Below are 57,152 nucleotides of genomic sequence, written 5' to 3'. Positions count from 1 at the left end.
ATACTACAAATTCCTAATTCAAGTTACAGGCTTCTAAACCCGCAAGGCGCATGCGGCGCTCAATTTCAGGCAATGGGCGTGGTTCAATCTGTGCGAGTAATTTTGCAAATGCACGAATGTGTTCTGGTGTAGTACCACAACAGCCACCAACGATATTGATAAAACCTTCTTTACCCCAATCGACAATTTCTTTCGCCATTTCATCCGCTTCTAAATCGTATTCACCGAATTCATTTGGCAAACCCGCGTTCGGGTGTACAGAGGTAAATGTCTCACAAACACGAGACAGTTCTTCAACATAAGGACGCAACAAATCTGGACCGAGCGCGCAATTTAAACCAATTGAGATAGGTTTTATATGGCGAATCGAATTGTAAAAGGCTTCTGTGGTTTGGCCCGATAATGTCCGCCCTGACGCATCGGTGATAGTACCCGAGATCATTACTGGCAAAGCACGTCCGGCTTGTTCAAAGGCTTCTTCTACCGCGAATGCAGCAGCTTTCGCATTCAATGTATCGAAAATAGTTTCAATCAGAATCAAATCCGCACCACCTTCCATCAAAGCCAGAGTGGACTCGACATACGCATCCACTAATTTATCAAACGTGATGTTGCGATACCCAGGATCATTCACATCTGGAGAAATTGAGCAGGTTTTTGATGTTGGACCCAGTACACCAGCTACGTAGCGCGGCTTGCTCGGATTTTTTGCAGTAAATTCATCACACACTTGGCGCGCAAGTTTCGCAGACTCAACGTTGATTTCACGGCTGAGCGCGGCCATTTCGTAGTCTTCCATTGAAATGGTGGTCGAATTAAACGTGTTCGTTTCGATTATGTCTGCACCTGCTTCAAGATATTGGCGGTGAATATCGGCAATGACGTTAGGCTGGGTAAGACTCAGCAAATCATTGTTCCCTTTCACCAACACATGCCAGTCTTTGAAGCGCTCACCACGGTAATCTTCTTCTTCGAATTTGTGTTTCTGGATCATCGTGCCCATCGCACCATCCAAAATAAGAATGCGTTGCTTGAGTGACTCGATAAGGGTGGTGAGTTTATTCTGCATAGTTGTTAGTCCTTACATCTTGGCTAACCAAATTAATGTCATACGGCGTGGTTTGATATACGTAATAGTTTAACCAGTTCGAGAATAATAAAAAGGCGTGACTTTGCCATGCCTTAGAAGGCGTGATTGTGACGTCGTCGTTCGGGAAATAATGCAGTGGTTTTGGTGCATCCGGCCCTTTCGCTAAATCACGCTCGTATTCTTTTTTTAGCGTATCAGCATCGTACTCAGGGTGACCTGTAATATACACTTGGCTGCCCGACTGATTTTTAATTAAATAAGCCCCTGCTTCCTCTGACCCCGCGAGCACGACGAGCTCTTTGCTTGCATTAAATCGAGCGTTCTCAATATGACCATAACGAGAATGCGGGACATAGAAATGATCGTCAAAACCTCGAGTGAGCGCACCATGATTGAAATAACAATGGTGTTGAAATACACCACTTATTTTATCTGTACGCAAAGTACGTTTAATTCCATGGTGATGATAGATTGCCGCGTAGGCTGCCCAACACGAAAATAACGTCGAGGTCACGTGATGCTCTGCCCAATCAAAAAACTCGCATAGCTCTTGCCAATAGATGACATCTTCGTACTCTAAATGTGCAAGTGGCGCGCCCGTCACAATTAATGCGTCGTAGTTTTGGTCTTTCACATCTGAAAAATAACGGTAGAACATGTCTAAGTGCTGTTCTGAATTTTCGGAGCTTCGATGAGTATCGAGTCGCAATAAATCCACATGCACTTGCAATGGTGTATTGGCAAGTAAACGAATAAATTGCACTTCGGTTTCAACCTTATTGGGCATCAAATTCAAAATAGCCAATCGCATCGGACGGATCTCCTGCGTCAGCGCTCGACTTTGAGGCATAACAAAGACATTTTCATGGCGAAGTTTTGCAATGGCAGGTAAATCGTCTTTTACGGTAATTGGCATAGATCACTCCCAAGGTTGATATACCCGACATTATGACGGGAAATGGAAAATTTTCAACCTCTAGATGTATGGACGTCCAAATGATTTTAACCTAATTCAAACCCTTCATTGTGTTTAGCTTAGGTATATAATCGCACTGTGAAATATTGAACGACTAAAAAGAAGAATGATCATGCCACTGTTCGGTGAACTTGTTGCTCTTATTGCAGCATTCAGTTGGGCCTTTTCAACCTATTTATACAAACAGTTTTCTCACCAGCTAAGTGCCTTTGAATTAAATGTAAGCAAAGGCGTGCTCGCGTCGCTACTCATGTTGGGTGTTATTCTCGTAACCCAAGACATGGCATTACCCTCGCAACCACAAACATGGCTTTGGTTGATACTCAGTGGTGTGATAGGCATAGCTGTTGGTGACAGTGCTTATTTTGCAGCGCTCAAACTGCTTGGCCCTGCGCGTACTTTGGTCGTGGAATCGCTTGCACCTGTTTTCGTTATACTCATAAACTACGTGTTTTTTTCCGTGAGTCTTTCCGCACAAAGCTATCTAGCCATTGCATTGACAACGCTTGGGGTCGTTATTGCGCTTTATCCAAACGATAGGTTAAAAACCATGCCAACGCACTATATGGTCGGTATTACCTTTGCGTTAACCGCCGCATTTTGCCAAGCCTTAGGTATGGTTCTCACAAAACAAGCGGTCAATTACGGTGAATACAGTACATGGTGGGCAGCGCTTATTCGTTTGTTTAGCGGGACGTTTGTGATTGGGATGCTGATCGCCTTTTTGCGTCATCACTCGCTTTCAAACGCACTTTCTTTGCGAGGTGTAAGCAACAAAACTTGGCTCATGGTTGCTATCTTCTTTGGCACATTTTTGGGTGTTTGGTTACAGTTTATTGCGGTGAAGTTCACGGATCCCGCTATCGCGCAAACGTTGTTTGCGACCTCTCCTCTGATAGTGATGAGCATCACCTTTTGTAGAGGTAATCGATTAACGCGAAGTATGATATTGGGTGGATTACTGGCGTTCTCAGGGGTTGCACTTATTTTTATGCCGAGCTGAATTTAGTCTGCCAAACAAATTAAGGCGTTGTTTGAGTAGGTAGGAAGTTCTAGTTGGAAAGGAGGCCAGAGTCCTGAACAAGCAGGGGTGGCCCATATGGAGAAAGGAGGCTTTCCCGTACCACTTTGGTGTCGTAATTAAACCGAACGGGAATGACTTTTGTAGGGAGGCTCATGCCTTAGAAGCACAAGAGAAGGAAGGTCGTGTGGTTCACATCAGCGTTTAACGTCTTGTTGATGCAAACCAAAAAATAGTTATAAAGCGTTTGGAGAATTGGTCATTTGTCGTGATGTTTGTTAACTTAACGATTCACAAACGAGATGGCTGCGAAAACCTTGTTGGTCGATACAATGAGTCACCGCACTCACGTACCAATCGCCATCGGCCTCAGTATCTGTGTTTGCAACACTAATCGCTTGCCCAGCCGATATGCCAGAATGGCCAATCACGGTTAATTTCAACGTATTGAAACTGCGAGTCAGCGACACTGATTTACTTTTTGTTGCCGCAAGCGCGCTCGCTTCATCCGCAAAAAGATAAGGTAGAACCAACGCCGGTGCACCACTACCACTTTTTACTTCGACTCGCTCTGCGGTGTTTAAGTCATGGTAATAGGCAGACACTTCTCCGACTTGTTTGTAGAAGCTGCGATTTAGGCACCAATTCAGCAGTTCAGAATTATCGAGTTCAATTTTGTCGAGATCTTTGCCACTTAACGATTTACCCGTGCCTTTTGGCATAAAGACCAACTTATCGTTGGTGATTTTCATGACGGCATCAAATTGATCGGCGAGTTTTGACAATAACTGCATATCACTTTCAGACTGCTCTATTTGCGCAAGCGTGGTACTTTCAAACTCAGGCGCTATCTTTGCCTCTAGACCATACTCGCCTGCAATTTTTCCAATTAAATCTTTAAGTTTTTGTGGTGGTTCAGGCGTCTCTGGCCAAGAACGTTGTTTCGGCGTTTTGAACCCTTTATGCCAAAGGACTTTATTACCAAATAACTCAAGTGATCGAAGTGGTCCATTTAAGTTAAACTCACCAATTTCAAAAAAGCCGAGCGGTTTAAGCGGCGCATTGCCATCTTCGGAGCCTTGCTTATAGCCAACCGCGATTTCAACTTTATCGCCTTGTTTTGGTAACTGAATAGGGGCTTTGCCGAGGTTGTCAAACTTGATATAGCAAGTATCACTCAAAAGCCCTGTCCGTTCGGTCACCACTACTTCGACAATACGTTCCCTTAGCGACTCTGCAATTTCATTACCATTTGCGGTAATGGAAAAATGTGGTTGTAAATCCATGTATTAATCCCAAATATTGATAACCTGTTTGGTTTTTGGTTTGGGTAATTCAGGCAAAAAAATCGTCACTTGCTCAGGGTAAATTGGCCCGAGTGCCGCTAAACCATAATTAGCCTCTAATACTTTTTCGACAATCCCCGCCGTACGTCCGTAGTGTCGCCAGCAGATCAAATCCAGTACGTCGCCGTCACGTGTCACGTAATGTACTCCGTTCATACTTACTCCTACTTAGACTGCTTTCGTTCGTCGTAGCGCTTTAGCGTCATGGTGAAATTAATTTCACGTGGAATACCATCGTTAAAAAACAACGTACGTTCCTCACCGATTGAGCAAATCACCCACTTACCCATCACGCGCCCCACGCTCGGACTGGTATTACCGCTTTCTTCCACGTACCCGAGCAACAACGGCTCACCTTTTGCCGCCTCTTCACGCATTAAGTCCATTTGCTTTAGGCCGTTACTTACCAGCTGTGGGTAAATCGTGCCCTCTAAATTTAGTGACTGCTCACCGACACCATTGAATTGCATCACGGGACTGTTTTTGTCCGTCGGCGCAGAGAGCGTTTCCCAACGATATTCACTGTCATACTTCAACTTATGAAATGCGGCACTGCTCACTGAGAATTTGTAGCTCCCCAATTGCATCATGTAATTGGCGTGGCTCACTTTTGCCATCGTGTTACCTCAAAAAATTTGTGATGGATTGCATCGGGCGCAGAAACCCTACGCCACGGAATTGTAATAACGCGCCTGAACGTCTTTCATTGCGCGCTGCTGTTGCTGTTCTAAGATTTGCTTGATTTGGATAGCGATGTCCTGTGCTTGCGCATTAGGTCCAGCATTGACGGTAATATTGGCATTCACTGTCACTTGGTTCGTTTGAGCTGATGTCGATGATCCACGAGCATTGGAGAGAGCCTCTTTACTTGTACTGGTCTCTGTCAGCGCTTCAGGTGAAAGTGAGGAAGGTGATTCCGTAGAATTCGAGCTTACTTCAGGCTCTTCTTTTTTACCTAAGCCGAAAAGTGCCTTTATACCACCGCCAACCACACCATTTGCTAGAAATCCCGCAGCAGGTGCTAATGCTTGTAGAACTGGACTTTTGCTCTTGCCGAGCAAACCTTCCGCCGCCTTTCCAGCATACATACCACCCAATGTGCTACTCACTGCACCCGCTTTTTCCGATGTAGACAACGCATCGTCGTTCGCTGCACTAAACGCGGTATGCCAATTCAACGCATCACCTGCCCAACTGCCTGCTTTTGCAATCGCATGTATTGGGCTTTTTATGTTTCCACGTTGATTTGCCAAAACAGACATCGTGCTGGCAACAGCATTAAACGGATTTATCGCTTGGTTTTTGATGAACGATAAAGGGCCACTATCTGTTGAAGCTCCCTCTTCAGTACCAGCCGTATTTCCATCTGGTGACAACACACTGCCAAGCCACCCTGCACCAATTGCACTAGCACCAGGTAATGCTTTCCCCGCGATTGACAGCAATCCACTGGCAAAAGAACCCGACTTATTTTGGCCTTGTCCAGCGTTTTCGCCATTGGCAGCCTGAGCGCTTTGCCCTAACTTGGCTTCATTCGCGGAGTTGGCTTTCGTTACCGTTTTAGATTCTGGAGACAACACGCTGCCAAGCCACCCTGCGCCAATTGCACTCACACCTGGTAATGCTTTCCCCGCGATTGACCGCAATCCACTGGCAAAAGAACCCGACTTATTTTGGCCTTGTCCAGCGTTTTCGCCCTTGGCAGCCTGAGCACCTTGCCCTAATTTTGCTTTGTTCGCGGAGTTGGCCTTCGATAAGGCTTTAGATTTAGTCGGTACTTTGTTGGCGGCTGGTGCTTTTTTGCTTGCTGCGTTGCGTTTGCTTTTTCTAGATAGCCCCCGATTGTTAGCCATGACGGACATCGCATTAGGTACCGCCGCGCTGATTGGTGGCAAGTCTGTCGATTGCGGCTCAGAAAGAGCAGCAAGCCCTGATGATTCGTTCGTAGAAGATGGGTCGAGGCGACTCTCCGCCTGCTTAGCTTCGGGTTGTTCAGTGTCGTCACCACCTAGCATGCCGCCTAACCAACCGCCAAGCGATTCGCCACCAAAGGAGCCGATAATACCACCCACAGCTCCGCCGATTAACGTGCCGACTCCGGGTATAATTGAACCAATTGCAGCCCCCGCAGCAGCGCCAGCCATTGCACCACCCATGCCCCCAGCGGATGCCCCAATCTGTTGAGCTTTTTCCGCCTTGGTCAAACTGTCATCGTTAAGTGTTGCTGCAATATCCGCGGCACCGAGAATGGCATTTAATGGACCAGAAGCTTTACCTAACACCTTTGCGACAGGGCTTTTCCCCAACCCTTTCAACCAACTGCCTTTCGTCGCGCCTTTTCCAAGTTTTGTCTTGCTACCGAGCTTTTGGCCTTTGGCGTTTTTTGCTGTTTTACTTACGGCGCCGCCTTTTTTCGTCCTTTTCGTGCTGGTTGAATTATTTTCGACTGATGGAACGGATTCACCTAAATCCGCAAATACACTTCCAAGAGAGGCAGATGATGCGTCGCTATCATCTGCGCTGAACAGCCCTCCAAGTTGCATGATGTCCATCACGCTGCCAGCAACTTGCACCATGGCCCCAGCTTTTCCTTTACGGTGTTTTGGGCTTGGACGCTTTTTACGCGAGATAGGCTTTCGACTTGGTCTGGAGTCGTTTTCTCTGCGTGTTGAGGTATCCCTTAACTCAGCCACAGAGGTGTTATTATCAGGCTCTTCTGTGTGATGACCCTTCACTTTTTTAGCTTGGCGCGACTTGGCTTTCTTGCGTGCCGAAGCTTTTTGGCCTTTTGCATTTTTAACTGTTGCAACGTTGCTCTCAAGCAACGTTGCAACAGCATCGCCGAGATCGGCACTTATCCCTTCAAGGCCTAGACCTTGGCTCAAACCATCAAACAGACTTGGTAGCGCATGGCGCAAAGATGACAAGTCACCGGCCATTAACCCTTTCACATCGAGCTTGCTGAGATTCGCCCGCATGACGTTCAATAAGTCCCGCAGCATCCTGTAAACCGAATGCTGACAACAACTCGGGGGCAGCATCGAGCAAACTCTTTAAATCACCTTTGAGAAGTGCCTCAGGATCTAGTTTTTGCAATGCCGGAAGTGCCTGATTCAGCGTATTCGCCTCTTCATCAAACTCCAATGCACTGAGCAATTGGGGCGCGGCTTGCATTAAACTAGACACATCTCCTGACACAATGCCTTTGAGATCCAATTGCTTTAATGCCGGTAGCGCCGCACTCAACTTGTCTGCACTTTGCTCCAATTCTAGTGCGCGTAATACTTCAGGAGCCGCATCAAGTAACGACCCTAATTGACCATCCGCCAGCGCCGGCATGTCCAATTGTGTAAGTATTGGAATCGCTTTTTGTAACACATCGGCGCTGCTCTCTAAGCCGATAGCCTCGAGCACTCGAGGGCTTACATTTAATAGCTCCGATAAATCTGAGGACAAAAGCGTGTGTCCGTCTAGCTGCTGGAGCGCTGGTAATGCTTGTGTCATGGCATTCGCAGCTGCAGACAGTCCTACCGCATTGAATAATTCAGGACTGACTTGAAGCAGCTGTTGAATGTCACCCGCGAGCAACGCTTCGCCATCTAATTGCCTGAGTGCAGGCAACGACTCATTCAGTGTCGCGGCCATTTCAGGCAGGCCGATTGCACGCAGTAAATTGGGCAAAGCGTCCGTTATTTGTGTTAAATCCGGCTTTAATGAAGCGGCTAAATCTAATTGTGAAAGCGCCGGAATTTGCTGTGCAATCAACTGATTAACCGCGTTTAGGTCGATGTTGTTAATGACTTCAGGAATTTGCTTTTGCAAGGTATTCAGTTCTGTTGATACAGATACCTCTGGACTGTTCGCATTCATTTCGATGCTTGAAGTCCCTTCACGCTTTTCTGCCGTTCCACTTAAACTTGCAACGGTCGAATCAGCCGTTGATGTAGTCGCTGAGTTCCCTAAATCCGGTGTGCTCATCGAAACCGATGCCTGCTGCATAGACAGCGAAGCGGGTAGTGTCTTCATGAGCTGACTTAATTGACTTTGCTGAGTCAACATTGCGTTCACAAAGACGTTAATATCTTGATTTTGTTTAGTTTGATTATTTAGTAACTGCGAAATTAGTCCGCCAAGTTGTGCGGTGATTTGCGCGTGAGCGGGCTGTGCTGGCAGTACATCTTTGACTTTGTTGCGTGCAACAGAGAGTGCTGATGGGTCCTGTTGAGTCATAGCGATACCTAGGAATGCAGGGTTATTCTGAAATGAAAAACAAAAAGGGAGGAACGGTCAGGCCAAGGTAGCCTGACCGTAAGGCGCTTTAACCCGCCTCAGTCGCATGTTTGAACTCGACAGCAGCTTCGAACCAGCTATGCAGTTCTGATTCGGTTAATGACGTCAGTTCATCAAGTCCCCACCCGGTGTATTTAGCCAGGGCGATCACCATGGCTTTTAAACGGCCTGGCGGGATACGAGAAAAGCCTGGAGTTGCTCGCGTAATTTAACAAAGTCGCTCCAGTCTAATTCTTCGATAACATCAGGCGATACTTCACAAAGATTTGAGAAGTAGCGGATTTCGCTTTCAGATTCACTTAAATCCACTTTATCCACCATCAAACGATCACGTACTTTTGGTCGTCTCATTGTCAGTTCGGCATACTCATGCCCATCGACCTTAAATGGAAATGCTAGTTTAATGATTTCTTTCATCGATTATGCTCCGATTGCTGCGCGAAGCTCAACCATATGGTCTACGCCGTTAATAACACGCGTGTCGTTATATAGGTCGATTTCGTAAATAACGTCCTGACCAATTTGCAGCTTGTATTTTTGAACTGCGTATTGCAGTGTTAGCTTCGCTTCTTCGCCATCTTTCCAGTTACCCATGTCCACTTCTTTAAAGAAGCCTTCTAGCGTAACGACAACAGCGACTGGCTGAGAACCTTGAGCTTGAATTGCACCACGTGCCGTAAGAGGCGTTGTTGCACCGCTCCAATTGCCCAGTAACTTCATTACATCTGAGTTGTACTCTAGCAGAGTAATGGTGCCCTCAAGCTTTTCAAGTTGACCTACATCGAGTTCAATCGGCGCTTGGAAACCAGATGTAATTTCGCGTGTTTTTACCGTCACTTTTGGTAACGTGATTTCATCCGCAATACCTAAGTAACCTTTACCATCAACGAACAGTTTGAATTTTTTAAGAATTTTAGGAGAGATGGCCATTATACGATTTCCTCAAGGTAGTTGTTTGTTAGAATGCTCTTGAACGTGATGTGTTCAGCAGGTGTTGGAGGTGTAAAGTCGAAGCTAAAGTACACTTTGCCTGCTTGAATACTTGCAGGTGTATTTAGATCTGCGTCAGCCCAAATTTGACCACCTAAAATAGCGCCTTGCGCTTTTAAGCTGTCTAAATAAGATTGAACGCTTTGTGTCACATCTTCGATGTATGTTTTCGTGATGTTGCGGTCAACTGCCCACATGTGAGCACGAAGCAACGAATCGTTGATCATATCCGCGGTACGAACAACAGATAGAAATGCCCATTTCGGGTCATCTGAACACGTACGGTTACCCCATAATTTAAAGCCGTTTTGACGGATAATCGTCGCCACTTCTTTTTCATTCAGCAGGTTAGCACGAGCATTTACATCGCCTAGCTGGAAGTCAATAGCGCGCTCAGTTGCAACAATACCGTTCATGTTAGTGTTGCTTGAATCCACCAGAAACCACGGTCGTTGTCTGATTTGGCAATCATACCTGCAACGCGTGAACTTGAAGGTTCAACAACGGCTTCGCCGTCACGGAATACTTTTACCGCAGGGTCGACAACAAACACACGACGTGAACCAAAATCTTTACGGTATGCTTTTGCTTCTTCATCTGTTGTTGAAGGACCGTCTGCAATGATCACCGCACGTAGACGCTCCGCAACACCAACCATGTCCGAAATCACAGCGTTCTTGTTACCATTTGGACGTTGATGCGAATAACCCGGCGCTACCAGGATACGTGGCGTGACACCCAGAATAGATTCTGCACCTAAGAATGCAGCAACACCCGTATAGGCGCCTTCACTGTCTACGCCCGCGGCCATGCTACTCATTACCACGCCTTCGTCGGCGTTATCAGCTACACGAACGACCACGATCGCAGCACCAGCTTGGTCGAAAATGCCATCGATAGCAGCTGGTAACGTACCTTGTTTAACGAAAGGAACTGTCGTAATCGTTTTACGAAGTTTCGTGTCAATGTCTTTCTTTTCATCATCACTCAATGTGCGCTTTTGCGCCGCTTCTTGTGCTGCGACTTCTTTAGCAATCTCAGCATCCTGTTTTGCTGCCAGTAATGCTTTGAAATCTGCATTTTCTGGGTCAACCAACTTAGCCGCTTCAGCTCGTTTACCAGCCACTAGCACTGGTGTATTAAGCGGGAACGCTTCCGCATCGGCAAAAGGCGCAGTACCAATCAGACCGATTACTGAACTTTTAACGGTTTTGATAGGACGCGTACCAGATTGCGCCTCAATGACTTCTACACCGTGTAGAAATTGCGACATAAGGATCTCCTTGTTTAGGTTATGTCTTATTTTTTAAGAAAAAAGCCACGCGATGGCGTGGCTTTTTGATGTGTTTACGTTGAATAAAAATGGCTAAACTTGAATACCCTCAATAAGTACCGGTTCGCCATTGATGAGATACAATCCACTGATTGCGATGGATAACTTTCCTGCACCTGCAGGATGAACGGAAACGCCTTCTAACCGAAAGCGGGGTTCCCATTTTTCGAGTGCGTTGGCAATGGACATGGTGATGTCGCCCACTAATGAGTGTGAAAACGGTCTATCAACCAGCTCAAAAAGCCCACATCCGTAGTCTCTTCGCATAACTCGGCTACCCAGTGGCGTGGTGACGATATCGCGAATACTTTGTTTTAAGTGTTCAATTCCCGACAAAGCTTTGCCTGTTTTGGCGTTCATTCCAATCATTCACTTTCCTTAGACAACACTGTACATACCCGCACTTGAGCCACTCGCCACAGGCACTTGTGCGCTCGATGTCACATGCGCCACGACCGCATTGGCAATCGCCGTCGCCAACTTTCCAGCAAACGCGTGTTCGCCTTCAAGCTTAAATCCTTGCCCCTGTAATTCGGCTTTAATTAAACCCTCTAATGCACCTGCGCTTAACGCCATGTTATTTCCCCGCTGAGACTGTCGATGACCCGTCACCATGTGGTGAGCCTGTAAAATGGCAAATGTGTGCTGTCGTCACACAAGGAGAGCCGCCATTCAACTTAATCGTTGCACCATCAACGGTCACGTCACCTGCGACTTTCACTGCAGCATTGCCATCAACCGTCACTTCCGCATTTGCCGTCGCAAATACTTTTGCGTTAGCTTTGGTTTCAACGCGAATATCCTTTTCAGTCAAAATATTCAGCGTCCCTGCTGAAATAATGTCTACCGTTGCATCAGCGCCTTTAATGTCGATTAAATAGCGATGACTTTCTCTGTCATACTCAATAATGGAACCATCTTGGTATTTTACGCGCTGGACATGCTCGCGCTTTTCAACTGGCACATCCGTTTGAGCTACGCCAAAGTTTTGCTGGTAAAGGCTACCAAGCACTACGCCTTGCGCCGTGTCCCCACCTGGCGCCAAAACCACTACTTGCTCGTCTACTTCAGGCGCTTGCCACGTAATATCATTATTTGCTTGAGCATGTAGCCAAGGCAACCAAGCTGTCGTCCAGACTCCCAACTTAACGCGCACCAGTGCCTTTTCGTAATCAACTTCCGCGACTTTACCGATATTGATTAACTTGGAAAGGCGATGTTGCAAATCACTCATTGCAAGACCACTTTGATGTTCATTTGCCAACATAGCGCTACTCCTTTACCGTCGCGATAAGCCAATGTTCTTCACCTTGTGGGCCGAGATACACTTCTTTAATCGCAGGTGATAACGCTTCCTGTGGAGGATCGATTTGGTAGTAGAACTGCCAAACTAACAACGCTTTTGCATTGACTTGTGCGCTATCTTCGTTAAACACAAACTCAACCTGCAATGGAATAAAATGCTGCCAAGGGTTGGGCGTTTCGTCCGCATCAAGTAGAGCCTCACATTCACTTATCAGCGTATCCAGCCGACTAAACGCGAGCATCCCATCGGCATCCTTGAGCCGAATTTCAACATGACAGGTCAGCAAACGACGATTGAGTGGATTTGGATACAAATTTTTGTTTTGCACAGGCCCATAACTGACACCTTTGTCAGTTCCTTTTGCCTGCAAATCCGACGCTTGGTGTTCACTAACGGGGTGTACCAGCAATTGCGCTTTTTGAGTCAAATCAGGCTCAACAGACGGCGACAGTAAACTAACTGCTGCACTCGACGTTAGACCTGAAGTAAGACGCGCTAGTACGTGTTGTACAAGGGAGCTACGTTGGTTCATGGTGTACTCTGTGTATAAACGCGTGGCGCAAAATGCACCAAGAAGAATGAAGGGACGAAACGCCCGAAGAGGTTATAGAATTGGGAACGGATAGCGAGTTTTGATCTCTGCCACTTTGGCCAACCAACGTTGCTTAGCTTCGTCGGTTTGGTCAAACTGCCACTCCATGTAAAGTGGATCAGATTCTTTTAGATACGCTCTTTTCCGATTATCGCGCATTACTGATTCTAAACAGTCAGTTGACACAACAACGTCTGGCTGTCCATATTTCGACAAGAATTCATCAGTAAGAAGAGACGCCTCAAATAGATCTTTTTCATTTCCTGAATAACTTGTCGTTTGAAATTCAATGCCTGATTTAGTTTCAATTAATGTTACTTGCATCTCATATCTCATTATGCTGATGTTGGATGAACTAGCTGAGTTAGCTCATCAATTCCTAAAGTTAGATGCTCTGCATCTCCCAAATTTACAAAGATGTTCCTCAAATCAAAGATGAACTCGCCTTTTTCACTTTCCTCAGGTACCCAATATGAGCAAATAACATTAGATTGACGATTCTTTAACGTAAGTGGCTTAGCTTTAGTCCAATCGGTTTTAGTTAGGTCTAAATTGTTTCGTCCAGTTTCCCAACCGATTCCGAAATAGGAAATGCCATCATTTTTAACAATGCGATAGTCAAAGCCTCTTGTCGTTTTTATGAAATCAGATGCATTACTGGCTACAACTCCTGTGCTTTCAGTCCAAATTGAACCATATTTAGGTCCTGCCACTTTTTCCCAAGACACTGTTACTCGGACAAATTTCCCTGGAGTCCGCCACCAATCGCCAGGCGTTTCATCCATTACTTCCATTTTTACCGAGATTCGACTGTTCCATAAATAAAAGCCAGCTGGTGTTTTTGTTTCACCCACAACTCGTGTTAATCGAGAATTATTAAATAAGTTAAAAGCTGGATATCCTTTTTTTGCTGACTCAATCATTGAATCCAAACGTACTTGGCCATTTAATAAAAATGTATCAACTTCTTTGCTCTTAGCTTCAACCTGCTTATCAATCTTACCGAGTTGCCCTTGCACTGTGGCGGTAAGTTGATCGGCAGCTGTGGCAACACGAGTGAGCCGTTCACTGATGGGTAAATTACTTTCAGACATGGTTAATCCTTAAATTTTGCTAAGCCAACGCCTTTTCAAGCGCGACGAGTCGAATTTCTTGCTGTAATTGGCGATGCAAAGTTTGCACTTGCACATACGTCAGATCCGCCAATTCCTTATCTAAAATGAGATTTAGGTTGTCCACTCCAAGGGTGACTTCAACGCTGTCGCTCGGCAACTGCGCCAAACTGAGTGTGAGCCACTGCAATACTTTTACATCTGGGGTGCGATAGCCCAGTGTCGTATTGGGTTTGGAATACACCCCTAGCAGTATCAACTTAGGCAAACCTTGTGCGTCAAGCTCACTGCTTTCAATGTATACACCGATTTCTCGAATAGCGTATTCGAGAGGGGCTTCAAATTTACCCGCAATTTTTAGGCTGCTGCTTTCACCATCGCTGTAATCACTGTCGGCAATGGCAACGCGCTCTTTTTCACTTTTCAGTGTCAGTTGTGTTTTACTTGGAGAATAAGCGGCATCACCAAAAGCCATGTGGCTGATGCGGCCGCGCAAACCTTGAGCTTTGGCACTAAGCAGAGCATCCAGACCTGCTTGAGTAAATTGCAGCGTAAGTGCTGACATACTTCGCTCCTTGTCTACAGCTACATTGCTGTTTTTGTTCAGTTAAATAAAAAGCCCACGCAGTCAATGCGTGGGCTTCACGGGAACCCTTCCTTGGATATAGTACTTACTGTCTTTTCTTCAGCTTAGGTGTATCTTACTGATTTCTTTGTTGTTAGAACGGTCAATTTTGACCGCTTTAACAATTTAGATTGAATTTAGCGAACGCATTCGTCGTGAATACCGACCACTAAATGGCAACTGCAAATTCAAAACTTTGCAGTTGAAAGCGTGTTGCAATTAAATTCATGCCTGCCTGTACTTCAAGTTGACTTGGCGTAATACCAACACCTTGACTTACCCATTCGTGCATTTGTGTTTGATTCAACTGGCCATCACAGTACAGTGTTGTACTGAGGCTATCAGGCACAATGCCGAGACCATCGGTAAACAGATCTCGACAAAGAATAGTGCTGTGGCAATTTCCTTGGACTGCCAAGCTTGTTGCACTCTCATCAGGCACCACCGCGCTCAACTTCCCTTCCAAATTCATCAACGCTGTCGCTGGGCTTGTAAGTGCCGAAAACGCTATTGATTCTTTAAAAGAAAGTCCTAACTTCAAATCAACATGTATAGATCCTCGCTTGACCATTGCAATAATACGCAAAACTCGCTCAAGCATGGTTTTACTTAAGATCCCGTCAGGTGAGTCACCTAAGTTATCATTGATTAGTGCCCATACTGTGGCTGTGCCCGGTTTTCCATCGGGTAATTCCCACCACTCTTTAATTTCGCTGTCGATATTTAAGCTCGCTAACGCTTGCTCAATGGCGGCAGGTGTTCCTTTATAGCGATGCACTAGAAAGGCTTGATTGATCACTTCGCGTTTTACGGCCTCAGACCAACTGTCATCCCATTCATCCACTGAAAGTGCCCACGCAAGCCACGGTAAATACACCGCTGGACATTGCAATGGATCCCACAGCGGCTTAATGCGGTCCTCTACTTCTGGAGATTGCATCAACGACAATAAAGTCGTCACAACAGCGCGAGCAGATGATGGTAACAACGCTTGGAAGTCGCTACTTTTCATAGGCTTTCTTTACTTAGGCTTAGGTGAATACTCGAACACACGGGTACTTCATCCGCCGACGTCAAAATATCTTGCGTTGGCTCGATTAATTTTGCGTTAATGACGCCCGAATGATTCAACGCGGTATAAAGACCCAACATCGTTATTGGTTTACCTAAACCATGCTGAATTGCTAGATATCGGGTCATCGCCGCATTCAGCTGCTTTTCCAACACTGATTGAGACGGTCCTGAGGCAATCAGTATCTGAGCCTTTACCTCAAATTGTCGCGTTTTTGCAGCGTGAATTACTACTTTGTCCCCTAAAGGCCTAACATGAGAAGGGACGGCACTTGCCATTTTGCCATCAATACTTAATCCAAAGTAGCTATGCAGTTTATCCAGCAACGATTGCGTTGGAACGCCATTCCCTTCGTGACTTAAAATCGTCAATGCAATTTCACAGGGGTTTGGGCTTACAACATAGACATCTTTGACCAACGGATCCGCATTTAATGCATGAAACTGATACGCTTGAAGGCTCCCAGCGGTGTTTAGCCCCTCAAAAACTTGCTGAACTCGCAGACGAAAACGAGCATCCGTTTCACCCGTTGCTCGACTGAGTCCATAGCGCACGGCGATACCATCCAAATCACGGCCCTGTGCACTCGCTAACATCGTTCCACGGACCGCGTCATTAACACGCGCATCCATCATTAAACTTTGATAGGCGATAAGTTCAAGCAACGCCGTCATGAGCTCAGACTCAAACTCCAGTACGTCAGTATATTCAGGATGCCGCGAGGTAAGCTGAGTTTTCAATTCCGCCACTTTCGCCTCGAAATCGAGTAACGAAATACTGTCAGGTACGGGTACCGAGGACATGTCCAATAAACGTGTTGTTTGCATGGCTATCTCACGAGTAAAAAAGCATCGGCTTAGACTACAGTCGTTAAGCAAACTTATTAAAGCAGTTCATAAGCGCGATACTTGGAGCATGGAATTCTGCAATGTCGTTGTTGATTTACAACGAAAAAAGCCAGCAACATGCTGGCTTCTGCTTGGGATAACTGTGTTTGTATTAAGCTCTTTCAAGCTTAGGTGTAGTTTACGGATTTTTTGGACCTTAAACAGGTCATTCCTGACCGCTTTAAGATATTTATAAAAATCCGACGTAACGAGACTGTGGCGCAATCACATGCGTTCAACGTTTAGAAAGATAAGTCTTTGTCATCACCCAATAGTTGATTAAGTCTCACCCTGCGTTTAAGTTGAGAGAGCTGTTGCTGCAGCTCATCATTAAACTCAATACTGGCATGCACGTCGCTATCAACATTGACAAGCGCCGTGCGCAATCGCTGAACATCCTGCTGCAGCAAGTTATCTTTATGGGGTAACGGATAGTTTCGATTTGACGTAGATTCAAAGGTACTCATGTTATCTCCTACGTAGAGAATACGCGTAAACTTCTCACTCGTGGTCGTGCATTTGCTTGACCTTTAAGCACCAATTTTACTCTGAGTTGCTGACTAGAAAGCGCTTCGCTGCGTTGATTAATTTGCAACCAGCCGCCTCCTACACTTTGGCTCTGACTTGAATCGAGCAATAACCAATCTTCCCCTTGTTGAACGTACGCTTCCACTTTAGCCTGATTTGGCAGATGAGCTTCATAACTGACGGTTAAATTACCGCCGACTTTACAGGGAATTGCACGAGTGATGTAACTGCCCTCAGATTCAAGAAGGCCCTGGGCGCATTGAGTTCCGGAAAAAATAACAGGCGACAATTCGGCAGTACCACTAAGTCGTGCAGCCACTTTCACCTTACCTGAAATCGGCTTGTTCAGTGGAATAACTTGCCATTCTTCAGCTGCTCGGTCTTTTACCGCGGCGTCATCCGCATTAAACAGGAACTCTACACGGGTTTGCGCCGTTGGTCGCTCAACCACCGATAGCGTCATCAGATCGGTAGCCTGTTTGGTGTCCACTTCGCCTAAATCCATCACGGATTCATTCTTTGTAAAACGCGCTGCTTTAAGTTTAAACGAAAGATCTTTATCTTGGTGCGCCGTCCAGGTGCTGGCATTACTTGATGACAGTAAAACACCTACTTGATACGGTTGACTGGTCACCCAGCCATTATCGGTGTCGTACTTACCTAGTTCAGCGATACCAACACTGTGAGTCGCGTCATCCGATAAAATTACTAACGCATATTCTTGAGCGGCTTGAAGAAAAACAGGCGGAAACTGAAACAGCGTAGCGTCTTTACCTTGAATCAACTGCGATGCTGGTAACTCTGAACGAGCCAAGATGGTTTGAGTTGGAAAACCTTGTTGTACTTCACGGATCTGTACTTGAACTGGCTTAGTTCCAAGCGCTTTAAACCAAAGTTCGACACCCGCAATAAAGCGACTTTGTTCAAGCGTGAAAGTTTGCGCTAACGGATCGAACCGCTCCGTAATGATGGCATTAACTTGGCGCAACGTTTCAACATTGATATCACCGCTGCCAACATAACTCGCGGTGCCCGATGAGCCACCCGCCCCCACAAATCGAACCGCTTTGCTGCCTGCAGGAACGCCTGAAGGTACAGTAAATCGACCCGTTAAAATACCTTGTTGGTTAGCTTTAATCATACTGATGCTCCCTCAATAATATCGGTACCATCGAAAATCAATGCGGCGAGTTCTTCATTCGGCCCAAAACCTTCTACTCGGAATGTCACATCACGCGGTCTTAAAAACTCTGCAGAATGTGTTGCAACCCCCACTCGTTCTACGCTCACTTCTTCAATAATTCGTTGCACTCGGCCGCTTCCACGTGTGAAACGTGCAGTGATCGGACTGCTCCATTTCTGCGTTGTTTCTGTCCAGTGATCGACACTCGGTGTGAGCGTTACTTTGGCAGGAATGGGAGCAAACGCTTGATATGGATTGATTTTCATACTACCCGTTTGACGGTCTTGGACCAATACATCCTCAAGTTCGAATGGCAACGTAATGGGCGACGTATTGTTACCAAGTGCTTGTACCGACACCGTCATCGGAAGCTGAAGTTCACCGTTTACAATCGCTGCAGACTGAACCAGCCCCTGATCTCGCATATCATCGTCAAGGAAAGGGTCAACGAATACACCGTATTTACTTGCGGGGTCTTGCGCATTTGCATCATTACGTAATCGCTCGATAGCAAGTAATTGGTAGAGATCAGCGATTTGCGACTGCATTTGAGCCATATCAGCCATGGTGACCGCTTGAATTGCTACATTGCGGATTTCAGGCGCAACTTGAGTAAAACCTTGTGTTACAACTGCCAAGGGTAAGTGACCATTTGGCGCACTTGGCGCAATCGGTTGCTCTTTCACTGACAGGCCTTTCAAGCGCTCAATGTGTCCTGAAGGCGTGAGCACGATGAGGTCTTTTCGTGGCATTAACCATCGATAGTGCACCGTCACTAGGCTGTTGGCGACAATCGCTTCATTTGCGCTTTGCTGCTGTTTGAGTACAAAACCTTTTTCGTCATGCTCAACAGTAAGTTGCTTACGAAACGTATAAAGTACCTCGTAACTGCTTCCTGTTGCCGGTTCTTCACCACCTAGTTGCCAACTGATGTGGTTACGCACAAACAAGAAATCGATACCTTGGCGATACGTTTTGTCTCCCTGAGTTACCCTGAGCACTTCAATTACCGCGTTGTCCACCAGTAGGTCTTCACCACCTTGAATTTGACCTCGTATGTGCTGAGCTTGTCGCTGAACCGTCGCATTAACTTGAGTAATTTCCGAGATAGGACTGAAATCCAAATCAATCCTCATTTCACCGTTGTCATTGGCTACAAACGATTTGGGTTCTTCATTTACTTGCGCCTGCTCTGGGTCATATGGAAAGGTCACCGGTCTTGCCGTGTTAAACGCTATTTCAAAACCTTGTAAATGTGCTTTTCCTTCTTGAACACTGAAATGCTGATACCCATCTCGTAAACCACGGTAACTTAATGCCATACCCGACACCAAGTAGCTCCCGCCGTTTGCCTCTCTATCATAGCGAGCCAACGCCTGACTGACTGAGTCCAACTGCGGAGGTGGTTGCTTGATTAATACCCCCCCTTTTCAATACGATGCACAGGGTAAAATGCACTTCCTTCAGTGTCCGCATCCGCACTGTGTCCCCAACGACCCGTTAACTGTAACCGTGCCGCACCTGGCTCATCAAAATTGTGAGCGCCAACAGCGGGATCTCGAAGTGCCGGATCGTCCAGTTCTGTCACAATTCGTTCAGTGAGCCAAACGCCTAGTACTTCTGAATCATTCAGCGTTAACGCTATCGATGCAGAAGGGATCTCACGAACCGCACCACGCAAATAAACTTTACCACTGGCTACTTGGGCGAGTTTTTCTGCTCGATTGACCGCTACGGCACCACCAGCAACGACATCCCCCTCTTTAAACATCACATCCGCAATACCTTTAACTTGATGCTGCATTTGCAACTGTAAGTCATTTAACTCGCGGCTTTGTAACCCTTTGCTCGCTCGAAACAGAAGTTGTTCGTAGCGCTGCTGAGGATTAAATTTTTCATAATAATCTTTGAGCATCTTTATCACTTAAAAGCTAATTACAAATTCAAACGTTTCTCGAACACCTTGGTCTCGATGTAGTTTCGTGCGATGCTCTAACAACAACATGGACCCAGCCTCTTTAATTTCGTTGGGAAGCAAATAGTATTTTCCGAGTGGGACTTCAGGCTTAGCAAGCGTACCTACCATCAAACCTACCTCTCGAATGTCTTGGCCAAGCGCATCCTCAAAATCAAAGGTAAACTGACAGTAAAGGTGTTGAGTCGGTGTATCAGATAAAGCAAATCGTCCATTCGATACAATAATTTCACCTTCATCATTTGGGCTGCAAAATGCCACTCGACGTGCCTTTCGATAGCCAAGCAAAGAGGTTAACGTTGTGCTGTTTTGCGCCTCCAATGGCGCATCCTCATCCCAAGATGGTTCCCCAGCGCCCCAAGCAAGGTAGATTGGTCTTGTGTGAATGGCACTTGCCAATTCAATGCGACCCATCTGAGTTAAAATTGCCATTCAAAACTCCTAGGCATAAAAAAACCCGCAAATGCGGGTTCTTAGAAATAAGCGTTACGCTACAGCGATGACGAATTCGGAATCCAAAGTGCCGTTTGTTGGCTGACAGCCAATTTACAAGCCGCTTTCAATTGCACTTTGTTCACTTTTGCAACCGAATTGTCTGACAGAACCCAGTCCACAGATTCTGTTTCGTCTAAAATCAAAAGTGTTCGTGCCATTCTCTGCTGACTCAACTCGTCTGCATCAAATCGCATTCCTTCTACCTCAACGGTTTGTGTTGCAAGCGCTGCGTTGCGTGATTCTTTAAAGCGAAGACGTTTAACTAATGCAATATGCTCATTACTGTGCGCCTCGGTGGCAGGATGATGATGGGCTATTAAATTATCATCATCGAAAATAACCTCAGCATGTGCAGTTTCAGTACTCAGTTCTAAATCAACGTCTACCAATTCAACGCGGTAACAGTCGCGGCGCTTGCCCATATCCAGCACAGGCTCAAGCGGCAGCGCAGGCACCTCTTTTGGCTCGTCGGGGTTCGCGGCGTTGTATTGCTCCGCTTCCTCGATTTCGGCTTGGACTTGCGGCAACAACTCAAGCCAAGCGGCATGAGCCGCCGCATGTGCGGCGTCCTCTTGCTCGATTGCAACACGCAAGGCGTCGTCGATTTGGTCTTGGCCGTGGCGCAGCATAATTTTTTGCTGCACATCGGCGTAAGAGACAATCGGTTGTTCAATTTCAAATTGGTCAGTCATAGTCGTTCCTTAGTCGTTGTGAGCAATACCTAGTGGGTAAACTGAATGGTGACAGAACACTTTCACGGTGTTTCCGTTGAGGTCCGTTTTTACATCTTCGCCGTTGATGATTGGGATCGTTTGGTCGTCGCCCCATGGACCTGTGTAAATTTTTAAGACGTTCGACTCTAGGGTGCTGCTATTTATCAATAAAGCCCCACTTTCTACACGATAATCTAAGTTCGTTAAAGTAACGCTGGCTACCGCTCTTACTATGACATCAGAGAAACCACTGTTTATAAAGCGATACAACTGACCGGACACCACAGGAATATTTGCCTGGTCAGCTACAATGTTAATTAAAGGGATATCTTGGTATTGCAACCCGACACCATTGAACTGCGCGTAATAGAGTCCGTTTTTCTCGACCAATGACACCAAAGCTTTCATAGCTTTAGAGTCATTTGTTGGATTACTAAACGTCAATGGTGAGTGTTTGATTCTCTTTACATTCCACCCCGCATCAATAGCACCTGTCCCAGGGTTTATCGCACCTTCGCTAATTAGCGGTAAAGTGTTAACCACCCCTTTACTCGTGTCCGTATTCTTTGGAATCGTACCCGTTAGTGAATATTGAAGGTCAGCACCACGATCTTGACTATGCCAAAGCGTTGATATTACTTTGCCAATTTCACCCGCCAACTTAGTGTTGCTGGCACTAAGTGTCGTATTCGCTTTTGTTGCATAATGAAAGAAATAGAGTGTTTCGACTGTGGGGTCCATTACTCGGCTGTTGCGTTCCGTACTGAAACCTGAAGGTGCTGTCGTTACGAAATTCCAAGTCGTACCATTATCACTTGTGCTGCCCCAAGACGAAAATCCCGCCGAAGCTTTTCTATTGAAAAAGAACTCCTTGCTTGTGCCATTGGGTAGAATTGCGACCCAATCACCATATGCCCCATTTGGTGAAGTATTGGATAACGTTTCAGGCGTGCAAACAATATCTACCCACGGCAAGGTTTCAAATGACGCCTTTGATATTTCCGTCACTTGTATAAACGTCAGTTCGGTTCCATTTGGAAAGAGATTATTAAATTCGGTTACACGGTTCGTCGAGTTCCAAATAAAAGCCATTAGCTCCATCTCTATACAAATCATCATAATGCGTGCCACCCCCTTTAATAGTAAACACATTACCGTTTGAACCTATGACATGCGTTTTGAGAGCTTTTGAAAGAGGCACTAACTTGTCTGTCGTGTTCACACCAAACGATGTAGGCCATGTCGAATCCGCACAGTTAAACTGGATTCGCTTATCTGCACTATTGTAAGTTGCGGTGCCCGATTTTTTAACCTTGCCAATCGACCATGCTGACTTTGTGAATGGTAATGTTTCTTTTCCTCTGGCACTACCCGACAACCCTTTGTAAATTTGCTCGCTGAGCAAGTTTTCTTTATTTAGCTTTTTTGCACTTAAACGCAAATCCTCTACCTGTCCCGCATAAATGACATCGTGGAATTTGAAGTTGTCGTGTCGACCTGTGAAGTTACTAGCAACAGCCCCAAAAGTTGGATGTTTGCCGACTTTGGAAGCTGTAGCAGGAATAAAACAATCGGCAACCGTGGGTACAAACGATTGTGGGAGGTTATACCAATCGTAATTTGCGACGTTCGTTTGAGTAAATTTGTTACAACCAAACGGGTTAAACTCTGGATGGTACGCGCCTTGGTTCAAGCGCTGGACTAGGGCGATTGGGATGCCTTGGCAGCGAGTTCGAAGGCCAAATGTACCACGGTCTTTATTCCTATTGTCACCAATATAGCCAACGTCCCCCAGATCCTCTCCAAAGTCCGTTTGATTCAATAACTTTCCTTGTAGTTTTAAATAACTACGCCAAACAACATTAAAAATGCCGGAATCCGAACCCTTAGCAACTAGATTTAAACCCGACCACATATCGCCAACGCCCTCTACCACCCGCACACGATAACGAACTTGGACATATTCGCCCAATTCAGCATCGAAATAGATGTTGTTAGCAGGATTGCCTAAAAACTTATTGCGGTTCGCCACGCTGAGTGATGACCAGCGCGAACCGTAGCCTTTTGTATTACTGTCCCATTCACCAAAAGCGGAGTAACCTTGCTCAACTAAGGTATTAAGCAAGCTCATGCCTTGCCACGTAGTTGCGCCGAACTGCACATTACCGAGCGGATAAACGACGTCTTTATCTGTAATTTTTTCAGGCCACACTTCCAAAAACACGAAGTCTTTACGACTTAAAATCACTTTATTGGTAGCGGTTTCGGAGGCAAAAGCCACCTCGGCGCTGGCATGCTCCGCGACTACGCCTGTTGCTGAGTCGTAGGTTTTAGTTCCGCGCGGGGCATCTGGTAATGTAATCATGACATAGTCACTGCTACCAACCTTAGACAGACTTAATTCAATCCCATCGACTACCACTGACGAGCGCTTACTTAGCGATATTCCAACGCCGCCTAAATCAGTGTCAGCAACCCCCAAAGTAAGTGAATTACTTTTATTGAGCCAAGTCCACAATCCTTCATTTACGTGCTGATAAATTGGAGTGCTGATATGCTTACCCCATTCCACAAACCCACTTCCCGCATACTGGCTTTTACGCAGCTCTCTAAGCGCATCAAACTCCGCTTTGGACATCACATGCGGATTAGGATTAACCGCCTCGGCGTCTGCTGCGAGTTTGCGTAAGCTTTTCACAGGAAAGCTTGTGCCGTTTTTGTCTTTAAAGGTTGCTGTATCAGGGTGTGTAGCAAAGTCTTGTAGCGCTTTGAAATTGGCTTCAACCACGTCTTGTTGCGCTGTCATGGTGGCATTTAGCTGTTCGTGGCTAGTGGCCACGTTATTGAGTGCCGAAACAGCATCGGCCAATATTTGTGCAGTACTCATTGAAATGGATTTTCCTATTCGTTAAATAATTCCGTTATTTGAGATGACGTCAACGTGCCATTAAGTACGGCGCTGAACGCGGTGTAGAGCTTGTTTTGCTGTTGGTTCATAAGGTCAACGGCCAAAGCTGTCAACGAGGCATTAGCCCTTGCATGCTGTTTATCTAAATGCACTTGTTCCGCCGCGCTGTCGATGTGCTCAACCTTCGTAAAAACGTGTTCCTTTAACGTATAAAGTTGGTCACTAAGTTGAGTTAATGCGCTACTTCGGGATGCCATATCCGCTTGCAAAATAGTGATGAGATTTTTATCCGCAATAACTTCCTTCGCATTAAGCTCTACAAGTTCGCCGATCGCAGCACAAATAGTTGCTTGTGCGTGATTGTGTTCAACGCCCATGGCCACATTGATGGCTTGCTGTTGCGTTGTATTTGCAAGGTCTTGAAGCGTGATTTTTTGCTCATCCACGTATTCTCGGGTGTCTGCACATGAAACGACGTCCAACGCTGTTTTTAGCTGGGCATAATTCGCTTGCTGGTAGAATTGTTCAACCTCTGCAAGTTGCTTTGTCATTGTGACGGCTTGTTCAGCCGTTGTTTGTTTTACTGCAAAAACGTCTTCGACCCCTTGTGCAAATTCGCTCAAACGCTCGCTGACGTGTTGTGCCAATGAAACACTTGCTTCGGTCTGTTCTGCTGCCGCTTTTTGCAGTGCAGCAATTTGCATTTCAATACTCATTCCAGTCCTTCTATTTGCGTGAAATTGAGGCGTACGCAAGTCTTCTACTCAGTTGCATTGTTGTTTGTGCTTGTTCAATCAATGCTTTCCCCTGAATCATCTGTGCCTCAGTCATCAATGCCATTTCTTTGGCAAAAAATACGTTGGCGTTATTCATACCTGTCGTAAACGTGATTTGTTGACTTGGTAATGCGGCAACATTGAGCGTAAAGACTTCAATCCATGCGGCATTGGCTGCTTTAAAGTTAATTTGCAGTTCCGGCATACTGTAAATGGCGACCAGAGTGTCATCAGCCCACAGGCCCACTTCACGAACCGCATAACTATCTGGGCCATCGAACAACGCACTAAATCGAAGTTGCCCATCTCCCAGCGCTTCCGCTTGGCTTACAGGGACTTTTTGTTTCTCTTGGCGAAGCGCGGTTTGATTATCTTGAGGGGTATAGCTTGCATCGCCCGCCGAAACATGAGTAATGGGCATGGCGATACCTTGGCTTGCTTGAGAAACAAGCTTGTTTAACCCTTGCTGTGTCCATACCACAGGAAGGTAAGTCAATTGAGAAGTCATATAGGTACTCGGAAATTCACAGAAAGAAGAGAAACAAAGGGCCTATTGCCCGCTGAGATGCATTAGGCCTGTACTAGTGGAGGGCGGAGTTGGGTAAGGTCACCGTCAGATAACTGTTCCCTATGTTAAGGCGTCCATTGCTTGCACCTGCAAAATATAAAGGCTCTAACTGGTCGAAACGTGTGTGTTTTACGTCCGCCACAAGCAGAGGAATTTGGCGCCAGTCGTCATTGTTCCAACTGCCATTCCAGTACCCGAACCAACCCGCCTGCGCAAGCGTCACGTTGAGATGACGTGTACGATTCAATGAAGTGGCAATGGGTCTTTTTGAGGGTTCTTTGTCGCTTAGACGATAATCGCTCAGTCGCTTGCTACTTAGATAATGCGCTTGTTGAATAAATTGCCGATGGTGGCCTAACGAACTTTGCACGCCTGGCCCTTGCAATGACGAGGTCTGTGTTCGAGCAAAACTCACTTTACACAGCGCCTTTCCATTATCAATAAACGGCACGCCGGACACGTCAGACAGTAATTGCCCAAACCCGTTGTTAGACAAAACCTGATGTCTCACATCTAAACCATAGTAGAGACGCTCTAACTTCGCACTCACTGGCGCAGACAAGCCAGTAAGTTTATTGATGTGCTTTACTTGTTCGTCACTTGGCAATTGGCCCAGATCAAGTTGGTAGCGATAATAGTGCCGCCCTACTTTAGCGTTTTCGAGTTGTACATTTTTGAATTGCAACCAATTCAACGCCATCAATACGCTTTTTGGTGTACCTCGTATACGTTGCCATTCCAAACCTTGTTGCAACGTTTGTCGTAAGTCCTGACTGTAAGGCAAAATGGCCTCAAGGCCATATTCCCAAACTAGCCAAAGCAACGCTTTGTCATGCGGGGCAGCCTTGAATCCTCGCAGCTGCGTAATGGCTTCGTTAAACTCTTTATCAAGCTCCTGACTTTCAAGCCATTGACGTTGTAATGATGATGCCGTTGGGGCGAGTAGCTGGTGCTTCAATTTATACTTCCAACGTTAAATCTATGTCACCAGGCACGGCACATTGATGTTGACTCATCGTCTGCATCGATAATGGCGTCGTTAAAATCACCTGATGTACTCCCTGTTTATGCAATTGAGCACTAAGCCAGCTTGGGGTTAAATCCCACCCTAGTTGAAGCTCTTGTTGCCATGCGTTAAGCAACTCGTCTTTAAGGTTATTTAGTAAACTGCTGGGTACATTGTCTTTAAGATAAATGGTCGCTTTCACATCCACGGTCACTTCTTGTGCTGCGAATACAGAGATAGTATCCGTCAACATTTTTACCGAAGGGCTGGTGACCGCCGCCGCGACTTTAGCCACAACGTCCTGTGGTTCAAAATCGGACTTAGCCAAAACCGCAATTTCGACTAAACCATCACCGGGGCTGGTCACTGAAATATCACGGATCTCTGCAGGTGCAGAGGCAATCGCTCGACGTCGATAGTGAACTGCACTCCCCGCAGTACTCGATGCAATAGTGCTGTCGCGAATTCGTCGGCGAAATGCGTCGTCCAATTCATTTTGAATACGCTCAACCCCATAAAATGCCCCTAAATGTGCCAAGTCACTCCCTTGTGCAGTTGCTAACAAATTGGCGTACACCGCTTCATTAATTCGTTGTCGCAATAGCAATTCACGATAGCTTTCCACTTCCAAACAAACTGAAAGTGGGTCACTTTCCAATGCCAGCGCATCCGCATAGTCTGGTGCAAACTCTAAGAATCGAGCCTTTCGCGCAGCTAGAATGCTTTCAAAATCTAAGTGTTCAATAGCGTCTGGACGAGCCAATGACGCCAAATTAAGGTATTGATCTGACATGGAGAAACCCAAAGAAGTGCTAAAAATAAGAGTGTGAACAGACTGTTCAAACCTAAACTGTGACTCGCCCAAAGCGAAATGAAAGAGCACCAGCCGGTGTAAAATTGGCTTGCCCTGATGGCCTCGAAATGCAGCCAATAAAGCTTGACTGTATTGCTATCCTATCCCAATTTTTTGAATCAAATCGGTCAACTTTGACCGCTCTTCATTAATCAAGAGATCATGAGTATGTCGTCTAACGAGTTCAAAAAATGAATGGATAAAAACAAGGCGTAACAAAAGAAGAAATGACTTGGCAACTGAGCTGTATTTTTATGTTGCTGTTAAAGGTCAGCGTTCAAAAAACAGCATTTGAGCGGTCAATCTACGCACGGTAGACGTCAAACTCGACGGTTGGAAACGATACGCGAAACGGCATATCTATTCGTTCAAGACCCTCATTCAAACGTTTCGCTGACAACGTATAGTTACCCGTCTTATCAAAACTGCCAGTTAGAGACAACTTACCTTTTTTCACGGTTGCGACAAAACGCTCATCGTCAATTGCTCTAGTTGCATCGACGACTTTTTCGACCATAACCATAAGGCGATTGTCCGGAACGTCTTTTGCGTTTGCCGTTATCGTAAATGCGGTATCGGTAGGCAACCAATAAATCCCCCCGTTACCCAATTCAACGGTTTGTGCACTTTCAACGGCACTAACTTGAATATCATTCAATTCATAAACCGGTAGTGCAGCAGCTTCAGGCTCAATATCCTTCATCACCACTTCACGTTCAGCGGCTAGTTTTGCAACATAGTCGGCAACCGTCTTTTTGGTCCAAGCTTCACCAGTCTCAGGGTTATATAGATATCGAACACCTTCAACAAACAAAACACCATTACTGTCGAGTACAGATTCAATATTAGTATTCACAAAAACCTCCTATACTTTGTAAATTAATGTGCTCATGTGAGCTCTCGATCCCGATTCAAACGCTTCATAACTGCCTCGCAATAAATGGATTTTTTGCTCGTTACTATCAAAACAGATGGGAAGTAACAATAAATCGTGGCAATTCCCCATCGTTTCTACTTCTGAATATTGCTGTAATTCAGGCAACGGTAATACCCCATGACTCACGGTCGAACCATTGTCATCAAGTACGCAGTAGTTAATGGATACAACGTCGATAACTTGTATCGTCGCGTTGTAATAACCAGTTCGATAGCGTCTAAAATTTGGTCCATAAAAAATTTGATATGGTACAATTCGACCATCTGTTTTACATACAAGGTAGGATGTTGCTCTGTCGGCCATGCTATACGTATTCATAGAATATTTGAGATCTGCTCCTACAGTGCGATGAAAGTTGTAACCATACATCCCCAGCGTGCCTTGACTCACGGGACAATAATAGGTGTGATTTAAGGTACGCCAATTACCGCCAGGAACAGCAGTAAGATATCCACTTGCTGTCTTAATCGCATTGTACTTTTTCGCACTATCTGTATTGTAATCGGAACTTCGAACAAATCGACCTTTTAAGGCTTGGTCACTTTGCGTAAAACCAGTAAAACTGATGTACTTGGTGATATTTTTCATTTCATCAGTTGGCCAACCAAATGTTGGAGATGCGCCAACTTCTAAGTTTTCTTTTGCTGCAGTGGATAACGTTGAGATCCCAACCGCTCGGTTGTAATATTGTAAGCTCCCCATGTAACCGACGAGTCTCTTTTTCTCTTGATCATAAGCAAGATGCTGATAATTGTTTGAAAGTGGATGATAGGCTGTTTTTGCTCCTTCATCACAGGCAGCGTTAGAAGCACCGGTGTATATCGAAACCCCTGACTCATCAGGGTTAACAGAAATCACTTTACGCCAACTGGAATTAGCACTGTCATTTTGGGTTCCACTTGAAGCAATGACTAAGCACATTCGCACATCAGAAGGATCTTCATATTTAGCAAGAGGCAAAATCACTGCATATGTTTGATTGATAGCAACATATTTATTACTGTAAGCACCGAATTCTCCCGAACTTTGCGAAGAACTATTGTATTTATACAAAGAAGTAAACACCTCTCCTTGCCAATACCCAAAATTGATATTCATTTGATAGTAGTTATTCGATGCGCTATAGCAGCTGATAAAGGCATGATAGAGTTTTCCCGATTTTTCATCGAAATAGGGTATACACAAAGCCTCGCCATATTCATTAGAAAGAGCCTCTTAAACTGCCGTTATAAATGGGAGAACTATCTCTAGCCCCTAAAACCGACACACCCACTCTAGAAGGGATAGCATTACCACTGTCGACCGCTTGTTTAACCAGAGGTACGACATTTTCGACGCTTTTTGTCACATCGTCACGCATTTGCGGGATCATGGCTAAATTGCTTGCTTGGGCGTTAATTACCCCTGTGCTGGTATTAATCGAAGCGGCTGCACTCGTTAGTGAAGTCGTAGCGGTATCTAAATGCTCTTCTACCACAGCGACAACTGCTTTTTCCCAAGTCTCATTGTCTTTAAGTGCAGAAATCGCTTTTGACACTAAAAGCTGCTCTTCAGGGGTAAATGGAGTACCCGAAGTCATCTTTGTCGTCAGGTTATCGACCATTGCCTGTACAGCATGATGAATGGTTGACATTATTTAACGTCTCCTTTTTAGATCATTAATAAATATTCACCGAGTAACGCATTGAGCTTTGCTCGGTTTAGTTTTTTACCTAAGGTGCCGGTATCTGTTGAGTTTTGAGAAAGCGATGAACTTACGCTTTTTATTTTTGCGTCTAATTGCGAATTGATTTGGGTAACGCGCTGCTCCAATGCTGTTATTTCCTGCGATGCCTGCGACAATGACGAAGCAATCGTTCCTAGGTTATTTTGAACCTGCGTGTTGTTCTGGGTGACTGTTGTTTTAAAGCCCGATAGGTCCTGCTGCGTCTTTGTCAGCGAAGAGTTAACGGCATTAATAGAGCTGGTTACGCTGGCACTGTCTTTGCCTGCTTGGGTTTTAAACGATGCCAAATCTTGCTTCGTCGCGGTAAGCGTTGCGCTTACACTTGCAAGGTTATTTCTAATAGCCGTATCGTCTTTACCTGCTTGGGTTTTAAACGATGCTAGGTCTTGCTTCGTCGCAGTAAGTGTTTCGCTTACACCTGCAAGATCACTTCTAATGGCTGCATCGTCTTTCTCTGCTTGGGTTTTAAACGATGCTAAATCTTGCTTTGTCGCGGTAAGTATTGCGCTTACACCTGCAAGATCACTTCTAATGGCTGCATCGTCTTTCTCTGCTTGGGTCTTGAATGATGCTAAATCTTGCTTCGTCGCAGTAAGTGTTGCGCTTACACCTGCAAGATCACTTCTCATGGCTGCATCGTCTTTGCCTGCTTGGGTTTTGAACGAAGCAAGGTCTTGCTTCGTCGCAGTAAGTGTTGTACTTACAGTTGCCAGATCACTTCTAATGGCCGCATCGTCCTCCATCGCCTGCGATTTAAATGAGGTAAATTCTTGCTCCTGTTGAGATACGGCGTTCGACAGTGCATCAGTTAGACTTTTAAATAGTGCGTTGTCATCCGCAACTTTCGTATTCGTTGCACTTAATGTCTGTTGGGTATGCGCAAGTGCACTACTTAGATCGCCTAAATCTAGCTTGAATTGAGCACTTTCTTTTGCACTCAATTCTTTAAATTGACCCAAGTTGATGTCCGACTTTGAAATTGCGTTGTCAATTTCAATACGAACGTTTTTCACATTTGGAAGCAATACTTCGCTCAGGCCCTCCGCCAAATCTTGAGAGGATGCAATATGACTTGTAGTTAGGTAGTCACTACTTGAGCGTCCACCCAATTTAAGTGAGTCTGGCGCAGTACCACCAACCAATTGCTGACATTCATTGCGAAACTGTTGAGCTTGGTTACGATAAGTCGCCGCAGTCGCGGCATTTTCGACAGCATTCTTTTTAGCGTTTAAGGCAGATGCTGCGTGTTCTGAAGCCATCATCATGCTCTCGCTCGCACCAGCAGCCGAAGAAGACGCTGAGTTGGCAAAGGCTTCCGCTTTTTTTGCATACTCATCAGCCTTCACTGAAGCCAATGAAGTGCTACTCGCTGAATTTGCAGCTTGCGACGCACTTTCACTTGCAGCTAACTGATGGGCTTGTGCCGTATCAGCGGCGTTTGTTGCTGTTAAACTCTTTTCCAAAGCGGTCTTGGCACTCGCCGCAGCCGCAATTGCTTGCTTAACCGAATCTGCATTACTTGAAATGGCAAGCGCTTCGCTTTTTTCGCCTCTAAAGCCGCGGTTTCTGCAACGCCTGCTGATTGTGTAGCTTGTAACGCATGACTTTGCGCAACGTTCTTACTTTCACTCGCTGCACTAGCACTTTGCTGCGACAAGGAAGCCGAGTTTGATGCATTGTCCGCACTTTTCAAGGCATCCGTCGCGGATTCGCTTGCGCTATCCGCTTTTACCGCTGCTTGCTTTTGACTTAAATCCGCAGCTTCTGCTGCAATTGAAGCGGCTTCTCTTTGCGCTGTTGCAATCGAAGCGCTTGTTGCAGCCTGATTGGCTTGTTGGAGTGCATTTTCTTCGCTCTTGACCGCTGTCACTTCCGCTTTTTTCACAGCGACTAGCACACTATTTGCTGTAGTTGCAGAAGTCGCCGCGCTCGTTGCACTAGTCGTCGAAGCTGCTTCACTCAATTTAGCATTATGTTCAGATTGTGCGGCGGCCGTCGCGGAATTTGTCGCTGACAAGTCACTCGCAGCAGCGCCGTTCTGCGCATCCAGTGCTACTTGCTTACTTGCAACAGCAACGCGTTGAGCCTCCAAAGCACTCTTTGCTGAATCCATGGCCAGATTGCTTTGCTCTGTCGCAGATTTGGCGCTTAGTGCGGCATCCATTGCTTGCGAAGCCGCCGCCTTTGAGTGTGATTCAGACACCGTTTGACTTTCCAATGCGGCAAGCTGTGAAACCTCAGCGTGACTGACTGCGTCCACTGCACGCTGTGCGCTGTCTTTTGCTTCATCCGCCGCTGCTTGGGCCATTTCGCTGCTCGACTTCGCATTCAGTGCAGCTTGAGAGGCACTTAGTTCACTCTTCGCTGAAGCTTCTTGGCTTTTTTCGGCTTTGCTCGCAGAATTCAGCGCAGCAAGGCTGTCGGCTTCGGTTTGCGATGCGCTCGTCGTCGCGGCATCCGCATGAGTCTTTGCAATAGACTCACTATTTGCGGCGGTTTTGGCACTTTGATTTACTTTTACTAACGCCGCTTCCGTGGCTGTTTTATTTAATAACGCATCTGCCGCACTCTTGTCGGCTTCTGCGGCATATTTAGCCGCACCTAATTCACTTTGAGCGGCTGCGTTTTCTGATATGCTCACTTGTTTTTCAAGGACGACTACGTTTTTGTGGAAGTCTTCAGTGGCCTTAGTAAAATCAGCAGCTTGGGTACTTTTCTCAGTCGCTACTTTGGCGCTATCCATCGCAGTTTTAGCATAACCACCAGCAACAACAATTTGATCTTCAACAATTTTCTTGCTGGCTTCTGCTGCATTTTTTGAAGCGAGTGCTTCACTTGCGGCTGTAGAGGCTTGAGTTGCGTATTTTGAGGCGTCATGCCGGTGTAACTCAGCATTTTCTGCACTCTTTTGCGCTAAAGCTGCTGAATCCGCCGCATTATGCTCACTGAATTCTGCGTTCGAGTCTCGATTTCGCCGCCTTAACTTCAAAGTCCATTGCCTGCTTTTGGCTCACTTCTGCTGCTTTTGCTGACTCAATCGCTTGCTTACTACAGGCAAAAGCAACCTCTTCGCTGTCTTTTGCCGCTGTTGCGTATTCTCCAGCCAACGTGGCATTTGCAAAAGCGGTTGCTTCACTTTTTTTTGCGGCAAGTTCCGCTGCATCCGCAAAACGCGCAGAACTTGCAGCTTTACTTGCACTCGCTGCAGCGTCATTTTTGCTCGTGATCGCATTCGTTGCACTGTGCTTAGCGGTATCTGCACGTTCAACCGCCACAATCTCACTCGATTTTGCCATGCTGGCACTTTGACTTGAGGATTGTGCCGCGTTAGCTGCACTTGCTGCACTTAACAATGCAGCTTTCTCACTCGCTTCAGCAGCTTGCGTTAATTTACTCACCGCAGTGTGGTGGTCATGTGCTGCCTTTTCACTCGCAGAGGCGGCTCGTTCATGCCCTTCAATGACTTCAACCGCTTTTTCGACCCCAGCGGCTTTTGCCATAGCCGTTTGGGCTGATGTTGCCGCCGACGTCGCAGCTTCTAACGAAACGTTTGCATGGGCTTCAATATTTTGGGCGAAAGACTGTGCCGATTTTGAAGCATCTAATGCCTCTTTGGCATATTGACTTGCGGAAGCGATTTCTTCGAGCATCCTTTCGATACTTGAGAGATGCTCTGCGGCTTTTACCGTATTTAATTCATACAGTCTTTTTATTTCAAGTGGTGTCGGTAAGGCTTTCTTTTCACCTAATAACGTCGTAATGGTGAAAGATTCCTCCTCACTTGCAAACCAGCCAGTAAACTCCGACTCACGCACATACCACTTTTGTAAAATCTCAACCAAATTGGCGGCCAATTTAGCGGGAAAAGCCGATGTAAAATGCTGAATTAACCCATAGCCAAGTCCTTCCCTCGTCACGGAAGGCAAAAATGGTTTTCCATCCAATAGAACTACGCGTAACTCAACATCACTTATCACTTCCGAGATCTGCACCCACAGAGGAGCACCTTGATAGTGCAGATACAATAGATTCCCCTTTTCCGCTTTTGCGACGAGTTGGAAGTATGTGTTTTGACCTTTAACGATATTGCTATTCTTTGAAATCGTAACAGTACCGATTGAGTAGTTCATTTATTACCTCTGTAGATATGAAACTCGCCCCCCTATAAAGTGGTTTGGCGGTAAACGTGTAGTGGTTTAATTAAAAAACGAATGTGAAGAGAGACTTAATGTGGAAGATTGACGCCCAACACATTGAATGGGTTGAACCAAGTTAAAGAGAGTCTATTTTGGGGTTAAAGCGAACGTTCGGCATAAACTGCCGATACAAATTTTTGCTCAGGTAAAATCGCACTCCTTTTAAACACCAGCGTTTCAGTTATGCCTGCAAATAGAATAGTTTTAAAAAGTGGTAGGCGAGGAGCAAATAAGGAGACGTTAAACAACAGGGTTCTGAAATCAATGAATGTTTAGCTCGAGCATTTTTAGCCAAGAGGCGAATTCACAATAACAAAATAATACCTCAATTATCCCCCGAAAATCGGTCAAGTTTGACCGCGTAAGCGAGTAAACTTAACCCTTTTCTAACTCGACTTGTTCATACGCATCGAACTCCACGGTTTTGAAGTCTAACCGGAAAGGTGCACCAATGCGCTCTAAACCTTCGTTTACTCGAGAAGCGCGTAATAGGTAATTACCACTCACTTTGAATACGCCTTTCATTGTGACTTGGCCTTCTTTGATGTCGGCAAGTAAGCGAATATCGTCAACCGCCTTTGAGCCATCAACCACACGTTCAACCATCAACATCAGTCGCCCATCGGGTAAACCTTCAGCGGTTGTCTTCATCGAAAATGGTAAATTAATAGGTAGCCAGGTAATGTCACCTAGTCCTTTTTCGACCAATCCTGTATTGGCTTCATCTGAAATTGCAATTTGGCCTAGTGACACCACTTGTATTTGCGGCTTTTCTAGTACAGCCGCCTGCTCTTTTGCAAATAAGCCTGTCGTGTGGTCATATGTGTCATGCAAGTTCGGTCTTGTGTCGTCTATAAGTACATATTCATCGCTTTGTACTTCTGTATCAAAGCTGTAAATTCCTATGACTTTATTGTTTTCAATATGTGCGTAATTAAACATATTCAATGACCTCCCAAACGACATTTACATAACGCTGCTGAATAGGGCTTTTACCACCTGTGTACATTTCAACCAAATTGCGTACAAATATTGTCTTACTGTCAATTAACTCACACCAAATCGACGTAGCCCAACCACCAATAGCATCTGATGAATCATTATCTGTAGCACCATAACTTATAGAGACGGGCATGTTTACAAATGCTTTTTCAGGATTCACTTCTGGTATTGTAATGTAGGCACCAGAGTTACTTGAACCATAGTAAGAACCGCGGAGTACACGCTTGACTCCGCCTCCACTCAAACTACTAATAGCTGTTCCCATTATTGAAGCTCCCATTCTTTGTTATCATTCAAAATAAAGGTAAGTATTGCACCAACATCAAAAGTGATAGATGTATCAAACTGCACGACCCTATCTTTGAAAAAGGCGATTTTGTCTGTTGTTGGATTGTCGACTTCGATTTGCGGTGTTACGGCAAAGCGTTTGGTCACTTTCACAACGCTATCAACGTCGAGGCTTGTTGTAGCAGGCAACTTGATTGTGTTATTGGTGGTTAAGTGGTTTTCACCTAAAGACAAGCTGCCACTTGTAGGTTTGGCTGTTGTATCTTGCAGTGAGTTTTGAATATTACTTGTGTCGATAACTTTGCGCCATGCGTTCCAAGTGTTTGCATCCTTGCCTGTTTGATAAAATTTACCACCTGTATAACTAGTAAATTCACGCACAAAACTAACTACACCAGTACCGTCCACCCACTGCGCTGAAACTGATAATAAACCAAGCTTGTTTGAGCCAGAAACCCAAGGAATGCCTAGACCATCAGTTCCTCCATTCGCGAGACCTGATCTTGTGCCTGTTCCGTAAATATCCCGTGGTAAACCTAATTCATAGATTGTGCCTCTTAGATCGTTTTCAGCGCCAATGCCAAACGAGGAAAGTAAGGGCGGCAAATTCCCCTTATGGTAAACATCAAAGCCTTTATAGGTGAACTTTGAGGCGTTAACTCTAATGCCTTCTATGCCATTCCAAGGATCTTTGCCAGTTCCTAAATATGCGATTGCATCATCAATGCCACCACTACCGGAGTAAACTCCACAACCGCCAACTCTAACTGAGCCATCATGTTTGTAAACATCGACACCAATTGCGTTCGGTGTAGTCTGTAATGTACAGCGCCAAGAATAGCCTTTGGCTGCGTAGACAGCTCCATTAAATGTGCCTGCTCCAACATCACTAGCTGTCGGTTTATTGCCTTCGTGGTAAACTTTCTTGTCATAATTTGCGCCAGCATATATTTCACCTCGCACGCTTATTTTTCTGTCAAAAAAGTAAGCGGGGTTACTTGTGTAAAAATGGCAAAAATCTGGATTTTGTGACCCTATATCAACCCAGCCAGTAGGTGTAGTCACTTTAACAGATAAACCGCCACCAGCGTCCAATACAGTTTGTCCTGAGCTACCCAACACCAGCTTACGTTTAAACTCAAAACCACCATCGTAGGTGTATTTAAGCGCCACTGCATTTTTGTACGAATCGTATACACCAAAGAAACCGTTTTCACGATTTGGTGTCCAGATATAACTGTCTGTGCCTGTGAATTTTAAATCACCTACAATAGATACGTCTTGACCAAACTGCCAATTACCTGCCACATCAACTTGTGGCCAATCTGCACCATAGTTAATAATTAATTTATTTTCTCTTGTAGGGTCGTACCCAACTAGCGCTCGCTTGCCATAGATTAATAAGTCTCGACCTTTAAAGGTAAATGGAGAGCTGGCAAGCCCCCCAAGAGTGGCATGAATCTCATCCGCTGTTGGCTTGTCTTCGGTTGAGTAAAAGCGCTGCCAAGACTTCCAATCCGCACCACATTGCCGTCTAAAATAAACGCGCATCGGTTGCGTATCTAACGATATAAAATACAGCTGCATATTGTAGTTAGAAGCAGAGCTTGGAAGACTTACAAAATAGCCGTTGTTTGGCACTGGTACATTTGCAACTCTGCCTGAAACTGCCGCTGAGACATAACCAAAGAACTGTCCACGATAGTTGTTTAAGTCGCCACTACTTATCAGCACAGCATTAGCAGACTTTGAGCCAAGCCCAAATTGAGCAAGAAAATCTTTGACACCTTTTGGTGTTGCAACTCTTTCAGAACTTGTTCCAGCCAGGCTTTCTTCAACGGTAGCTAGTTGCTTTTTCCTAAGCACTTCGCTTTCGTTAAAATACAACTCGTCATCAACTGCAATACCGTCAAATCTCAGAGAGTCAGCCACCTCTGCGTTCAGCTTTTCACCCGTCTGTGTATTTATGTAATCCAGACCAAAAATGTCGAAATTACTCAATCCGTCAAAAGCAATAGTTTGATGCTCAGCAATATCATAGAAGAAATGCAATCCTCCGTATTTATTGCCTTTGTACATAAATGTACAGAGTTTTACTTCTCTCAAACCTCCTTTAAGTAAAACATTGCCCCGCATACCATCTGAGGCGTATCTTTTCGCTACTGCTATATGCGCTGTTATATCTGGGTGCAGAGAGTTAGAGCGATGACCACGAATAACGCCTTCGCTAAATGAATTGAAATTGGCATATGGACTATTAAGCTGACAGAGTGCAATCACGCTTTTTCTATAAGGACTATTTTGAACTTGACTCGATAAGTCTATGGATTTAGATAAAGCGTGCGTGGTTTTGCTAAGCTTTTCATTTATTGGTAATACAGCTTCGTTGATAGCTTCTTTAATTGCTTTAACATGTGGAACAATTTTAGTACTAGTACCTGCATCAATATCTGATTTAGTGCCAATATCTTTGCTGTCTAGCTGTTTAGACCAGTGATTCTCATAAACAATTTCGGACTCACCAATGACTTCACCGTCTGTTACTTCGGTTACGCTAAAGTATTCAATGTTACCGTCCCATCCGTTTTGGGTATATATATTAGCGTTTGTCGGTGTGGAGTTCATTGTTATAACTTGGTCGTATACTCCATTTGCGGTTCTTAGAGTTAAATCTTGACTTCCAGCAAATGAAGCCGCAAAGCTGCCTGTAGTACCTCCTTGCGCAGAAACTACGACACGATACTTTTTACCCGCTATCAACTTAGCATTTTCAAACCTCACAGCCTTAGTGCCAGTACCAGAGCCGAAGACAGCTTTACCGCCTGTGATAGTGACTCCACCACTTAAAGCAAAGCCAGTCGCACTACTAAAGCTTGCGCTTGGTGATAACTCTACCATTGGAATAACGCGGAAGTTTTTAATAGCACCAATAAAGTCGAAAGACGTTTCGGAAAGCCCAACTCTAAGGCCGTTCAACGATGCTACAAAAACGGAGTCGGTCTTACCCGAACTATTTATATTAACTAACGGGCTAACAGCTCCTGTTGAGTTAACTGTACCAAATACTAGCTCACCTGACGTCCTAGCAACATCACAAACAAGTCTAAAAGTGGTTGCAGTACCTATATAAGTTTGATTAACTCTAATAGCATTAGTACCTGCAGGGTTGTCAAACACTACACTATTATTTTCTACACGTGGGTTTCCAATAACTTCCCAATTACCAGCATAAGTAAACTCTTCATCTTTAACCAAGTTACCAGCAAGATAATCAATAGCATCTGTACGAAGGGGGAAATAGTGGATGCGCTCGCCTTGGCTATTGAATACTTCTAGGTCGTACACCCTTAACGTATACCTGCTGCCAGCATCGTAGCGAGAAGCTATTTTCCCAATCTCTAAAGCAGAGGTTATATCCGCCTCAAACTCGTGTATTAACCCGTCTGTAGGGTATGAAGATATATTGGTTGTTGCAACTTCACCGTCTATCTTAGTGTTTACCGCAGTTCTAAGCTTGCCGTCAGCCCCAAAATAGAAGAAGAACCTGCTAGAGCCTAACTCAGTACCGTCTAGTAAAAACTCAAATTCACTAAGGCGCTCCTTGGGCGCTTCAAACTTAAGCTTAACTTTATACCCAGCTTGTAACACTATCGGACTTTTAAGCTTTATATAGCTATTTGTTCCGTTTTGTTCGATATAGCTGCGCCCAGCAAATGGTGGCGGTGCAATCGCTACGACATCCATTGGATTTTTAACAACGTATTTTTCACCGTTGTATTCGGTTTCAAACGCATGGCCGACTGAGCCTGTTAGGTCTTGCCATTTGGTTGCTATACCTTTGTTGTTAAGTTTGCTATCTAGCACGGTTAGATTTGCTGCATTTTTTTCTATTTCATCTTGCAACAAGGCTAAATCATTCGACAAAGTACGCTTAACCCACTCACGCGAAGCATAAACCATTGAAGGATCAATTTTTTCGGTCACTACTTGCGCCTGTTCAACATCCACAATCGCACGTATACCTAGCTCTGCAGCAGCATTGTCACTGGCATCAGGTTTATAGGTTTCGGGATATTTGATTATGGCAAACGCCTCACCATCACTGGTATAAAAAGCCCCTTCACGTACATAAAAACCACCGACGTCTGCTGGAACAACTGCAAACATTTCTACAAGAGCTGACTCTCCGCTTACAACGTGTAATGAGCTAATTTCATTGCGATATTTAAGGCTAGTTAAATCAGTATGGGATTCACCGATAGTGCCATCCCCCACAGCAAAATGGCTGATTTCTATTTTGCCTTGTTGTGCGATTGCAGCCAGTACTTTCTGACGCCCATTTGCAGTGAGCGTAGTCCAATATTCCGTATGAGACATAAGTAATTCTTCAGTTAAATTAGTGAGATAAAGGGAAAACGGTGATGACGTTAGAACTGCAGCTAATTAAGCTTGCAGGAATCGCAATTGCGCATTGGAGATTGACGGTCAGACTGTAATGCACGGACTTACGTTTTGCGCGGTCAACCAGCGTGCGTACTTCTTTTATCAAGGGCAAATCAATGCCTCGATTGGCCACGTACACATCCACTTTAAATGTGCCTGAGGGTAATTTGGGTTCAAGTTCAAACCACTCGGTAATTTTGGCATCCATGGCAAATGGTTCTAATGCCTTTACGACGGCATATCGAGTTCCCAAATGTTTGTGTTGCTCATAACTTGCTGAAACAATTGCTCGTTGTGTTGATTCATCCCAGTTTTCGTCCCATTCTTTTATTCCTTGGCTCCAGGCTAACCAAGGTAAAAATGCTTTAGGGCAGGTTTCGGCTTTCCATAAGTTCGCTATTTCATCGATTTGAGTCGTTGTGGTTTGATACTCAGGCTGTAAGGCTGCTTGGACACGTTTATTTAGCTGTACAGCTACACCTGTTGAAGGAATTACATGCCACTTCACAGCTGTACCTCAAATTCGATTCCATCAATGTCGTTATCGCAAAGCGCAACTTCATTTTTTTGCACTTCAATATTTTCAAGGGGGCTAATAAGCTCTATTTCTTCCACGCCTGCTTGATGTAAAACCGCAAAAAGTGCTGAACGTTTAATCGCTTTACCCAGTGCGTGGCGTTCTTGCAAGTAGGCCTTTACAGACGATAATACTTGCTGTTTAGCGGCTTCTCGACCAGGCCCGAGTTCTAATTTTACTTTGGCATTGATTGAATAATTTTTTGTTTTCGCCGGAAGAATTTCGACCCAATCGCCGATTGGACGGATTTTTTGAGTTTGCAATAACTCGGAAACCTGTGATTGATTCGCTGAGGTTAAACCAAACGTGACTGCCAGCTTATTGAGCAGCGACTCACTTGGAATCCCATTTTCTGATTCGTTACTTAAGATCGTGAGTTGAATATGACAAGGGGACGGACTTGCAACATGCACGTCTTTAACCCGAGCATCGGCAGACAGAGTATGGTAGGTGTAACTTTCTTCCGTCCCAGCTGTATTCAAGCTGTGATAGGCTTTTTGAGTTCTCACTCTTAGTCGTTGGTCACTTTCTTCTACCAATCGTTGCACACCATAGCGCGCCGCAATATGGTCTAGATCAGCCTGTTGTGCTGTTGCTAATAAATTGGCTTTTGCAACATGATTGATACGACTGCGCAATAACAGGTTCTGGTAGGCAAACGAGTTAATAAGCTGAGTTAAAGGTTCGGACTCAAGCGACAGTGCTTCTGCCAATTCTGCGTGTTGATCAATAAGGTGAGATTTTAAGGTTTGTACTAACGTCTCAAAATCGAGTGTTTCCAGAAGGTCAGGTGCAGGTAATTTTGCTAAATCGAGTAACTGAGTAGACATAGTGATTCCAATCAAGCAGCAAAAAATTGAAGTGGGACAAAAGAGGTTAGGAATAGGTTGGTTAGGGCGGCCCATAAGTCCGCCCTTTCTTTTAAACGTGCTACAGAACAGAGGTTAGGATAGTGTTTACGCCTGTTGCTCGTGCGGTGATTTCAGCATTGACCGTGTCCAATCCCTTCGTTTGATACGGAAATTGCAGTTCGCCAGAGCTGACTTTCGCTTCAAAATGACCAATCGCCATTTGCAAACCGGTTGCAGACGCGCGCATTTCCGCCAAACTTTGCGCCGTGGCAAGTTTATTAATGAAGCCACTTAGTTCATTCAACAGTAAGTGTACCGTGTCAGAAGTGGTGCCAAGTAAGGAGTCGCTGTCTGCGACTGTGTTATAGATTTCGCTACGTAGCGACTGTAAATTACTATTTCTTATGTTTATAGCATGCTGTTCTGCTGAGACTAAATTTGCAATGTTTGCGTCCATGATATTTCCTTATAGTAGCTCTAGTTGCGAATTAATCAGTTCGATTTCACCGTGTTTTAGTAGACGGCCGTTCCCTACTCTAATCGTATCAACACTCAGTGTTAGAAAATATTGAGTTGGAAAAGTTAATCGACAATACACATGATCGTCACTTCCACGGTAAATGTGAGGAGAATGGGACCCACTACAATTTGTATTGACAAGCTTATTGCCATTTTTGTAACAATAGCCTACAAAAACCGAATCAACAGGTTTAGCTTCTCCGTATGCGTATCCTGTAACATCCAAACGAAACATCTCGTTATGTAAACTGAGCTTCAACGGTAATTTTAGATGGATAAATGCACTACCGTGTTGAGCGGTGAAGTAGTTACATACACCAATCGCTCTAGTACCTACTCCACCAGTACCTATAGTTTGAAGCCTTTTCATTGCTTCTTCGACTTCTTGAGCCTGCTTAATAACACGCGCATCAATACTTTGAATTTTATTATCGACAATCGTCGTTAGGTTATTTGATGCATCGATTAAATTGGCAATATCTTGTTCTAGTGCCATTATTTTTCTCCATATATAAAAAAGGCCTGAAATATCAGGCCTGAGTCAAAGTGTTTTTATTATTCTGGTTTTGGATAGGTATTTTTGATGTGCAAGCGAGCATCAAGCCAAGCTTGTTTGGCTGAATTTGCTTCGTTGGAACTATCACCGAATTCGGTTACGGCAGCCATATAATCAAAGAATAGGTAATCACTCTGTGCGCTATAGTCGCTACGGCGCAATTGAGTTACCTCGCCCGCGTCGAACACAACCGCAAAATCGTCAGCCTCAACTCCTGCTTCTTTTGCGATGTGTAGACCATGAGCATGATTTGTAATTCCACCAGCAAAGATTTGGCCTGTCGAAAGTTGTTTTAATACAGCCATGTTAGTTCACTCCTTGAATTGTTGGTCCAACGTGAGAATATGGATGGCCGATACTATCTGCCCAGATCATATTGTTACCGTGATCACCTGTACCTACATAAGGTAAGCAAATGGCCACTTTCATTTTACCCAAGCCTCTGAACAATGGTTGATGACAACCTCCCCAGCCACCACGAGCAGAGTGTTTATATTGCCAGCCTAACTTTTCGTCTCCACCACCAACCGCAATAGCAGCTGAACGATTTTGTGAAGGGTAAAATGTAATGGAGCCTGAGTGTTCAAGCACGTTCACCCAACAACTTGCTTGCGTGAGGAATTCACCTCTGTCCCAACCCACGAACGTATGACATCCTTGGTTTAGAACAAACAGCAAACCTTCATTCGCATTTTGTTTACTTGGTTGGTTTATTTCGACATCAAAGACTAAAACGTTGTAGTTACTTCCATAGAAAAGTTCCCCAACAGCACCTTTGCTGCCAATGCCACGGCGCAGGAATTCCGCGTTTGGTGCGAGTCCAAACTCTTCAAGCTGTGACAGATTCAATTTAGTGACTGTTGCTGTACCTCCTGAACCACCCCAAAAAAAGGTTGACCAAGGTGCCGCATGTGCTTTTAGCACGTCAACAGCGGTTCCCGGCTCTACGTCTTTACAAATCTGCGCAAAATGCTTTGTATCCGACAAGGTGTTTGGTGCGAGTGGAAGTGCTTTTTGAAACTGCGCAATCTTGCTCTCAACAGCTTGCTCTTTTGCTGTCAAGCGACTGTCAATTTCCGCTTTTTTGGCGTTGAGTTCAGCTTGAATACTTTGAATTTTATGATCAACGGTATCGGTCAGGCGATCCGCTGACTTAATTAAATCGGCAATATCTTGTTCTAATGCCATGATTTTCTCCATATATAAAAAACTCAGATACTGCGTTGAGTTTGTGTGTTGTAGACAACAAAAAACCCACCATTTGGTGGGCTTTGTTGCGATGAGAGTAAAACTCAGGCTACTCCTTTATTTCTTTACGAGAGGATATATTCGTTTAACAGAAATAAAGTTTGGTCCGGGTTACTTAAATTACTCTGGTTTTGGGTAAAGCGCTTTTATGCTATGACGTGCTTGCAGCCAAGCTTGTTTAGCGTGTGATGCCTGTTCACTGCTTTCGCCAAACTCAGCGGCGGCTGCGAGGTAATCAAACGCCAACCCATCTGAGCTGGTGTGGTAGGCATAGCTTCTCGCACTTTGACACTGTGTGGTGAACTGTGCTTTTTTTGCATCGGCAATCAGCGCGACGATATCCATCTTTGAGACTCCTAAATCAAGTAAAGTTTTCTCATCCGCTGGCACGTTAATCAATTCACTTTGACCTACTTTTAGTTTTTCAATTAGCATAATATTCCTTAATGATTAAGCCGTTGCAGGTGGCGTATAAGGGTGATTTACATAAGGGATGGTGTTTGCAATAGGCGCTTTACGTTCTGTAAATGGAATAGGTTCAACGAACCAACGCACTGTTGAAGTAGCATTAGGAACGTTATACTCATAAATTGATTTCCGCTCCATCGAGCTGCCATCAAAATAATTAACGTCGCCTTTCCAGTTTTTGGTGATGCGATATTTTAAGCCGCCACCCCTTAAATAAAGACCACTAGAAATATAAGACCAAGGACCGACTGAGCCATCTGCCCCGCCACCATATAAATCTCTATTAGGGTCAACTTTTTCAGCTTTACATTGCATCATAAAATGAACATGGCTTGCCGTGTTCGTATAACGCTCACTAAAACGCTTGATGTTCATAAAGTTAGCATCTCCAGACCATTGGCAAGCATTTCCCTCTAACTCAAGCAATAAAGCAGCTTGATGTACCGAAGAGGTATTCAGCGGTCGTTCCCCAACACCGCCGTTCCAATGATATTCACGAGAGACGGTAAGCTTGCCAACACCATGAGCATTTGCAGGAAATGTCCACCAAACCGGATACAAATAGTCTTTTGAGCCGCCTATAAAAATATCTTGTACATAGCGAGTTTCAGGCAGTGCTTCTTGCAGAAATTTATCTACGTCCTGTTCTTTCTTTGCTACGCGAGCATCAAGTGCCGCCATTTGTTTATCTAAAGCTTGCGCTTTGTTATCAACGACCGCAGTCAATTGATTGGTCGAGGCAATCAGTGCCCCAATATCTTGTTCTAATGCCATGCGTTACTCCTACAATATCCCTTTATCCATCAGTTCAAATTTCTGTTTTAAATGACGATACATATTGCTAATTTGCGCTGCACCGACTTTGGCAAGCTCAGGTGCAATGAGAATATTTAAATCAACACCACTATCTACAATGGTGATTGCATCAGCGGGAACGCCCGTCAATACCAAGTCAAACGCTAAAAGCAAATCGACTTCCGCTGACTTGTACGCAATAGGCTTATCTGGATGTGAATACACAGCAAAAAGCACATCGACCTTTTTACCGTTTTCTTCTTTCTCGATAAAAAAGCCAACTTCGTTTACCCAGAAATTGTGATTAGTGTCGTCAATCACACTCATATGAATTTGAGCATTGCCTTTGTCTTGGCCGCTCGCGACCAACACTTTATGAACTTCTTTTTCTAAGCGTGTACGACTTTGATCTGGCGTGTAGTTGCCAGTACCAAGCCCTACTTTACTAATTTTGGCTTGGAAACCGTTTTTCTGTGCATTAAACACAGCTTCCAATCCCGCCATCGTAATGGTCGGCCTTAAGATGGTGCTCACCGCACAATTCTCCTTAAGTTATGATTTAACCAAAACAAATCATCTCGCCTAACGCATTAACCTATTGTCACAAATGTGCATATTCAATTACGCCACACCAAAGGTTTATTGCTATAGAGTAATGAGTTTTTGGTTTTTAATGGATCTCTTCAGCAACAGGGAATTAGCGAAACGCGTAAGATCAGGCTGCGCTTTGGCGCGGGCGTTGTAATATCCCGTTGGCAGTGAAAAGACAGTTATCTCAGCGTAGAGCTACGCTAAGGTCAGGTATGAAGATAAAAACGACCAACGGAGAAACGTCGGTTCGATAGATGTATTGCTAATGCGGGATTTGCATCCCAGTAGTAACAGCCGCTAGGCAACTTTTGGTCATTACTGAAATAGTAGCGACCGACCTGTTGACGTCGATTATGGAAAACGACAGCAAGCCCAACGTCAGAACGGCTGTAGCTGTTTACTGCTTGGGTTTGCCCGTACTGTCGTTTAACCGCCATACGCTGACTATCGACGACACTAACACCGATGGTCATTTCACTTGCCGCAGCATTAACTGGTTGCGTTTGGTAAGTTAATCGACCTACTTGCATCCCGCTTGACGTCGAGGCCATTTGCACACCTAAATCAAGTTTAGCACCGACTAGGAATTTAAAATGTGCACGCTGTGGCTTGGTTTGATTCGTTACACGAAAAATCGCGTCGTAAACCGATTGACTCAATACCACCGCTTCACTGGTAAAAGGTACGTCATTCGCCCAGGCAATAAACGTGAAGGTATTGGGTTCACCTGAATGATGTGGCGCTAATGCCAATTCTCCGACGTCTTGAAACCACTCGAAAAACTCAACTTTGACCCCTAAAGACGACAACGCGCGCTTTACCGCACCGACTGTGCCTTTATGTTTGTGAATTTCAACCGAACGTGCAATAAGCGCACGTTTGGTCGCAATTGGCCATTTCTCATCCCAATCATCGACAGACAGTGACCACGCGAGCCAAGGCAGCAGTGTTTCTGGGCAAGTTTCAGGATCCCACTGTTTACCAATGTGTTCTGGAATAGTCGGAGTAACAGATAGACGTTCAGGTAAGGTATCAATTGCCTCAATAAATTGATGTTCTAACATCGTGTAGTTACTGGGTAAGAGTTTGGTATGGTCCGTCATTTGCACTATTCCTCTGGATAACTCAATATTGGTTGTCCGCACAAATAAGCTTGTGTGCTCTGTGCCTGGAAATCCTTAGTCGGTGAAATTAACGTTACCTTCCTTACTCCTGGTTGATGTAGTGCATCAATGATCCCGGAATACGGCAGCTCTTTACCCAAACGAAAGTGCTCGCGAATAAAGGTGTCCAATGCTTTGTGTATTGCGAGCTTTACGGGACTCTGTGCTCACCCCAACATTGAAAAATATTCGCGCCTCAATGCTGTAACGAGTCGGCTCAACAAGATGAACAATGACTTTATCCGTCAGTGGACGTATATCTTCATCATTGAGGTGCGCTTCAACCACCCCTTTTACGGCAGGGCCGTTTGAATCCTGTTCAGCAAGCACATGAACATCCACAATACCGGGTTTGGTGGAGTCGACAAAAACATCTTTCACCTGTTTCGATGCACTTAGTGTTTGATATTGATAAGCCCCCATCGTCCCAGCCATACTGTAACTCTCTAACGACAAAGGTATACGCTCTCGATATCTCTCGTCACCCTCTTCGCTTTTACGTGCCACACCAAATAACGCGCCTAAATGATCGAGGTCTTTACCTTGAGCAAATGCCAACATAACAGACCGAGCTGCATCATTTACGCGTTGACGAAGCAAGAGTTCACGATACGCCGTTAACTCGAGCAGTCTATTGACTGGATCGGATGGCAGCGACGTGAAATCTGGTATTTCAGTTTGTAAAGTTTGCTGCATCTGTTCGTAAATTTGCTGATAGTTCAGCGGTTCAATAATGTCAGGCGCAGCCAACCCTGCCAATTCAATAGCATTGTTCAAAATTATCTCCTTATAAGAAGGTAAAGCGAAGTCAAGAAAGGGGGCGATTTACGCTCAACAAGGCATCAAGTTTTTTCTCTATTGAATCAAGCCGTTTTTCAATCCGTTTCTGATCTTCATTGCGAATTTGCTTGATATGATTCAACTCTTGAGTATTCGTAATAATGCGCTTATCAAGGTCGTTGATGTATAAAATCCCTGACACGAGCAACGCAAGTGTGGTTAATACATGGGCTAAATTGAGTTCCTTTTTCATTTGCCACTGATCTGGCTGAGTCACTTAGAAACTCCTTTGATTTTTTCCACGGTACGTAAGCCCGCAAGTCCTAACATACCCAACGTTAATTCCATCATGACATCCAGAGGCAACACCGGCGTACCATGTTCCGGCCACAACCACTGCAAAATTGGATTAATCACGAAAGCAAACAAGAAGCCGAAGCCACAAACCCACATTAAGAAAGGTCTTGCGCCAGCTACAAACACACTCCGATGAGCGGCTTGCACCTTATTAATCTCGGCTTGAATTTGCGCTTGTTTAGCGACCATGCGCGCTTTCAAGGTTTCTTGTTGTAGCATTTCTTCATCGCTTGTAAAAAGCTCATCCAAAATTTTGCCAACCGCCTCGATAGGCGCAACCGTTTGCGCTGAGAAAAAATCCCCCAGCAGACTCATGATTGCCATTCCCCAGACAGCATTTGTTTCGCCAATTCTTGAGACTCGAACTGGCACTTGATTTGCCCATCGACTGTTTAACATTTCAAGCGCCGCTTGCTGGAAATCTCCAGACTCAACGGCTTGGATCATCTTTTTGAATCCGAGTAATCCAGTAATACCAAGATTAAACGCCATATTTACTAAAACAGCTTGCTGTGGTTCGTTGCAATGTTGCAGGCTGATGCGCCTGCGCACCGCCGCCCGCGCATTTTCAATGTCATTGGCTAATAGCTGTTCCGCCTCAAATTCATCGACTCCGGCATCATCTAAGTTTCGGCCAAAGCCAATGGTTAACCTCCCTTCAGTACAGTAATACGGATATCGCCGATATCCTTCATGTTTCTTTAATTGCTCAACTATGTTCATTAGTGACAAGTTACTTCTCCTAGCTTAGTTGTGTCATAAGGGTCCTTTCCGCCTTGTGCAGCCAGTAATCAGCACTTTTCTTGTTTTCAAATCCATACTGGTTTATGGCAAGCGCATAAGGTAATGCCGCGACATATTTCGCGCGTAATGCTTGTATACACTTAGGTTCTAAACGTTGGATTTGAGCTGTGATAGTCGCAATAAACTCAGGTTCATAAATTGAATCGCTGGCATTGTGGCTAGATTGCTTGGGGGATTGAACAAAGGACATATTTTGTTTGTTAAACCCTTTCCCACATTCCCTCAGTTTCCAAAACGTCCCCCAGCGCTTTAATGAGTGACGAATTTCTTTAATTGTTGTCAAAGTTGTTTGCATGAATTTTCCCTATTAGTTCTAAAATATTGAGTGCATAGACATCTTCTACAAGCCCGATAACATCATTCCACTTTGGGCTGTACTCTCTATTTTCCCAGCGCCTTAGTGTTCGTTCTTCAATACCGTAGTGGGCGGCTGATTCTGCTTGCGTCAAACCTCGCAATTGTCTTGCATAACGCAATATTTCGGATCCCATAGGGGTTTTTTTTGGCTCGAAAATTTGCCGTGAAATGAGATGTGACTGCTCCATCATTATTCCTTTGATCAGTACAATATCTTCATTACAACAAGTTGCACATCGTCGAATGAAATCGTTCATTTTTTGGGATTAAAGTAGACTTGAAGAGGAAGAAACTATATTTCCAACTGATTTCGCTTCAATTTTGTACAATTCGTTATATTTGTGAATCTAAAATAGTCAGTGTACGTAATGGTCTATCAGCTCGAAAAGAAACACAAAGGATACGTCCATGCAACTTTTGTGAACAATTACTCTGATAGCTATTCGTTATCATAGCGATATAGTAGTCATTTTCTGATTTGGAAACAGGTCAATAATGACCTATTTTCCTAGACTTTAAGTACAGGTTCATTATCCACCCTAATTGGATCAAAAAACACACAACAAAATCACAAATGTTAAATCAAATCTATTTTTGCTTTACTTATAAACTGCGTGCTTTTTTAACAAATCTTTCTCGCTACGCCATTTTGCTATTACATTGACAACACTTGAGGTCATTCATTTGCGCGCGATTCTGACGGTTAGCCTAGGGTAATACCAAAGGGTGCAACCTTTTCTTAGTCAGTTACATTTCGAGCCGTTGGCATTGTGCCTCAGATAACCAGCGGTGCATTGCGTTGGATACTGTATGCGGAGGGCTATGCTCACTGGTTTATTAGACGGGATATATTCGGTAGGGATTTTGTTAGCCTATTGTAAGTGAAATCGTTTGGCTCGCAGGATGATATTAGGTGGATTACTGTCGTTCTCAGGGGTTGCACTTATTTTTATGCCGAGCTGAATTTGGTCTGCACTTAATAAAAATTTTGCTAAATCCTCTATTTAGTAAGCAACATAATTTTTAGCTCTTTTAAATTGAGTGTGACATTGAATGCCACCTTGTATGTCACTACAATATTAGCAATTTTATTGACTATTTTTATAAGGTTTGGACATGCCATTACCGGATAAGTTTATTTATACGATGCATCGTGTAAGTAAAGTAGTACCTCCTAAACGTACTATTTTAAAAGATATCTCTCTTTCATTTTTCCCAGGCGCTAAAATTGGTGTGCTTGGCCTAAACGGTGCGGGTAAATCAACTTTGCTTCGTATTATGGCGGGTGTGGATCAGGAGTTTGAAGGTGAAGCTCGTGCATTTCCAGACACCAAAATCGGTTACTTACCACAAGAACCTAAGCTAGACGAAAACAAAACGGTTCGTGAAATCGTTGAAGAAGCGGTAAGTGAAGTGAAAAATGCGCTACGTCGTCTAGACGAAGTCTATGCAGAATACGCGATGGAAGATGCCGATTTTGACGCACTAGCGAAAGAACAAGGTCAACTTGAAGCGATTATTCAAGCTCACGATGGTCACAACATCGATAACGTATTAGAGCGTGCTGCCGATGCACTTCGTCTACCAGAGTGGGATACGCCTATCAAAGTGCTATCGGGTGGTGAGCGCCGTCGTGTGGCTATCTGTCGTTTGTTACTTGAAAAACCAGATATGCTACTTCTTGACGAACCGACAAACCACTTAGACGCAGAATCAGTTGCATGGTTAGAGCGCTTCCTACACGATTATGAAGGCACTGTTGTGGCGATTACGCACGACCGTTACTTCTTAGATAACGTTGCAGGTTGGATCCTTGAGCTTGACCGTGGCCACGGTATTCCATGGGAAGGCAACTACTCTTCATGGCTTGAGCAAAAAGACGCTCGTTTGAAGCAAGAAGAGAAAACAGAAAAAGCACGCCAGAAGTCGATTGCTCAGGAACTTGAGTGGGTTCGCTCAAATCCAAAAGGTCGTCAGGCTAAGTCGAAAGCACGTATGGCTCAGTTCTCTGAGTTACAAGCAACTGATTACCAAAAGCGTAATGAAACAAACGAGCTATTCATTCCACCTGGCCCTCGCCTAGGTGACAAAGTCATCGAAGTATCTAACCTGAAGAAGAGCTTTGGTGACCGCGTATTAATCGACAATCTTAACTTTAACGTTCCAAAAGGTGCCATCGTCGGTATTATCGGTGCCAACGGCGCGGGTAAATCAACGTTGTTCCGTATGTTGAGCGGTCAAGAGACACCAGACAGTGGTACGATTGATATCGGTGATACAGTGCAACTTGCAACCGTCGAACAGTTCCGCGATAGCATGAACGACAATGTGACAGTATTCCAAGAAATCTCTGATGGTCTAGACATTCTAAAAATTGGTAACTTTGAAATTCCAAGCCGAGCTTACATCGGCCGCTTTAACTTCAAGGGCACAGATCAACAAAAGTTCGTTAAAGAGCTATCAGGTGGTGAGCGCAATCGTTTACATCTAGCCAAACTTCTTAAAGCGGGCGGTAACGTACTACTACTGGACGAACCAACCAACGACCTAGACGTAGAAACTTTGCGTGCGCTTGAGAACGCGATTTTGGAATTCCCTGGTTGCGTAATGTGTATCTCGCATGACCGTTGGTTCCTTGACCGCATTGCAACGCACATTCTTGACTACCGTGATGAAGGTCAAATCAATTTCTTCGACGGAAACTATACTGAATACGAAGAATGGTTGAAAAAAACTTACGGTGCGAGTGCTGCAGAGCCAAAGCGCATCAAGTATAAAAAAATCGGTTAATCAATACCTTAAAAAGCCCTGTTCAACAGGGCTTTTTTCTATTCTTAGTTTGCAATTCTTACTCAAAAGCAACTATTCTTAGGGAAGGTAAACTTAGGAATAGATTATGGAAGAGCGTAGACGTTTTACACGAGTCATGTTTTCAAATCCTGCCAAGCTTATGACTGCCGGAGGGGATTATCAATGTAAGCTTTTTGACTTGTCTTTAAATGGTGCACTCGTTTCCTTACCCAATGGTTACATTCCTATGAAGGATGAACCAGCAAGTTTGTTGTTCAAACTTGGAGATAGTGACGTCGCCATTTCAATGCAAGTTGAAGTTCGACATATTGAAGCCCTCTATTTAGGTTTACATTGCACGCAAATCGACTTAGAAAGTGTCACGCACCTAAAACGTTTAATTGAATTGAATTTGGGTGATGACGATATTTTGTATCGCGAGTTAGAACAACTCGCAACATCCGAAGAATGATCCCTTATACTGCCTGTTATTGTAGCATAGCGACTTTATTTTCTTGCTTGAGTACAAGAATCGCATTAAAACGCTAAAATACCCTCTTAACGTTCTATCGTAATGTCCATTGGTATTCTTAATATTTTGGAAACAAGCATCTTTGATGTATACAATAACAAATCCAAGCGTTTTTTTATAAAGGAATGAACATGAATGTCTTAGACTCATTACAAGGTTTACTGCCATTTGCACTCTATTTTGGAACTCGGTTACCTACTTACTTTTTCATTTTTGTTCATCTACACCAAGATAACTCCACATTGTGAGTGGACGTTGATGAAGTCGAATAACACCGCTGCTTCTTTAGGTTTTGCAGGAGCATTAATTGGCTTCGTCTTACCGATTTCAAGTGCGGCGGTTAATGCGGTTTCTCTTGTGGACTATATTATCTGGGCTGTGGTTGCAGGCATTATTCAACTCATTGCCTTCTTTTCTGTTCGTTTTTATATGCCGACACTCTCAAACAAAATTGAACAAAATCAGATTAGCGCTGGTGCCTTTTTAGGTGCGGCATCACTCGCATCGGGTATTCTAAACGCGGCATGCATGACATATTGAGATAAACGACATGAAAAGGAGCAAATCAGTAAAGCTAACCCTTATGTTAGGCGCATTTTCCCAACTTAGTGGGTGTATAGATCCAGAGGAAAAGGCCCTTATCTTCAATAACGTTGATGATTGCACATCATTTGGTGTTGAAGAATCCGCCTGTGTATCTCAATACCAAGAAGCGCTAGCTAATCATGAAATCGAAAGCCCTAAATATAATTCAGCACAGTTGTGTGAAAATGATTTTGGCTTTAACCAATGTGAAAATAAGGGATCGATTTGGCAGCCGATCATGGCTGGTTTTATGCTTGCAGCAGTGGCTCAAGCCGTTGATGAGGGTCTTGATTACTATAAAAAGAAAAAACGTAAACAAGCTTTTTTATAACGGGGCTTATTTTGGTAAATCTCGTCCTCTTTATCGTTCGAGAGATGATTATTTTAGTTTTAGAAATGCCAACAATAGTTTTGTATCCAGTGTAAGTAATCGCGGTACTGTCATGGTGAAGAAGTCAACAACAAGTGAACCTGTTGCAGCCAAACGCGTCACCACAAAACGAGGGGGATTTGGACGGAGCGCCTCGTCAAGAAGCAGCTGGGGTGGTTAGTGTTTCGCGTTCCATGCAATGAACGACAAGACTTAAAAGACCAAGCTGAATTTTATGGGTTCGACTTTTACCGCATAGATAATGATGTCTACTGGGATGAAACCGCTTACTATCAACTTTCCTTGAAGCAGGTAGAAACACACTTGGAAGACCCAAGTAACGAGACTCGAACAAATGTGTTTAGACCTAGTAGATAGGATTGTAAAAGATGACTACTGGCTGAAAAAGTTTTGTATTCCTGAATCATCGTGGCAGTGGATTGCGGATAGCTGGCACAACAATGAGTTAAGCCTATATGGCCGCTTTGACTTTAGTTATAACGGAAACTCGCCGGCAAAGCTCCTAGAGTACAATGCTGACACACCCACTTCACTCTATGAAGCTTCCTTTTTTCAATGGCAATGGTTAGAACAACAAGTAGATAGAGGCGTATTACCAAGATCAGCCGATCAATTCAACAGTATCCAAGAACGACTCATTAGACGTTTTGCAAATTTTAAGAAAAATAACACACTCCATTTGGCTTATTGCCGTGACTCGATTGAAGACAAAGGTACGGCAATGTACCTTCAGGATTGTGCATTCCAAGCTGGCTATTCAACAATTCTTCTTCCTATTGAAAGTATTGGAATTGATGATAGCGGACAATTAACCGATTTGGACGATAATCAGATTGAGTTACTTTTTAAGCTCTATCCATGGGAACAGTTATTCGAAGACGAATTTTCTTGTCACCTAACCACAACTAAAACAACGTTTATAGAGCCTCCATGGAAAGCTATACTCTCAAACAAAGCTATTCTTCCACTCCTGTGGCAGCTTCATCCAAATCACCCTAACCTCCTCCCTGCGTATTTTTCAGGTGAAGAAAAAGGTGGACTTGAAGAGGGCTTTGTTAGTAAGCCGCTTTTTGGTCGTGAAGGTAGTAATATTACTTGGTTTCATCCAAGCAAAGGCCGAATTCATCAAAGTGGCAGCTACGGTAAAGAAGGATACATTACCCAAGCGTTAGCACCTCTTCCTCAATTTAATAACAATTCAACATTGCTTGGCGTGTGGATGGTTGCACATGAAGCATGCGGGTTAACAATCCGAGAAGACAATTCGCCAATCACAAAAGATACCGCAAGATTCGTCCCTCACATTATTGCTTAAGTAGGTGCTGATTACTGGATAGACTTACCCCGCTTATTTTTTCAACTAGGCAATGTACAAAAACCATATCTATGATTTTGCGAAAACTATGAGATTAATTTGGGTTTTGGATATGTTTCGGAGCGCATAAAGCAAAAAAGCCCGACGCTTTCGGATCGGGCTTTCTTTAATTAAGAGTCGGGGGCGCCTAATCCGGCGATGGTCGGGGACGCCTAGTCGGGGACGTATTCCAACACCGAACTTGGTTTGTTGGGCGTTGTTTGTTGAGTTGGTTTGAGTTTTTAAAAACACATAAAGCAAAAAAGCCCGACTCTTTCGGATCGGGCTTTCTTTAATTAGAGCCTGGCGATGGTCCGGCTGCGCTTCGCTTGCGTTCCTCGGACTGCGAAGATTATCAATCTTCGGTTCCTCGTCACCCTACTTTCACATGATTGCTGCCACACTATCATCGGCCGGGGCTGGCCTTCCAGCTGTTGCGTTTCACTTCTGAGTTCGGCATTGGGATAGAGCTGACTACCCAGTCTGGTATAACAGTAATGCAATTTAACGCCAAAATGCAAAAAAGCCCGACTCTTTCGAATCGGGCTTTCTTTAATTAGAGCCTGGCGATGGTCCGGCTGCGCTTCGCTTGCGTTCCTCGGACTGCGAAGATTATCAATCTTCGGTTCCTCGTCACCCTACTTTCACATGATTGCTGCCACACTATCATCGGCCGGGGCTGGCCTTCCAGCTGTTGTGTTTCACTTCTGAGTTCGGCATAGGGATAGAGCTGACTACCCAGTCTGGTATAACAGTAATGCAATTTAACGCCAAAATGCAAAAAAGCCCGACTCTTTCGAATCGGGCTTTCTTTAATTAAGAGCCTGGCGATGTCCTACTTTCACATGGCAGCTGCCACACTATCATCGGCGCTGTTGCGTTTCACTTCTGAGTTCGGCATGGGGTCAGGTGGGTCCACAACGCTATTGTCACCAAGCATAAGCTGGTCGTCTACTCGCTACCGCAAGTAAACTAAATCTGGAATTCTGATATTAATGTCTTTTACTTCGTCGTTGTCTACTTTAGTCAATACTTAACTTCTAACAACTTAAACCACTTTGGCGTTGTATGGTTAAGCCTCACGGGTAATTAGTACAGGTTAGCTTCACGCCTCACAGCGCTTCCACACCCTGCCTATCAACGTTGTAGTCTCCAACGGCCCTTTAGTGGAGTTAAACTCCAAGTGAGAACTCATCTCGAGGCTCGCTTCCCGCTTAGATGCTTTCAGCGGTTATCGATTCCGAACGTAGCTACCGGGCAATGCCATTGGCATGACAACCCGAACACCAGCGGTTCGTCCACTCCGGTCCTCTCGTACTAGGAGCAGCCCCTCTCAATTCTCAAACGCCCACGGCAGATAGGGACCGAACTGTCTCACGACGTTCTAAACCCAGCTCGCGTACCACTTTAAATGGCGAACAGCCATACCCTTGGGACCGACTTCAGCCCCAGGATGTGATGAGCCGACATCGAGGTGCCAAACACCGCCGTCGATATGAACTCTTGGGCGGTATCAGCCTGTTATCCCCGGAGTACCTTTTATCCGTTGAGCGATGGCCCTTCCATTCAGAACCACCGGATCACTATGACCTACTTTCGTACCTGCTCGACGTGTCTGTCTCGCAGTTAAGCTTGCTTCTACCATTACACTAACCGAGCGATGTCCGACCGCTCTTAGCAAACCTTCGTGCTCCTCCGTTACTCTTTGGGAGGAGACCGCCCCAGTCAAACTACCCACCAGGCACTGTCCGTAACCCCGATTAGGGGCCAACGTTAGAACATCAAACATACAAGGGTGGTATTTCAAGGACGGCTCCACAAGAACTAGCGTTCTTGCTTCAAAGCCTCCCACCTATCCTACACATGTAGGTTCAATGTTCAGTGCCAAGCTATAGTAAAGGTTCACGGGGTCTTTCCGTCTAGCCGCGGGTACACAGCATCTTCACTGCGATTTCAATTTCACTGAGTCTCGGGTGGAGACAGCGTAGCCATGATTACGCCATTCGTGCAGGTCGGAACTTACCCGACAAGGAATTTCGCTACCTTAGGACCGTTATAGTTACGGCCGCCGTTTACCGGGGCTTCGATCAAGAGCTTCGTCCGAAGACTAACCCCATCAATTAACCTTCCGGCACCGGGCAGGCGTCACACCGTATACGTCATCTTACGATTTTGCACAGTGCTGTGTTTTTAATAA

Annotated in this window: 64 protein-coding genes, 2 rRNA genes and 2 pseudogenes (2 of these 68 running past the window's edge); 8 read left to right on the top strand and 60 right to left on the bottom strand. The window is 44.8% G+C overall.

The window, feature by feature from the left end:
• The 3 genes in view from metH to J5O05_RS13975 are tightly spaced (at most 11 nt apart) and all read right to left on the bottom strand, a layout consistent with a single transcriptional unit that may run on beyond the window.
• On the bottom strand, window positions 1-2 hold a 2-nt sliver of the coding sequence (gene metH / locus J5O05_RS13985) for a methionine synthase (protein WP_208842615.1). The gene continues 2,632 nt to the left of window position 1, outside the view; only 2 of the gene's 2,634 nt are visible here; its start codon straddles the left edge of the window (only 2 of its three bases are visible, at window positions 1-2); its stop codon lies off the left edge, out of view.
• 11 nt (window positions 3-13) lie between these two features.
• On the bottom strand, window positions 14-1,069 hold the full coding sequence (locus J5O05_RS13980; RefSeq protein WP_208842614.1) for a homocysteine S-methyltransferase family protein: 1,056 nt from the start codon (window positions 1,067-1,069) through the stop codon (window positions 14-16).
• Window positions 1,059-2,006: a homoserine O-succinyltransferase gene (locus J5O05_RS13975; protein ID WP_208842613.1), complete on the bottom strand. Its 948-nt coding sequence runs from the start codon at window positions 2,004-2,006 to the stop codon at window positions 1,059-1,061. The genes J5O05_RS13980 and J5O05_RS13975 overlap by 11 nt, the downstream gene beginning before the upstream one ends.
• A gap of 172 nt (window positions 2,007-2,178) precedes the next feature.
• Between J5O05_RS13975 and J5O05_RS13970 the strand changes: the two genes are divergently transcribed.
• Window positions 2,179-3,069, top strand: coding sequence for a DMT family transporter (locus tag J5O05_RS13970; protein WP_208842612.1), 891 nt, complete (start codon window positions 2,179-2,181; stop codon window positions 3,067-3,069).
• A gap of 296 nt (window positions 3,070-3,365) precedes the next feature.
• Here the strand turns inward: J5O05_RS13970 and J5O05_RS13965 are convergent, their stop codons facing one another.
• From J5O05_RS13965 to J5O05_RS13705, 55 genes and pseudogenes are all read right to left on the bottom strand, one after another.
• Entirely contained in the window at window positions 3,366-4,373 is a 1,008-nt protein-coding gene (locus J5O05_RS13965) for a phage late control D family protein (RefSeq protein WP_208842611.1), read from the bottom strand.
• Between the two features lie 3 nt (window positions 4,374-4,376).
• On the bottom strand, window positions 4,377-4,589 hold the full coding sequence (locus J5O05_RS13960) for a tail protein X (protein ID WP_208842610.1): 213 nt from the start codon (window positions 4,587-4,589) through the stop codon (window positions 4,377-4,379).
• A gap of 8 nt (window positions 4,590-4,597) precedes the next feature.
• On the bottom strand, window positions 4,598-5,050 hold the full coding sequence (locus tag J5O05_RS13955; protein WP_208842609.1) for a phage tail protein: 453 nt from the start codon (window positions 5,048-5,050) through the stop codon (window positions 4,598-4,600).
• Between the two features lie 48 nt (window positions 5,051-5,098).
• Complete coding sequence (locus tag J5O05_RS13950; RefSeq protein ID WP_208842608.1) at window positions 5,099-7,411, bottom strand: hypothetical protein; 2,313 nt, start codon at window positions 7,409-7,411, stop codon at window positions 5,099-5,101.
• A complete protein-coding gene (locus J5O05_RS13945; protein ID WP_208842607.1) occupies window positions 7,362-8,663 on the bottom strand; it encodes a hypothetical protein in 1,302 nt (433 codons plus the stop codon). The genes J5O05_RS13950 and J5O05_RS13945 overlap by 50 nt, the downstream gene beginning before the upstream one ends.
• An 88-nt stretch (window positions 8,664-8,751) precedes the next feature.
• Window positions 8,752-8,877: a hypothetical protein gene (locus tag J5O05_RS22520; RefSeq protein ID WP_280117651.1), complete on the bottom strand. Its 126-nt coding sequence runs from the start codon at window positions 8,875-8,877 to the stop codon at window positions 8,752-8,754.
• A 5-nt stretch (window positions 8,878-8,882) separates the two neighbouring features.
• Window positions 8,883-9,140 carry a phage tail assembly protein gene (locus tag J5O05_RS13940; protein ID WP_208842606.1) on the bottom strand — a complete coding sequence of 86 codons (258 nt, stop codon included), beginning with the start codon at window positions 9,138-9,140 and terminating at the stop codon, window positions 8,883-8,885.
• A 3-nt stretch (window positions 9,141-9,143) separates the two neighbouring features.
• A complete protein-coding gene (locus J5O05_RS13935; protein WP_208842605.1) occupies window positions 9,144-9,653 on the bottom strand; it encodes a phage major tail tube protein in 510 nt (169 codons plus the stop codon).
• Window positions 9,653-10,129, bottom strand: coding sequence for a phage tail sheath family protein (locus J5O05_RS22885; protein ID WP_425281499.1), 477 nt, complete (start codon window positions 10,127-10,129; stop codon window positions 9,653-9,655). Before J5O05_RS22885 ends, J5O05_RS13935 begins: the two co-directional genes overlap by 1 nt.
• Entirely contained in the window at window positions 10,126-10,524 is a 399-nt protein-coding gene (locus tag J5O05_RS22880; protein WP_425281518.1) for a phage tail sheath subtilisin-like domain-containing protein, read from the bottom strand. Before J5O05_RS22880 ends, J5O05_RS22885 begins: the two co-directional genes overlap by 4 nt.
• Before the next feature lie 288 nt (window positions 10,525-10,812).
• Window positions 10,813-10,986 (bottom strand): annotated as a pseudogene (locus tag J5O05_RS22875) (phage tail protein); the annotation flags it as partial.
• Between the two features lie 93 nt (window positions 10,987-11,079).
• Window positions 11,080-11,415: a GPW/gp25 family protein gene (locus J5O05_RS13925; protein WP_208842604.1), complete on the bottom strand. Its 336-nt coding sequence runs from the start codon at window positions 11,413-11,415 to the stop codon at window positions 11,080-11,082.
• Window positions 11,416-11,424: 9 nt separating this feature from the next.
• Window positions 11,425-11,622, bottom strand: coding sequence for a hypothetical protein (locus J5O05_RS13920; protein ID WP_208842603.1), 198 nt, complete (start codon window positions 11,620-11,622; stop codon window positions 11,425-11,427).
• Window position 11,623: 1 nt separating this feature from the next.
• Window positions 11,624-12,313, bottom strand: coding sequence for a phage baseplate assembly protein V (locus J5O05_RS13915; protein WP_208842602.1), 690 nt, complete (start codon window positions 12,311-12,313; stop codon window positions 11,624-11,626).
• A 4-nt stretch (window positions 12,314-12,317) separates the two neighbouring features.
• Window positions 12,318-12,884: a hypothetical protein gene (locus J5O05_RS13910; RefSeq protein WP_208842601.1), complete on the bottom strand. Its 567-nt coding sequence runs from the start codon at window positions 12,882-12,884 to the stop codon at window positions 12,318-12,320.
• Window positions 12,885-12,956: 72 nt separating this feature from the next.
• On the bottom strand, window positions 12,957-13,268 hold the full coding sequence (locus J5O05_RS13905; RefSeq protein WP_208842600.1) for a hypothetical protein: 312 nt from the start codon (window positions 13,266-13,268) through the stop codon (window positions 12,957-12,959).
• An 11-nt stretch (window positions 13,269-13,279) separates the two neighbouring features.
• Window positions 13,280-14,038 carry a hypothetical protein gene (locus tag J5O05_RS13900; protein WP_208842599.1) on the bottom strand — a complete coding sequence of 253 codons (759 nt, stop codon included), beginning with the start codon at window positions 14,036-14,038 and terminating at the stop codon, window positions 13,280-13,282.
• A gap of 19 nt (window positions 14,039-14,057) precedes the next feature.
• Window positions 14,058-14,621 carry a phage tail-collar fiber domain-containing protein gene (locus J5O05_RS13895; RefSeq protein WP_208842598.1) on the bottom strand — a complete coding sequence of 188 codons (564 nt, stop codon included), beginning with the start codon at window positions 14,619-14,621 and terminating at the stop codon, window positions 14,058-14,060.
• Between the two features lie 229 nt (window positions 14,622-14,850).
• Window positions 14,851-15,693 (bottom strand): phage tail protein I, encoded by an 843-nt coding sequence (locus tag J5O05_RS13890; protein ID WP_208842597.1) that lies wholly within the window; start codon window positions 15,691-15,693, stop codon window positions 14,851-14,853.
• Window positions 15,690-16,580: a baseplate assembly protein gene (locus J5O05_RS13885; RefSeq protein ID WP_208842596.1), complete on the bottom strand. Its 891-nt coding sequence runs from the start codon at window positions 16,578-16,580 to the stop codon at window positions 15,690-15,692. The genes J5O05_RS13890 and J5O05_RS13885 overlap by 4 nt, the downstream gene beginning before the upstream one ends.
• Window positions 16,581-16,882: 302 nt before the next feature.
• Window positions 16,883-17,107: a hypothetical protein gene (locus J5O05_RS13880; protein WP_208842595.1), complete on the bottom strand. Its 225-nt coding sequence runs from the start codon at window positions 17,105-17,107 to the stop codon at window positions 16,883-16,885.
• Between the two features lie 8 nt (window positions 17,108-17,115).
• A complete protein-coding gene (locus tag J5O05_RS13875) occupies window positions 17,116-18,309 on the bottom strand; it encodes a hypothetical protein (RefSeq protein WP_208842594.1) in 1,194 nt (397 codons plus the stop codon).
• A pseudogene (locus J5O05_RS13870) lies at window positions 18,306-20,266 on the bottom strand (DUF4815 domain-containing protein). The gene J5O05_RS13875 and the pseudogene J5O05_RS13870 overlap by 4 nt, the downstream one beginning before the upstream one ends.
• Before the next feature lie 9 nt (window positions 20,267-20,275).
• On the bottom strand, window positions 20,276-20,758 hold the full coding sequence (locus J5O05_RS13865) for a hypothetical protein (protein WP_208842593.1): 483 nt from the start codon (window positions 20,756-20,758) through the stop codon (window positions 20,276-20,278).
• 59 nt (window positions 20,759-20,817) lie between these two features.
• The gene (locus J5O05_RS13860; RefSeq protein ID WP_208842592.1) at window positions 20,818-21,513 is read right to left on the bottom strand and encodes a DUF4376 domain-containing protein; all 696 of its coding nucleotides are present in this window, start codon (window positions 21,511-21,513) and stop codon (window positions 20,818-20,820) included.
• A gap of 9 nt (window positions 21,514-21,522) precedes the next feature.
• On the bottom strand, window positions 21,523-22,626 hold the full coding sequence (locus J5O05_RS13855) for a hypothetical protein (RefSeq protein WP_208842591.1): 1,104 nt from the start codon (window positions 22,624-22,626) through the stop codon (window positions 21,523-21,525).
• Entirely contained in the window at window positions 22,583-24,421 is a 1,839-nt protein-coding gene (locus J5O05_RS13850; protein WP_208842590.1) for a hypothetical protein, read from the bottom strand. Before J5O05_RS13850 ends, J5O05_RS13855 begins: the two co-directional genes overlap by 44 nt.
• A gap of 14 nt (window positions 24,422-24,435) precedes the next feature.
• A complete protein-coding gene (locus tag J5O05_RS13845; RefSeq protein ID WP_208842589.1) occupies window positions 24,436-25,158 on the bottom strand; it encodes a hypothetical protein in 723 nt (240 codons plus the stop codon).
• A 10-nt stretch (window positions 25,159-25,168) separates the two neighbouring features.
• Complete coding sequence (locus tag J5O05_RS13840) at window positions 25,169-25,726, bottom strand: phage tail-collar fiber domain-containing protein (RefSeq protein WP_208842588.1); 558 nt, start codon at window positions 25,724-25,726, stop codon at window positions 25,169-25,171.
• 73 nt (window positions 25,727-25,799) lie between these two features.
• Window positions 25,800-26,744, bottom strand: a complete 945-nt coding sequence (locus J5O05_RS13835; RefSeq protein ID WP_208842587.1) for a phage tail protein — start codon at window positions 26,742-26,744, stop codon at window positions 25,800-25,802.
• 1 nt (window position 26,745) lies between these two features.
• Window positions 26,746-27,585 (bottom strand): baseplate assembly protein, encoded by an 840-nt coding sequence (locus J5O05_RS13830; protein WP_208842586.1) that lies wholly within the window; start codon window positions 27,583-27,585, stop codon window positions 26,746-26,748.
• Window positions 27,586-27,949: 364 nt separating this feature from the next.
• Complete coding sequence (locus J5O05_RS13825; protein ID WP_208842585.1) at window positions 27,950-28,501, bottom strand: hypothetical protein; 552 nt, start codon at window positions 28,499-28,501, stop codon at window positions 27,950-27,952.
• Between the two features lie 9 nt (window positions 28,502-28,510).
• Window positions 28,511-29,767, bottom strand: a complete 1,257-nt coding sequence (locus tag J5O05_RS13820; RefSeq protein WP_208842584.1) for a hypothetical protein — start codon at window positions 29,765-29,767, stop codon at window positions 28,511-28,513.
• A gap of 16 nt (window positions 29,768-29,783) precedes the next feature.
• Entirely contained in the window at window positions 29,784-30,215 is a 432-nt protein-coding gene (locus J5O05_RS13815) for a hypothetical protein (protein WP_208842583.1), read from the bottom strand.
• Window positions 30,216-30,232: 17 nt separating this feature from the next.
• Window positions 30,233-31,771, bottom strand: coding sequence for a coiled-coil domain-containing protein (locus J5O05_RS13810; RefSeq protein WP_208842582.1), 1,539 nt, complete (start codon window positions 31,769-31,771; stop codon window positions 30,233-30,235).
• Window positions 31,756-33,297 carry a coiled-coil domain-containing protein gene (locus tag J5O05_RS13805; protein ID WP_208842581.1) on the bottom strand — a complete coding sequence of 514 codons (1,542 nt, stop codon included), beginning with the start codon at window positions 33,295-33,297 and terminating at the stop codon, window positions 31,756-31,758. Before J5O05_RS13805 ends, J5O05_RS13810 begins: the two co-directional genes overlap by 16 nt.
• On the bottom strand, window positions 33,251-34,438 hold the full coding sequence (locus J5O05_RS13800; RefSeq protein ID WP_208842579.1) for a hypothetical protein: 1,188 nt from the start codon (window positions 34,436-34,438) through the stop codon (window positions 33,251-33,253). Before J5O05_RS13800 ends, J5O05_RS13805 begins: the two co-directional genes overlap by 47 nt.
• 441 nt (window positions 34,439-34,879) lie before the next feature.
• Window positions 34,880-35,446, bottom strand: a complete 567-nt coding sequence (locus J5O05_RS13795) for a hypothetical protein (RefSeq protein WP_208842578.1) — start codon at window positions 35,444-35,446, stop codon at window positions 34,880-34,882.
• The gene (locus J5O05_RS13790; protein ID WP_208842576.1) at window positions 35,439-35,771 is read right to left on the bottom strand and encodes a hypothetical protein; all 333 of its coding nucleotides are present in this window, start codon (window positions 35,769-35,771) and stop codon (window positions 35,439-35,441) included. The genes J5O05_RS13795 and J5O05_RS13790 overlap by 8 nt, the downstream gene beginning before the upstream one ends.
• Entirely contained in the window at window positions 35,771-40,171 is a 4,401-nt protein-coding gene (locus J5O05_RS13785) for a phage tail-collar fiber domain-containing protein (protein WP_208842574.1), read from the bottom strand. Before J5O05_RS13785 ends, J5O05_RS13790 begins: the two co-directional genes overlap by 1 nt.
• Window positions 40,172-40,190: 19 nt before the next feature.
• Window positions 40,191-40,745, bottom strand: coding sequence for a phage tail protein I (locus tag J5O05_RS13780; RefSeq protein ID WP_208842572.1), 555 nt, complete (start codon window positions 40,743-40,745; stop codon window positions 40,191-40,193).
• Window positions 40,742-41,644 (bottom strand): baseplate assembly protein, encoded by a 903-nt coding sequence (locus J5O05_RS13775; protein ID WP_208842570.1) that lies wholly within the window; start codon window positions 41,642-41,644, stop codon window positions 40,742-40,744. The genes J5O05_RS13780 and J5O05_RS13775 overlap by 4 nt, the downstream gene beginning before the upstream one ends.
• Window positions 41,645-41,744: 100 nt before the next feature.
• A complete protein-coding gene (locus J5O05_RS13770; RefSeq protein ID WP_208842568.1) occupies window positions 41,745-42,122 on the bottom strand; it encodes a hypothetical protein in 378 nt (125 codons plus the stop codon).
• Between the two features lie 9 nt (window positions 42,123-42,131).
• On the bottom strand, window positions 42,132-42,680 hold the full coding sequence (locus tag J5O05_RS13765; RefSeq protein ID WP_208844564.1) for a hypothetical protein: 549 nt from the start codon (window positions 42,678-42,680) through the stop codon (window positions 42,132-42,134).
• 59 nt (window positions 42,681-42,739) lie between these two features.
• Window positions 42,740-43,045, bottom strand: a complete 306-nt coding sequence (locus J5O05_RS13760) for a hypothetical protein (protein ID WP_208842566.1) — start codon at window positions 43,043-43,045, stop codon at window positions 42,740-42,742.
• A 1-nt stretch (window position 43,046) separates the two neighbouring features.
• On the bottom strand, window positions 43,047-43,928 hold the full coding sequence (locus J5O05_RS13755; RefSeq protein ID WP_208842564.1) for an MlaD family protein: 882 nt from the start codon (window positions 43,926-43,928) through the stop codon (window positions 43,047-43,049).
• Between the two features lie 180 nt (window positions 43,929-44,108).
• On the bottom strand, window positions 44,109-44,423 hold the full coding sequence (locus tag J5O05_RS13750) for a hypothetical protein (protein WP_208842562.1): 315 nt from the start codon (window positions 44,421-44,423) through the stop codon (window positions 44,109-44,111).
• Between the two features lie 15 nt (window positions 44,424-44,438).
• A complete protein-coding gene (locus tag J5O05_RS13745; RefSeq protein WP_208842560.1) occupies window positions 44,439-45,230 on the bottom strand; it encodes a phage tail protein in 792 nt (263 codons plus the stop codon).
• Window positions 45,231-45,239: 9 nt separating this feature from the next.
• The gene (locus tag J5O05_RS13740; protein WP_244369635.1) at window positions 45,240-45,785 is read right to left on the bottom strand and encodes a phage tail-collar fiber domain-containing protein; all 546 of its coding nucleotides are present in this window, start codon (window positions 45,783-45,785) and stop codon (window positions 45,240-45,242) included.
• A 263-nt stretch (window positions 45,786-46,048) separates the two neighbouring features.
• Window positions 46,049-46,945 carry a phage tail protein I gene (locus J5O05_RS13735; RefSeq protein WP_208842558.1) on the bottom strand — a complete coding sequence of 299 codons (897 nt, stop codon included), beginning with the start codon at window positions 46,943-46,945 and terminating at the stop codon, window positions 46,049-46,051.
• Between the two features lie 153 nt (window positions 46,946-47,098).
• Window positions 47,099-47,782, bottom strand: a complete 684-nt coding sequence (locus J5O05_RS13730; protein ID WP_244369633.1) for a baseplate assembly protein — start codon at window positions 47,780-47,782, stop codon at window positions 47,099-47,101.
• 31 nt (window positions 47,783-47,813) lie between these two features.
• The gene (locus J5O05_RS13725) at window positions 47,814-48,062 is read right to left on the bottom strand and encodes a hypothetical protein (protein WP_208842557.1); all 249 of its coding nucleotides are present in this window, start codon (window positions 48,060-48,062) and stop codon (window positions 47,814-47,816) included.
• Window positions 48,059-48,865, bottom strand: a complete 807-nt coding sequence (locus J5O05_RS21950; protein WP_244370005.1) for a 3TM-type holin — start codon at window positions 48,863-48,865, stop codon at window positions 48,059-48,061. The genes J5O05_RS13725 and J5O05_RS21950 overlap by 4 nt, the downstream gene beginning before the upstream one ends.
• A gap of 19 nt (window positions 48,866-48,884) precedes the next feature.
• Window positions 48,885-49,241 (bottom strand): hypothetical protein, encoded by a 357-nt coding sequence (locus tag J5O05_RS13710; RefSeq protein ID WP_208842553.1) that lies wholly within the window; start codon window positions 49,239-49,241, stop codon window positions 48,885-48,887.
• Window positions 49,216-49,491: a helix-turn-helix domain-containing protein gene (locus J5O05_RS13705; RefSeq protein ID WP_208844532.1), complete on the bottom strand. Its 276-nt coding sequence runs from the start codon at window positions 49,489-49,491 to the stop codon at window positions 49,216-49,218. Before J5O05_RS13705 ends, J5O05_RS13710 begins: the two co-directional genes overlap by 26 nt.
• Before the next feature lie 928 nt (window positions 49,492-50,419).
• Here J5O05_RS13705 and ettA point away from each other — a divergent pair.
• The 7 genes from ettA to J5O05_RS13680 all read left to right on the top strand — a co-directional run bounded on the left by ettA (window position 50,420) and on the right by J5O05_RS13680 (window position 54,916).
• Window positions 50,420-52,093: an energy-dependent translational throttle protein EttA gene (gene ettA / locus J5O05_RS13700; protein WP_208842552.1), complete on the top strand. Its 1,674-nt coding sequence runs from the start codon at window positions 50,420-50,422 to the stop codon at window positions 52,091-52,093.
• 106 nt (window positions 52,094-52,199) lie between these two features.
• On the top strand, window positions 52,200-52,565 hold the full coding sequence (locus J5O05_RS13695) for a PilZ domain-containing protein (protein ID WP_208842550.1): 366 nt from the start codon (window positions 52,200-52,202) through the stop codon (window positions 52,563-52,565).
• 273 nt (window positions 52,566-52,838) lie between these two features.
• Window positions 52,839-53,165, top strand: a complete 327-nt coding sequence (locus tag J5O05_RS13690) for a DUF350 domain-containing protein (RefSeq protein ID WP_244370002.1) — start codon at window positions 52,839-52,841, stop codon at window positions 53,163-53,165.
• Between the two features lie 43 nt (window positions 53,166-53,208).
• A complete protein-coding gene (locus tag J5O05_RS22515) occupies window positions 53,209-53,541 on the top strand; it encodes a DUF1190 domain-containing protein (RefSeq protein WP_280117697.1) in 333 nt (110 codons plus the stop codon).
• Entirely contained in the window at window positions 53,489-53,761 is a 273-nt protein-coding gene (locus tag J5O05_RS22510) for a DUF1190 domain-containing protein (RefSeq protein WP_280117650.1), read from the top strand. Before J5O05_RS22515 ends, J5O05_RS22510 begins: the two co-directional genes overlap by 53 nt.
• Complete coding sequence (locus J5O05_RS22745; RefSeq protein ID WP_341874693.1) at window positions 53,761-53,958, top strand: glutathionylspermidine synthase family protein; 198 nt, start codon at window positions 53,761-53,763, stop codon at window positions 53,956-53,958. The genes J5O05_RS22510 and J5O05_RS22745 overlap by 1 nt, the downstream gene beginning before the upstream one ends.
• Window positions 53,936-54,916, top strand: coding sequence for a glutathionylspermidine synthase family protein (locus J5O05_RS13680; RefSeq protein WP_341874692.1), 981 nt, complete (start codon window positions 53,936-53,938; stop codon window positions 54,914-54,916). The genes J5O05_RS22745 and J5O05_RS13680 overlap by 23 nt, the downstream gene beginning before the upstream one ends.
• An 861-nt stretch (window positions 54,917-55,777) precedes the next feature.
• Here the strand turns inward: J5O05_RS13680 and rrf are convergent.
• Window positions 55,778-55,892: ribosomal RNA gene (gene rrf / locus J5O05_RS13675) — 5S ribosomal RNA — on the bottom strand.
• A gap of 131 nt (window positions 55,893-56,023) precedes the next feature.
• Window positions 56,024-57,152, bottom strand: a 23S ribosomal RNA gene (locus J5O05_RS13670) (it continues 1,757 nt past the right edge of the window).

Origin of the sequence: Pseudoalteromonas xiamenensis, from assembly GCF_017638925.1 — a bacterium.
Classification (GTDB): Bacteria; Pseudomonadota; Gammaproteobacteria; order Enterobacterales; family Alteromonadaceae; genus Pseudoalteromonas; species Pseudoalteromonas xiamenensis.
The sequence above is the reverse complement of the archived record's forward strand: the minus strand, read 5'-3'. Positions and strand labels throughout refer to the sequence as shown.

Coding starts and splice junctions, on each gene's coding strand:
- J5O05_RS13710 (WP_208842553.1), bottom strand. CDS start 49,241: ATGCAAACAACTTTGACAACAATTAAAGAAATTCGTCACTCATTAAAG.
- J5O05_RS13960 (WP_208842610.1), bottom strand. CDS start 4,589: ATGAACGGAGTACATTACGTGACACGTGACGGCGACGTACTGGATTTG.
- J5O05_RS13750 (WP_208842562.1), bottom strand. CDS start 44,423: ATGCTAATTGAAAAACTAAAAGTAGGTCAAAGTGAATTGATTAACGTG.
- J5O05_RS13905 (WP_208842600.1), bottom strand. CDS start 13,268: ATGCAAGTAACATTAATTGAAACTAAATCAGGCATTGAATTTCAAACG.
- J5O05_RS13865 (WP_208842593.1), bottom strand. CDS start 20,758: ATGGCAATTTTAACTCAGATGGGTCGCATTGAATTGGCAAGTGCCATT.
- J5O05_RS13855 (WP_208842591.1), bottom strand. CDS start 22,626: ATGGCTTTTATTTGGAACTCGACGAACCGTGTAACCGAATTTAATAAT.
- J5O05_RS22515 (WP_280117697.1), top strand. CDS start 53,209: ATGTTAGGCGCATTTTCCCAACTTAGTGGGTGTATAGATCCAGAGGAA.
- J5O05_RS13840 (WP_208842588.1), bottom strand. CDS start 25,726: ATGACTTCTCAATTGACTTACCTTCCTGTGGTATGGACACAGCAAGGG.
- J5O05_RS13790 (WP_208842576.1), bottom strand. CDS start 35,771: ATGGGAACAGCTATTAGTAGTTTGAGTGGAGGCGGAGTCAAGCGTGTA.
- J5O05_RS21950 (WP_244370005.1), bottom strand. CDS start 48,865: ATGAACATAGTTGAGCAATTAAAGAAACATGAAGGATATCGGCGATAT.
- J5O05_RS13695 (WP_208842550.1), top strand. CDS start 52,200: ATGGAAGAGCGTAGACGTTTTACACGAGTCATGTTTTCAAATCCTGCC.
- J5O05_RS13915 (WP_208842602.1), bottom strand. CDS start 12,313: ATGTTGGCAAATGAACATCAAAGTGGTCTTGCAATGAGTGATTTGCAA.
- J5O05_RS13830 (WP_208842586.1), bottom strand. CDS start 27,585: ATGTCAGATCAATACCTTAATTTGGCGTCATTGGCTCGTCCAGACGCT.
- J5O05_RS13980 (WP_208842614.1), bottom strand. CDS start 1,069: ATGCAGAATAAACTCACCACCCTTATCGAGTCACTCAAGCAACGCATT.
- J5O05_RS13935 (WP_208842605.1), bottom strand. CDS start 9,653: ATGGCCATCTCTCCTAAAATTCTTAAAAAATTCAAACTGTTCGTTGAT.
- J5O05_RS13875 (WP_208842594.1), bottom strand. CDS start 18,309: ATGATTAAAGCTAACCAACAAGGTATTTTAACGGGTCGATTTACTGTA.
- J5O05_RS13845 (WP_208842589.1), bottom strand. CDS start 25,158: ATGAGTATTGAAATGCAAATTGCTGCACTGCAAAAAGCGGCAGCAGAA.
- J5O05_RS13785 (WP_208842574.1), bottom strand. CDS start 40,171: ATGTCTCATACGGAATATTGGACTACGCTCACTGCAAATGGGCGTCAG.
- J5O05_RS22885 (WP_425281499.1), bottom strand. CDS start 10,129: ATGAACGGTATTGTTGCAACTGAGCGCGCTATTGACTTCCAGCTAGGC.
- J5O05_RS13950 (WP_208842608.1), bottom strand. CDS start 7,411: ATGCGGGCGAATCTCAGCAAGCTCGATGTGAAAGGGTTAATGGCCGGT.
- J5O05_RS13815 (WP_208842583.1), bottom strand. CDS start 30,215: ATGTCAACCATTCATCATGCTGTACAGGCAATGGTCGATAACCTGACG.
- J5O05_RS13760 (WP_208842566.1), bottom strand. CDS start 43,045: ATGGCTGTATTAAAACAACTTTCGACAGGCCAAATCTTTGCTGGTGGA.
- J5O05_RS13850 (WP_208842590.1), bottom strand. CDS start 24,421: ATGAGTACTGCACAAATATTGGCCGATGCTGTTTCGGCACTCAATAAC.
- J5O05_RS13705 (WP_208844532.1), bottom strand. CDS start 49,491: ATGGAGCAGTCACATCTCATTTCACGGCAAATTTTCGAGCCAAAAAAA.
- J5O05_RS13970 (WP_208842612.1), top strand. CDS start 2,179: ATGCCACTGTTCGGTGAACTTGTTGCTCTTATTGCAGCATTCAGTTGG.
- J5O05_RS13680 (WP_341874692.1), top strand. CDS start 53,936: ATGTGTTTAGACCTAGTAGATAGGATTGTAAAAGATGACTACTGGCTG.
- J5O05_RS22510 (WP_280117650.1), top strand. CDS start 53,489: ATGAGGGTCTTGATTACTATAAAAAGAAAAAACGTAAACAAGCTTTTT.
- J5O05_RS13895 (WP_208842598.1), bottom strand. CDS start 14,621: ATGTCAGCACTTACGCTGCAATTTACTCAAGCAGGTCTGGATGCTCTG.
- J5O05_RS13880 (WP_208842595.1), bottom strand. CDS start 17,107: ATGAGTACCTTTGAATCTACGTCAAATCGAAACTATCCGTTACCCCAT.
- J5O05_RS13765 (WP_208844564.1), bottom strand. CDS start 42,680: ATGGCACTAGAACAAGATATTGCCAATTTAATCGATGCATCAAATAAC.
- J5O05_RS13775 (WP_208842570.1), bottom strand. CDS start 41,644: ATGTCTACTCAGTTACTCGATTTAGCAAAATTACCTGCACCTGACCTT.
- J5O05_RS13975 (WP_208842613.1), bottom strand. CDS start 2,006: ATGCCAATTACCGTAAAAGACGATTTACCTGCCATTGCAAAACTTCGC.
- J5O05_RS13755 (WP_208842564.1), bottom strand. CDS start 43,928: ATGGCATTAGAACAAGATATTGCCGATTTAATTAAGTCAGCGGATCGC.
- J5O05_RS13900 (WP_208842599.1), bottom strand. CDS start 14,038: ATGTCTGAAAGTAATTTACCCATCAGTGAACGGCTCACTCGTGTTGCC.
- J5O05_RS13945 (WP_208842607.1), bottom strand. CDS start 8,663: ATGACTCAACAGGACCCATCAGCACTCTCTGTTGCACGCAACAAAGTC.
- J5O05_RS13925 (WP_208842604.1), bottom strand. CDS start 11,415: ATGATTGGAATGAACGCCAAAACAGGCAAAGCTTTGTCGGGAATTGAA.
- J5O05_RS13800 (WP_208842579.1), bottom strand. CDS start 34,438: ATGAACTACTCAATCGGTACTGTTACGATTTCAAAGAATAGCAATATC.
- J5O05_RS13745 (WP_208842560.1), bottom strand. CDS start 45,230: ATGGCATTAGAACAAGATATTGGGGCACTGATTGCCTCGACCAATCAA.
- J5O05_RS13910 (WP_208842601.1), bottom strand. CDS start 12,884: ATGAACCAACGTAGCTCCCTTGTACAACACGTACTAGCGCGTCTTACT.
- J5O05_RS13770 (WP_208842568.1), bottom strand. CDS start 42,122: ATGGACGCAAACATTGCAAATTTAGTCTCAGCAGAACAGCATGCTATA.
- J5O05_RS13940 (WP_208842606.1), bottom strand. CDS start 9,140: ATGAAAGAAATCATTAAACTAGCATTTCCATTTAAGGTCGATGGGCAT.
- J5O05_RS13860 (WP_208842592.1), bottom strand. CDS start 21,513: ATGACTGACCAATTTGAAATTGAACAACCGATTGTCTCTTACGCCGAT.
- J5O05_RS13920 (WP_208842603.1), bottom strand. CDS start 11,622: ATGGCGTTAAGCGCAGGTGCATTAGAGGGTTTAATTAAAGCCGAATTA.
- J5O05_RS13735 (WP_208842558.1), bottom strand. CDS start 46,945: ATGACGGACCATACCAAACTCTTACCCAGTAACTACACGATGTTAGAA.
- J5O05_RS13890 (WP_208842597.1), bottom strand. CDS start 15,693: ATGAAAAGTAGCGACTTCCAAGCGTTGTTACCATCATCTGCTCGCGCT.
- J5O05_RS13955 (WP_208842609.1), bottom strand. CDS start 5,050: ATGGCAAAAGTGAGCCACGCCAATTACATGATGCAATTGGGGAGCTAC.
- J5O05_RS13885 (WP_208842596.1), bottom strand. CDS start 16,580: ATGCAAACAACACGTTTATTGGACATGTCCTCGGTACCCGTACCTGAC.
- J5O05_RS13965 (WP_208842611.1), bottom strand. CDS start 4,373: ATGGATTTACAACCACATTTTTCCATTACCGCAAATGGTAATGAAATT.
- J5O05_RS13795 (WP_208842578.1), bottom strand. CDS start 35,446: ATGTTTAATTACGCACATATTGAAAACAATAAAGTCATAGGAATTTAC.
- J5O05_RS22520 (WP_280117651.1), bottom strand. CDS start 8,877: ATGGTGATCGCCCTGGCTAAATACACCGGGTGGGGACTTGATGAACTG.
- ettA (WP_208842552.1), top strand. CDS start 50,420: ATGCCATTACCGGATAAGTTTATTTATACGATGCATCGTGTAAGTAAA.
- J5O05_RS22880 (WP_425281518.1), bottom strand. CDS start 10,524: ATGGCCGCGGGCGTAGACAGTGAAGGCGCCTATACGGGTGTTGCTGCA.